Source organism: Pseudomonas sp. 2835 (assembly GCF_050435905.1).
GTDB lineage: Bacteria > Pseudomonadota > Gammaproteobacteria > Pseudomonadales > Pseudomonadaceae > Aquipseudomonas.
This window is the reverse complement of record NZ_JBNDLE010000012.1, coordinates 1-56,686: the sequence shown is the minus strand read 5'-3', so window position 1 is coordinate 56,686 and position 56,686 is coordinate 1. Positions and strand designations below refer to the sequence as shown.

Here is a 56,686-nt window from a genome sequence, read left to right as displayed (position 1 = left end):
GTTTCACTGGCGATGACTTTTACTACAATTCGGCCGGATTCTTCATCCGTGGAAAATTCAAGGTTACGTCGCGATGAGGCAAGGAACTTCTCGATGTCCTTGACCGCGCTCTTGACCTTCTCAGCTTCGGACAGCCCCTTGTCGGCGGCATCCTTGGCTGGCGTGATGGCTTCAACTGCCGCTACGGGCTTGGCCGCAGGGCGTTCGGTGGTCGGCTCGACCGGCTTCACCGTCGGGTAAGACAGGTTCAGCTTGACGCTCATATCCATGTCACCACCTCTCAATGCAAAAGGCGGAGGAGTGCCGTAGATGCACTCCCCCGCCGACAACTACCGAGTGATTAGCCCAGCAGCTTCAGTACAGCCGACGGCAGTTGGTTGGCCTGGGCCAGAACCGAAGTCGAAGCTTGTTGCAGAGTTTGCTGCTTGGTCATCTGAGCGGTTTCAGCGGCGAAGTCGGTATCTTGTACGCGACCACGAGCAGCTTCGGCGTTCTCGTTGATGTTTTGCAGGTTGTTGATGGTGCTGGTCATACGGTTCTGCACCGCACCCAGGTCAGCACGAGCGGTACCGATCTTCGCCAGAGCGGAGTCGATCGCGCCCATGGCAGCCGAGAAGTTGGTCTGGGCAGTGGTGCTGTCGCTACCGGCGATGGTAATGGCGCTGGTGATACCCAGGTCGCTGGCCAGGAACTTGGCGCTCAGGTCGATGCTGATCTGGTTTTCGCCGCCAGTGTTGGAACCAACCTGGAAGGTCATGGTGCTAGCCGAACCGTCCAGCAGGTTTTTGCCGTTCAGCTGGGTGGACTGGGCGATACGAGTCAGTTCCGCAGACATCTGCTTGAACTCGTTGTCCAGCGAGGTACGGTTAGTCGAATCGTTCGAGTCGTTTCGCGATTGCAGAGCCAGTTCACGCATACGCTGCAGGATGTTGACCTGCTCTTGCATCGCGCCTTCAGCGGTCTGGGCGATCGAGATACCGTCGTTGGCGTTTTTGATTGCCATGGTCTGACCGCGGATCTGCGAGGTCATACGGGTAGAGATCTGCAGGCCGGCGGCGTCGTCTTTGGCGCTGTTGATTTTCAGGCCGGAGGACAGACGGCTCATCGAGGTACTCAGAGCGTCGGAAGCGCGGTTCAGGTTCTTCTGAACGCCCAGGGAGGTAGTGTTGGTGTTAACGGTTAATGCCATGACGAATTCCTCGTGTTTGGGATACTGCGGCTTCCGGCCCTGGCATCCGCCGGGTGTGGCCTAGAGAACCTTCGTAATAGTTATCGTCGTCTGGCGCGGTTGCTTTAGGGGTTTTTGCAAATTTTTTAATGGCACCCTGCCACCCCAATGAAATCAAGGGTTTGACGCCAAAAAAACACTTACCGATAAATGCTGGAGATAAAAAAAGCGCCACCGGGCAACCGGCAGCGCTCTACTTTCAGGCTGGCGCAGAAATCAGTCGTTGCGCTCGATAATCGCCGAGCCCCACGAAAGACCTACACCGAAGCCGCTCAAGGCAACGCGCTGGTGGCGCGAACCGAGCACGTGCTTCTCAAGCAGCAACGGAATGCTCGACGACACAGTGTTACCCGTCTCGACCATGTCCTTGACGAATTTGTCCGGGTCATCCTCGAAGCGCCGGGCGACGGCGTCGACAATCGCCGCACTGCCCTGGTGGATGCAGAACAGGTCGATGTCAGCCGGTGCCAACTGGCTTTCGCCCAGCAGTTCATGCAAGTGCGCCGGTACCTTGAGCAAGGCAAAGTTGAAGACCTGGCGGCCGTTCATGAAGAACACCCCATCACTGACTTTCAGGTGCGCAGCGCCGCCACCGTCGGTTCCGAACTTGGCCTTGCCCAATTGCCATTGGGCGCCCTCGCCCATCCAGGTGACGGTCGCGGCATCACCGAACAGCATGGTGGTGTTGCGATCTTGCGGGTCGACGATTTTCGAGTACGGGTCAGCGGTGATCAGCAGGCCGTTTTTCAGCCCCGCCGCCTCCATGAAGCCTTTCATGGCATACAAGCCGTAGACATAGCCCGAGCAGCCCAGGGAAATATCGAAGGCCGCCACGTGGGTCGGCAGGCCCAGTTTGTCCTGGACGATGGCAGCAGTGTGCGGCAAACCTTCTTCGTCGCCGTTCTGGGTAACGACGATCAGGGCGTCGATGGACTCAGGCACCAGGCTCGGATTGGCAGCGAACAGGGCCTTTACCGCCTCCACACACAGATCGGAGGTTTCCTGGCCTGCGTCTTTGCGCGGCAGGAAGGTCGAACCGATCTTGCCGAGAATGAATTCCTGGTCCTTGGCGAATTTCGCACCCTGGGCGTAGTTGTCCACACCCTCGACAGGTACGTAACTCGCAATGCTTTTGATGCCAATCATTGTGGCTTCCCGATAGATATGCGGATTTTCACGGGCACTGGAACCTGGTAACCAAGGGCTTGCGAGCCTGCGCGCACCCCGCCCGCCAGTACCGCCCGACGACTCAATAGATTAAAGATGCCCGTTTCGACTGCCAAGTCACTGTTGCACAAAGATTACCCATCACAAATGTCAGACACTGGCACTTTATGACTATCAAAGATTGCTGGTTTGGCTGGCGTCGACGCTGAGAATGGCACCCCGGGAGGCTGGCGACACTGGACGAGCATGCCATCCATCGCGCTGCCGATCGACTCGGCCAACGCGGTGGACGCGGGGTCAGCTGGGGGTCAGGCGGGTAACCAGGCGCTGCGCCAACGCTGCAGATGATCCTCGTCGAGCATCCAGCACCGATGAACGGCATCCCTGAGCTCATCACCCCGGCGCTGGGCAGCATCAAGGTTGGCCAGGTGCAGGCCAATGGCCTCGATCCAGTGTTCGTAGCTGTTGTGCACACGGGAAACGGGCAAGTCGTCCTGCTCCTGGCCGATGTCGCTGCAGATCACCGGCACGGCGCATGCGCCGAACTCCAGTTGACGCAGGTTACCTCTGCAAACATTGAACAGGGTCTGCTGCAACGGCACCAGAGCGAGGTCCAGGTTCAAGCCTGCCAGCTTTTGTGGGTACTGCTGCACTTCGACGCCCTCGTGGTACTCGTGTACATAGGGCCGCAGGCTATTGGGGCAGAAGCCGAAGAAAACCCACTCGACATTCGCAGCCAAGGCCTTGATCACGGGCGCGATAACCTCCAGGTCACCTGCCTGCTCGCTGCTGCCGACCCACCCCAGCCGAGGCCGGCCAGCCGTTCGGCGTTGCCCCTTTACATGGCGCCAGGCGTCGATCGACAAGCGCGTCTCGACCACCCGGATATCGCCGTGCAGGCCGGCAAACGCCTGCGCCAGTGCCGCCGTCGGTACCACCAGGCGGTCGACGCACCCCAGGGCTTGCTGCAGGCTGTGGAACACATCCTCGCCCAGGCTCTCACGGCGGGCACTGCCCATCGGCAGATCCGGCAGGTAGTCGCTCAGTTCCAGAACCGTGAAGGCACGCGAGAACACCTGAATCCGCCGCATGATCTCAAGGCGCGGTGCATCCAGCCCACCCTGGTACACCACTACATCCGCTGCCAGGCGTTCCAGCTCGACCAGAGGCGTCAACCCCGGCGCCACCCGGCCATCGATGTAGCCGGCAGCCTTCAAGCCATTGAATGGACGCACTACCCGCGAATGGCCCAGTTCACCCTGATCAAGCGGATGGACCACTAGCACCGGCACCTCTCGCTGCCCCTGTGGCGGCTGCCAGGTCGACTGCAGGCTGGCGACCTTGAAGCCACCGGCATGGGCCAGCGACAGATGGCGGTTGTAGGCCGGATCATGGGCCAGCACCGGTAACCAGCGGGCGTACAAGGCGTCCTCTTCTTCCACGTTGGCATCGGCCATTGCCGGCCTGTCGATTAACAGTTGTGCATGAGGCGTCCAGACGTTGAGGTAACCGGCCTGGCGCAGGCGCAAGCACAGATCGACGTCCATCCAGCGCGCCAGCGCAGGCGACTCGTCAAACCCGCCGGCCTCGACAAACAGGTCGCGGCGCACCATCAGGCATTCACCGCTGAGCGCTGAGTAATTCTGATCGACCGTGAGCCGCTGCATGTAACCGGAGTCACTGTGGGCGTAGCCGGCAAAAACCCGACCCACCGGCCCGCGCAAGCCCAGAACCAGCCCAGCGTGGTGAATCCTGCCGTTCATCGACAGCAGCTTGGCGCCCACGGCTGCGACTTCCGGACGCTGGGCGTGATTGAGCAACTGCTGCAACCAGCCCTTGGCAATCGGTGCCGCTGTCGCATCCAGCCACAGCAGGTACTCGCCGCGCGCCAGTCGCCCTGCATCATTGCGCAACAGTGCTGGGCACTGGCCCTGGGCAAAAGACAGCACCCGCAACTGATCGCCACCAATTTGCTCGATCCCCTGCAACCATTGGCGCACTTGCGGTTCGTCACTTCCCGGATCGAGCAGCAGGACCTCGTAGCAGGGGTAGTCGGTGTGCTGCAACAGCGCCTCAATGCAGCGCTGGAACTGTTCGAGGGCGCCATCGAGCAAAATCACAATGCTCACCATGGGCTGATCGGCATGCCCATAGTCCAGTCGATAGTGGCCAGGCAGGTGCGAATCGACGTGCGCCTGAGCATAGCCCCGGGCCTTGAGATGACGCCCTACCACCTCCCGCTCGCTGGCACAGTCAGCGAAGCGCAACGCTTCGCTGACCAACAGCGGCTCACTGATATGCTCGATACCACTCAAGCCGCGCTGCTCGACCAGACGCAGCTGGTACTCCAGCTCGAACGCCTGGCCACAGCCGGTATCAAAGCCGCCTAGCGCCAGGAACGCGCTACTTCGCAACAGCCAATGCGGCGAGACACTGGCCGGCAGGCTCAATAGCAGATCAAGGTTCAGGTCTGGCCGAAGCGAAATACCCAACGAGCCGTTGCCCATGCGCATGGCTTCGTCAGCGTAGGCGGCAACACAGTCATCGGCTGCATTGGCAAGCTCCAGGGCCACCAGCAACAAACCGCCAGGGGTGAACTCGACCCCCGCTTCGACCACCATGAACCAGTCGCAGCCGCTGTCGGCCACGACCCGGTTGATGACCTCGCTACGCTGCGCTGCCTGGCACGGCCGGTGGTGCACCGATAACCCCGGCACGTCTGGCGCTGGCGACGCAGCCCCGAGGGTCACCACCTGCAGGTGGCGATAAAGGCACTGATCGGGAGCAAGGCTCTCGAGGGTACGCATCAACGCCTGATCAACGGCGTCATTCCCCAGCACCAGCACGCCCAGCATCGGCGCGTGGCCGCTGCCCAGGCGCTGCATCAATGCCGCGCGCTGCGGTTCTTGAGGGCAGCGCTGCTCGAGCCAGGCCAGCATGCCTTGCTTGTCCGCCAGTGCCTGCTGTTGCGCTGCCGCCTGGGTTTTTTCAATGAAGACATCCAGCTGCTGCCAGAACGGCTCGGTGACCGCGACGTAACGCTGCAAGGCCCCCTGCACCCCGGCACGGGCGACCTGCAGCGCATCGGCTTCATCCGACAAGGCAAAACCTTGCCTGCCGAAGAAGATACCGTCGAGAAACACCTGATCGACGCTGTGCCCGGCCATGAAGATCACCGGGCAACCGCACAGCACAGCAATGGCACAGGTCATCGACCATTCATAGCTGTAGAGCGCTTCGGCACTGCGCAGAACCTTGGCCAGTTCAACCAGCGACAGCGGGTTGGCAACACTGAGCAGGCGAATGTCTGCCGGCAACGAGGCGTAGTCCACCTGATCCAGAGGATGCCGGTTCTGATACAGGTAATGCCCCTGGCGCGGCACGCTCGGATCAGGTGCATTGAACAGCGAGATATCGATAATTGGGAAGCACAGCAGGTCGGCGACACTGACCCCCTTCTTGGCGGCGATCCGCGCATCGTAATAGAACAGCAGATCGTCCGGCTCTTCCTCCATCGCCCTGCCCGTCAGGAAGCCCTCGACGTTCAAAAGGTAGCGTGCGACTACTTTGCCGCTGAGCGGGTTGCCGCTGGTGACTTCCGGATAGACCGTAATGGGCACCTTGCCGCTGGCGATATGGCGATCGGCGGTCGCCTGGTCGAGCAGTGGCGTTTTCAGCTCGGGGTTGACCACCTTGCCGCCGCAGATATAGGCCTCGCGGCCGCTCAGGTTCAACGCGTGGCACAGGTAATGAAGCGTGCAGACTCCTGAAGACGTCTCCCGGTAATCCGGCGCCGCAATGTAGTAGGGATGCGCCGGCTTGGTATAGATCAGCTGCAAGCGAGCCATCGCCTGCTCAAGCCTATACCCATCAACGCCCAGGGTATTCGACATCTTCAAACTCCAGAATTGGTTGGAAACCCGACAGCCAAGGACAGGTTGCCCAGGCAACGGCGGTGGCCTGCGAGGCGAACTGTCAATAATCTGCCATCGCCCCCTGCCAGTGCAGGAGCACAAGGCTGTAGACACGGGGGCTTAGCGAATCGCAGGCATGAAAAAGCCGGGCATTGCGCCCGGCTCTGCATATTTCGCGCCAGAGGCCTGTTAAGGCAACCACTCGAGCACGCCGTTGCCACCGGCCACTACTACACGCGAAACGTCAACGCCATGCTCGACATCGACCACAACACGGGTGCTGAAGGCCGCCGGCCAGCGCTGAACCAGCGCCTGGCACTGTTCCCGCGCAGGCACTGGCACGGCGATGTTAAGCACTTGCGCCTGGGGTACGCAGATCGTCAGCAAACCGGCTTGTGCAGCCTTCAGGCACAGGTCGACATCGGTACCGCCCGCAAGCTGTTCATCCAGCCCGGCACTCTGCTCGAACAACGCCTTGCCCACCATCAGGCAGTCAGCCGACACCGCCTGGCAACCTCTTACCGCTTCCAGCCCGGGCAATGTCACTCGCACACGCGAAGCGCCCTGCCGGGCATTGCGTACCAGGCCACTGCCGAGCAGCTCGTAACCGGCATGGCTGATGACGCCATCGCGATCGAACATCTGGCAACCGACAACTCCCACTTCAGGACGCTGAGCCTGGTTGAGCAGAGACTCGATCCAGGCCGGTGACACTACCTCGCTGCGGCTCGACATCAGCACCAGGTACTGCCCCTGGGCCTGGGCCGCAGCCTGGTTGACCATCTGTGCCCGCACCGACGACTCACAGGCAAACAAGCGTACCCGCGACCCCAGCCCCTGCACCGTGGCAAGGCCTGCGGCTACCGCCTCGGCATTGGCCGCCTCGCAGGTGACGATCACCTCGTAGCGGGCATAGCGAGTACGCTGGACCACGCTTGCCAGGCTTGATTTGAGCTGCTCGAGATCGGAATCGGCAACCAGCACAATGCTCACTTGCGGGGTCTGCGGATGACGGAAGTCAACCTGGAAGGTACCGTCGGTACTTTCATTGACCTGACCACGATAACCCAGCACGTTCAAATGACGCTTGAGGGTGGTCAGGGCTTGCCCAGCCATCGACTCCGGCGCTTGCTGGCCGATCACCAGGTACTCGTCCAGGTGGGCCATGCCGCTGATACCGCTGGCTTCGACCAGACGCAGGAGCAGATCGAATTCCAGCGCTTGCGCACAGTCTTCGCTGTAACCGCCCAGGTCGACAATGACCTGGCGACGCACCAGCCAATGCCGGGCCATCAGGTCAGGACGGCTGCGCAGCAGGTCCAGGTCGCAACCAGGACGTACGACACTGAGCAGGCGCCCGTCGCTGTCGCGCTGAACTTCGTTGGCGCAGATCGCATGGCACGCCTGGGCGCCGGGCAGCTCGACCTGCAAACGCAGCAAGCCGCCGGTAGCCAGTACATCGCCCGCCTGCAACATCAACAGCCATTCGCTGGAAAGCTGGCGTACCACCTGGTTCAGGTGCGCAACCATGTTGGCCGGCGAAACCTTGATAAAGTGCAGGGCATCCCGGGCTGTAGTGATGGCCGGCAACTCGCCGGCCTTGAGCACGACAATCTTGAAGTTGCGCAATCCACTGGCGACCAGGCTGTCGAAGGTATCCTGCAAACCTGCGTTATCGTCCGCAAGATCGATCACCACAAAGGCTATCTGCGGCGCCGGGGTTTTCCCCAGGTGGGCAAAAATGCGCTCGCGGGCGGCGCTGTCCGGGTTGGCCGCAGCGATTGCCGCCAACACCTTGCCCGAAGGCGTGCTCGCCAGCTGCGCCTGCACAGCGGTAGCCGGCAGCAATTGGAGCTGTTCCAGCCAGGTGCCCAGGTCGCGGCGCAGCCCCTGGTCCTGCTCGCCCAGGCCTGCCAGCAGGCGCTGGCAAACCTGCGGGTTGAACACACCCAGTGCAAAGGCCTGCCAGTAGCGGGCCATGAGGCTCTCGGCGGTATCGTTGGGATGCTCGGCAAGCAATGCCTGCTGCCGTACCCAGGTACCTTCCAGCGCCCGACTGTGAAGCTGGCCGGCGGGCCAGGCATGGACCATGAACTCGCTCGAGCGCAACTGACCGAACACGCCGCCGTTGTAGTACGGCATATCGACAAACTGGGTTGGCTCGAACGTCACTTGCGGTTCGGACGACAGGCTGTCCCAGCGCGAAGTGAACAGCAATGGCGCCTCGCAGCGCGAGTGGGTATTGCGCACGAAGGCGTTGAGGACTTCGAACCCCTTGGCACTGGTAAATACCGCTGCCTGCTCGCCATCCCAGTGCTGGAGCTGGCGCACGGCCTGGCTCAGCAACTCTTCGCGAGCCTGCTCGGAAAGACTCCAGGGACGGTATTCGACCATCGCACTGGTGTGCGCCAGCAGCCGCGAAGCGCCCTGGGCCAGCAGCCCATAGGAAACTGCCACACACCAGCTTTCGAACGACAGGTTCGCCGGCACGCTGCGCACCGCAGTTTTCAACACCTCGGTCCTGACCACTGCCCGCCACGCCTGCAAACCGTACTCGGCATGCACGGCAATGCGCCCCAGGGCGTTGCTGGCATGCAACTGAGCCTTGGGCGCAGAGCCGATCTTGTAGTAGGCCACGTCGCCATTACCAGGCTGGTAACCCAGCGAGTAACCTTGAGCCATTACGTAATCGGCGTCGCCTTGCAAGGCTTGCACCGCCGCAGCGATGCCATCGGTCAGGAGGAAATCACACTCCAGCGTCAGCACCGCAAACGCGGTATCGACCTGCTCCAGGGTCTGCAGCACCTGCCCGGACCAGTCACCGACCGACGTTTGCGACGCCGGCGCTACGAGTGTCTGCAGGTGTGCAAAGCGCGCCTGGTAATAGTGAGCGGCGCGCCCTGAATAGCCAGGCTCGTCCTGACCCAGCAAGACGACGGTGACGTCATCCAGCAGCGCTGCACAACCGATTGCTTGTTCGCCCATAGTGCACCTAGTTCTCATGTTTTCTGTCATGGCCAGCATCAAGGCCGGCCACTGTCGTTAATCGGCCAACCAGGCGTTAGCCCAGTGCTGAAGCTTGTCGGGTGTCAGCATGAAGTCGCGCAGCACCACTTCGCGCAGTGCATCGCCCTGGCGATAACTGGCCTGGGGATCGTCCAGATGCATGCGGATCGCTTCCAGCCAGGCCTGCGTCGAGTTGCCAGCCACCCGCGTACAAGGCAGGTAGCCCTGATAGGCCTTGGTATCGGAACACACCACGGGGAAGCCGCAGGCGCCATACTCGAGCAAGCGCAAGTTGCTCTTGCAGTCGTTGAACAGGTTGGTTTCCAGCGGTGCCAGCGCCAGGTCCAGGTTCAGGCTCGCCAGCTTCTGCGGATAGAGCGACATGGCAATGCCGGTGTGGTACTCCTTGACGTAGGGCCTGAGCACCTCCGGGCACATGCCAAAGAATACCCAGTCGACCTCGTCGGCAAGCTCGCGGACCACCTCGGCCAGCAGCTCCAGGTCACCTTGATGGCTGGTGCCCCCAGCCCAGCCGACACGCGGCTTGAGGGTGGTTTGTCGATGACTCTTGAGGTCGCTCCACATGTGCATCGCCAGCATGTTCGGCACCACCCGGATATCATGGTGCATGCTCGACAGCGCATCAGCCAGCGGCTGGGTCGACACCACCACGCGGTCGCACAGGGAAATGCCGCGGCTCACCAGCTCGCGCATGTTCTGCGGCATGTTGCGGCTGTGCGCATTCTTCTTCGGCACGTCGATGATGTAGTCGTCGATCTCGTAGATTCGCCGCGCACTGGAAAAGGTTTTGACCCGCTCGATATCCCGAATGGTACTGGCCATGTAACGGCACTGCAGGATGATCGAGTCCGGCTTGCAACGCTCCATTTCGATAGTGTTGGGCGTGGCGTAATCCAGCTGGCCCTGGATCCAGCCGGCCCGCTCCAGCTCGGTAAATGGCTGCACCACCCGGTAATGCCCAACCGCCGTGGTGTTGACCGGCAACGCCAGCACATAGGGCAATGGCCGGCTGATGAACGGGTCCCAACCACTACGCAAACCCGGTTCCAGGTTGTAGCTGGACAGCTTCAGGCTAAGGTTGCGGTTGTAGGCCGGATCGTTGGCCACCAGGGGCAGCCAGCGCTGGTAGAAGGCGCGCTGGTCCCGTTCTATCGCCTTAGTGTCGACAACCTGCTCGACTGACAGGCGCGCCACCATCGAAAACGGTGTCCAGACCACCAGGTAACCCTGCTCACGCGCACGCAGGCAGAAATCGGCGTCGAGCAACTCAACGCTGAATGCCTGGACATCCAGGCCACCCAGCGCATCGAACAGGTCGCGCCGCACCAGCAGGCAATGGGCGCTGACAGCGCTGAGGTTCTGCACCGCGAGCAAGCGGTTCATGTAACCACCGGCGTCGATCGGCTGACCGTAGAACGGGCTTCCCGCCAGGCCATGCACACCCAGTAGCAGCCCGGCATTGACCACCATGCCGGCGCTGCTGCACATCTTCGGACCGACAATGCCGACTTCCGGACGCTGGCCCTGGCGCATCAATTCGCTCAGCCACTGGGCATCGAACATCAGGCAGCCAGGGTCGACCAGCAACAGATAGCTGCCTCGCGCCTGCTCGGCGGCCTGGTTGATCAGTTGCTGCCCGGCACTGTCCGCGGCCTGGACAATGCGCAACTGATCGCTGCCCAGTTGCCGCATCGCAGCAAGCCAGGACCGCAGGTCCTGAGGCTCGTCACCCTTGGTGGCGATCAGTACTTCATAGTTGCGGTAGGCGGTGTGCTCGAAAATCGATTCGACACAGCGCCGAAGCGCCTGCAGGTCTTGCCCGGCCACGATGATGATCGATACCGCGGGCGTATCAGCGTGCTGGTACAGCACTCGGGTCAACATGCTGTTGTGCGCCGATACCAGCTCGGCCTCGATACCCAGGCGCTGCAGGTGCGCCTGCAATACGCGTGGTGCCTGGGCCAGGCAGGCCGGCTCGGACTGCCAGCTGGAATAGCTGTACTGACATTGCACCAGCAGTTCGGCGACGTGCTCGACCACCTGCAAGCCATGGCTTTCAACCAACCGCCAGAGCAGGTCTTGCGGCGCCAGGACGTCATAATCAGCCGTGAAGCCGCCCAGTTCCAACAGCCGGGTCCGCTCGAAGGCCAGCATTCGTCCGACATAGGGGAAGCTGCGCATCAGATCGAGGTTGAAGTCGGGTTTGAAGATCGGCTGGCCAACCTGCAGGTTATCGTCACTGCCCTCATCGGTGTACAGGCACAATCGGTCAGCGTGCAAGGCCAGGCGCTCGGCCATGATCACCAGGGCATGAGGATGCAGGCGATCACCGGCGCGTAGCAGCAACACCCAGTCTGCCGATTCGGCCCTGGCGATCCGCGCATTGAGCTGTTCAAAACCATTGCCACGCAAAGCGCTGTACTCGACACCCGCATCACTCGCAGACAGCTCTTGAGTGCCAAGCACCCAGACCTGATGCGCCGCATAAGACTGGGCGGCCAGGCTGTCGAGTGTCGACTTCAGCGGCATCGCCTCGCCCTGCGGATCGAACACCACAGCAACGATGCGCGGTTGTCGTGGCCATTGCTCAATCCGCTTGGGCAGCAGGCTGATCTGCGCGGGCGACAAGGTGCGGCACTCAAGCCACTCGGCGTAGAGCTCGGCAAAGCTCAGGCTGTGGGTACCGACTTGCTGCTGATAGTGGCCCATCTGCCCGGCGTACAAGCGGGTCAGTTCATATTCGTCCCACTCCAGCGCCTCGCCCGGGCGAAAGTCCTCAAGCGCCACATAGCGAATCCAGCCTGTAGCCGGCGGCGCTTCGCCGGTATTGGCGGCGAGCATCTGTTGCAACCATTCGCTCTCGGTCTTGTGTGCCAAGGTGATGCCGGCCTGATGGCTCAGACGACCGGCATGGACCCGCTCGATACTGAGCATGTTGGACAGGTAGGCCAGGTGCCCACGGCGCAACAGGCACATGTACAGCGCCATGTCCAGGCGCGCAACGAACCCTGCGCCCTGCTGCACCAACTGCGGCAGGTACTGCTCTACCGCAGCCCGGCGCATGAGCATGTGACTGATGCCGCCAAACAGGTTGGGAACCTTGCTGGTGACCGCATCGAGCATGTCACCGCCGTTGAGGATCGCGCTGCAAGGGGCAATCACGCAGTTGGCCGGCCGCGGCGGCAACAGCGTCTCGTCCGCCGCGCAGATCAGCCGGTGGTTGACCACCATGTTGACCTCGGGGCAATCGGCCATGATCCGCGCCTGCTGCTCGATGCAGTTTTCGATCAACCAGTCGTCGTCACAGAGAAACTTGATGAACTCGCCCTGGGAGTGCTCCAGGCATTGCAGCAGGTTACCGGCAAAGCCCAGGGTCGTCGGGTTGCGCGAATAGCGTAGCTCGCAGCTTGCCTGCGCAACCCTCTCATCGAAAATAGCCTTGATATCGTCACCCTGGCTGTCGTCGCAAACGATGACCTCAAGGTTGGTGTAGCTCTGGGAGATGGCACTGAGCAGCGCGCGACTGAAGAACTCGGGGTTGAAGGCAGGAATGGCGATGCTGACGAGGGGTTGTTCGATCATAGTGGTAGGCCTGGAGAGGGATCCGGGTGATGCCGACAGGGGGGCATCACCCGGTGATGTTGCGCAAAGATGTATCAGAGCCGGTTGAACAGGCTCAGCGAGGAGATCTTGGTGAACGCCAATTGCGACGCCTGCAGCATTGTCTGCTGCAGGTTCAGGCGGATCAGCACATCGGCCGGATCGGCGTCACGGATCGAACTCTGAGTCTTGGTATTGGCCATCTTCAGGCTTTCGTTGGTATCGGCCTGGACGTCCAGAGCGGCACCCCGGGCACCGATCGAGCTGATCGCCTCGGCAACCTTGTTGGCGCCGCTTTCCAGGTTACCGATGGCCGACTGCAAAGCCCCCTGGTATTTCTGCCGCGCCGCCAGGTTGTTGTCGACCGGCAATTCAAGCGCCTTGCGAAACTCCGAGATGGTGTCGAGGATATTCTGGGTCTGATGGGTATCGACCTTGACCGAGAACTGGTCGCCGCTAGCCGGCACTGCCGAGAAGTCGAAGTCGACACCGGCAATATTGGCCTTGGTCGCCGGGGTACCGGTCAGGTTGCCAGTGGCCACCGGGCGCGCATCCGGCCCCATTGGCTGGGCATACACTTCATAGGCCGAGGCACTGGTGAACTTGATGATCGCGCCACCGCCAGGAAAGGCATTGTGGTACGCCGTCTGGTCGGTAATCTTGGCTCCGGTGATCTGCGATGACGAGGTATTGCCGGCGCTGCGCGAGCCACTGACTTCGTCGGGTTTGGAGCTTAGCGAGAAGCTGTGACCGGCGATGACCGCGTCCGGGTTGGCCTTGTCGGCATCCGTCAGGTTGATGTCCAGGCGCATCTCGACACCACGGAAGGTGATGTTGGCCGGCTTTTTCGGGTCGAAGGCGCCTTCACCGGTGGCTTCCAGGGTCACGTCGTTGTTGGCTGCGTCAGTAATCTTGAACTGCGTGCTGCTGGTGAAGGTGATGGTGTACGGCTCGCCACCACGGAAACGATCGTTGTACTGGGTGCTGCCCGAGACCTGGCCATTGGACAGACTGACACGGCCGTCATCCACGGCCGGCGAGGTCAGCTTGGTCTGGCTGCGGCTGGTGTTCAGCGCCTGTTCGAACACACTGTAGCCACTCTCGTTGGTCGCCATGGTGAGCATGTCACCGACCTGCAGGCTCAGGGTGCTCTGGTCGCCCTGGTAGGTGTAGGTACCGTCGGCGTTACGCACGTAGGGCGGGGTGTCGCCACGGGAGCCGGAGAACAGGTATTTGCCGTTCTCGTCACGGCTGTTCATCAGGCTGTAGAGCTGCTCTTCGAGCTGGGTCAGTTCCTGGGCATCGGCCTTGCGGTCGGCGTCGGTGTAGCCACCGCTGCCGGCGCTGATGGCCAGTTCCTTGACCCGCGCCAGGATGTTGGTAATGCCGTTTAGGGTCGACTCGGAGGTGCCCAGGCTGTTGCGCACGTTGGTGATGTTGCCATCGTACTGGTCGATCAGGTTGCTCTGCTGTTGCAGTTGCAGCAGGCGCGCTGCCCCTACCGGATCATCGGCAGCGGTACGCACGCGAATGTTGTCGCTGGCCTGCTGGCCGGTCTTGACCACGTTGGAAAAGTTGCGCTGATAGTTCGCGGAGCTGGTTTCGTAAAACTGGGAAGTAGAAATACGCACGGTCTACCACTCCTTAAAGGGCGTTGATCAGCGTGGAGAAAATTTCCTGCGCCGCTTTGATGATTTGCGACGAGGCCGTGTAGTACTGCTGGTACTTGATCAGGTTGCCGGCTTCTTCGTCGAGCTGTACGCCCGACAGCGAATCGCGTGCGCCCCGGGCCGACTCATGCAGGGCGCCGGTCGAGTCGACGTCCATCTGCGCCTGGGCAGTCTTGCCGCCGACGTTTTCCACCAGCTTGCCATAGGCGTCGGTGAGGCTGATGCCCTTGCCGTTGGCGCCGACTTCAACCGTACCTTTGGTCTGCAGGTCAATCAGCGCCTGACCGTTGCGGTTGTTGTCCGAACCCGAGCCGGTCATGCCGATGGTGTAGTTGTCACCCTGCTTGGGTGCACCAGAGACGCTCATCTCGAAGGTGAAGGACTTCTGGTTGCCGCTGGCATCCTTGATCGGCGCGCCGGTGGAATCGACCATCGGCACCGAGAACTGCAGTTTGTTTTCCTGACCGGGAATAATGGTGCCGCTACCCAGGGTACCGCCCTTGGCATCGAGCAGCTTGTAGGTCTGCGGGTTGGCCTTTTCGTCACCGAACACCAGCTTGACCGGCGTCGAGTACTTCAGGCCATTCTGCAGATCCAGGCGCTGGGCCGGGTCGTAGATGTCCAGGGTCGAGGTCAGGTTGGGCTGGCCGATGATCCCGGTGCCCTGGTTGCCGGCACCGCTGGTAGAAGTCAGCGGCGATGCCAGCGCCAGGCGCTTGGGATCGGTAAGGACGGTGTCCAGGTTGGTCGCGGCATTGCGTGTCGGGGTGATCTTGAAAGTGTCACCCGCCGTCACCGCACCGCCATTGAGGTTGAGGCTGAAGCCGTCGATGACCGGTGCCGGATCGTCATTGAGATCATAGGAACCGACCACGCTGCCCTCCGGCAGCTTCTTGACGCTGTAGCCGGTAGCGCTGGTGAAGGTCACCTGGTAGTCGCTGGTGCTCAGCTTGCCGGTGTCCTTGATGGTCACATCGAGGTTGCCGGAGCCGGCGCTGTTGCCCGCCTGGGCAATGCTGCGCTGGCTGATCAGTTCGGGGCTGTTGATGTTGTTGAACAGGGCCGCTCCAAACTCGCCGTTCTTGTCGATGCCTTGTGCCAGCTGGCTGTTGATCCGGTCGGCCATGACCAGGGCCACGCGCCCCAGCTCGTTCAGCGACGGGTCGAGCACTTCGCTGCGATAGCGCAGCAGGCCGCCGATCTCGCCACCGCGAAGGCTGGAGGTAACGTCCATGGTGGTGCTGCCACGGTTGAGCTGCACGACAAATCGGGTCGGGTCGGTCTTGCTCGGCGCGGTCTCGAGGTTGTTGGTGGTTTTACCCAACACCAGCGGCTGGCCGTTTTCCAGGTAGATATCGAGGTTGCCTTCGCGCTCGACCACCTGGGTACCGACCAGCTCGGAGAGCTGACGCACCGCTTCGTTGCGTTGATCCAGCAGGTCGTTGGGGGTGCCCTGCACCACCGCCACCTTGGAGATCTGATCGTTGTACTGGGCAATGGTTGCCGTCAGCTTGTTGACCTGGTCGGCCATCGAAGCGAGGTTGCCATTGATGTTGCTGTTCTGCTCGTTGAGCTGGCTGGCGATGGTGTTGAAGCGCTTGCTCAGCGATTGCGCGCTGGTCAGCAGCAACTGGCGCGAGGCATCTTCATTGGGCTTGGCAGCAGCGCTCTGCAAGGCACTGAAGAAGCTCTTCAAGGCGCCGGTGATACCAGTGTCGGCGCCCGACAGCATCTGGTCGATCGGCCCGACCTGCTTCAGGTACGAGGCGGCATCGCTGCTCAGCGAGGTGGTGGTACGCAGCTGGTTTTCAAGGTAGGCGTTGTACACCCGGCGCACATCGGAGAGGGTCGTGCCGGTGCCGATGAACACACCGCCAACCTGCTGCGCGCCGTTGGACCGCTGCACATTCTGCTGGCGCGAATAACCGGCAACATCGGCATTGGCAATGTTGTTACCCGTGGTGTGCAGGCCCGCCTGGTTGGCGTTGAGCCCCGACATCCCGATGTTGATCAAACTCGCCATGGTTCAAACCTTATAGTTTCGTTGTAGTGCCAATCGCTGCGTAGCTTTCGTACGATTTCATCTGTTTGGCGATCTGCGAAATCTTGCTCGCGTAATCCGGGTCGGTTGCGTATCCGGCTTTCTGCAGCTCGCGTACAAACTGTTCCGGTTTATCGGCAGCCTTGACCGCTTCTTTATAGCGAGCATTGTTCTGCAACAGGCTGACCAGATCATGGAAGCTGTCCTGGTAGGAATCGTAGGAACGGAACGCCGCCGTCTCCTTGACGAACTGGCCGTCACGGAACTCGCTGGTGATCGCCCGCGCCTGGCCGCCCTGCCAGTTGCCGGTAGCCTTGATACCGAACAGGTTGTGACTGCTGCTGCCATCGGCCTGACGCATCACCGACTTGCCCCAACCGGTTTCCAGCGCCGCCTGGGCCACCAGGTAGCGTGGGTCGATACCGATGCGCTTGGCGGCCTGCTCGGCCATTGGCAGCATGGTGGCGACGAATTCATCGGAAGAACCGAACGCACGCTTGGCCGGCGCCAGCGGCGGCTGGGCCACGGCGCGGCCATAGATGCGCATCGAGCCCGGCGCGGCAAAGCTCTGTGCCGACTGCCAGTCGCCCTTGACCACGGCATCGGTCATGGCCGTAGTGCGTTGCGGCAAGGCTGCGGTATTGGTGGTGGCGGCAACGGCACCGGCCGACGGCACAATGCCGGCCAGCAGGCGATCGGTGAGCTTGCCCGGCAGCGCCAGTCGACGGGAGTTGAGCGCCGCCATGTCGTTGCGGGTGACGGCGGTTTCTTCGTTGCGCGCAGGCTCGGCAACCTTGCTTGCCCACAACGGCCGCTGCTGGATGTCTACCCGCGGGAACGGGCTGTTGTTGCTCGCAGCGCTGGCCTTCTGCTTGGACAGCTGGCGCATCAGTACTTCCTGCAGGCCGATACCACCGCCCTCGCGGGACATGCTCACCGCCAGCTGCTGGTCGTACATCTGCTGGTACTGCTTGGTGGTCTCGGTGTTGAGCGGGTTGTCCTTGGCCAGCACGTCGCTGGCCGAGCGCATCGACTTGAGCATCTCGTTGAGAAACAGCGACTCGAATTCCTGGGCCACCTTGCGCAAGTTGGCGTCGCTGTCGCGATCACCAACCTTCAGCGAGTTCAGGCGATTGAGGTCGGTGTAGGCACCACTGTCGGCGGCATTGAAGGCGCTTTTGGGCATATCCATGGCCTGCCCCCTCAGATCACGATCAGGTCGGCTTGCAAGGCGCCGGCCTGTTTCAGGGCTTCGAGGATCGCCATCAGGTCACCGGGCGCAGCACCCACCTGGTTCACCGCACGGACGATTTCATCCAGGGTGGTACCGGGGCCGAACTTGAACATCGGCTTGGCTTCCTGCTCGGCATTGACCCGCGAACGCGGCACCACGGCGGTCTCGCCATTGGAGAACGGCCCCGGCTGGCTGACAATCGGGTCTTCGGTGATGGTCACGGTCAGGCTGCCGTGGGTGACCGCCGCCGGCGACACCTTGACGTTCTGACCGATGACGATCGTGCCGGTACGCGAGTTGATGATGACCTTGGCCACGGCCTGGCCCGGATCGATCTCGAGGTTCTCGAGAATCGACAGGTAGTCGACCCGCTGGCTCGGATCGAGCGGCGCGGTAACCCGTACCGAACCACCGTCCAGGGCCTGGGCCACACCCGGGCCGAGCAGCTCGTTGACCTTGTCGACGATGCGCTTGGCGGTGGTGAAGTCGGGGCGATTGAGGTTCAGGGTCAGGCTGTTGCCCTGGTTGAAACCACTGGGCACGGCGCGCTCGACCGAAGCACCACCGGGGATGCGACCGGCCGACGGCACGTTGACGGTAATCTTCGAGCCGTCGCGGCCTTCAGCATCGAAACCGCCCACTACCAGGTTGCCCTGAGCGATGGCGTAGACGTTGCCGTCGATACCCTTGAGCGGGGTCATCAGCAGGCTGCCGCCGCGCAGGCTCTTGGAGTTGCCGATCGAGGAAACGGTGATGTCCACCACCTGGCCCGGCTTGGCGAACGCCGGCAGGTCGGCATGCACCGAAACTGCGGCAACGTTTTTCAGCTGCACGTTGCCCGAGCCTGGCGGCACCTTGATGCCGAATTGCGAGAGCATGTTGTTGAAGGTCTGCAGGGTGAACGGCGTCTGGGTAGTCTGGTCACCCGTGCCATTGAGCCCCACCACCAGGCCGTAGCCGATCAACTGGTTGGTGCGCACGCCGGAAATACTGGCGATGTCCTTCAGACGCTCGGCCTGCACGGCGAACGCAGTGGACAGCAGAATCGTAGCGGCAATCAGCTGCTTGAAGTTGAACATGGTCATCCGAACCTAGAAAGGCCAAAGCGGGCTGATGAAGAACCGGTCGAGCCAACCCGGCTGACTGGCATCGGCGAACGAGCCGGTACCCGAATAGGTAATGCGCGCATCGGCAACACGGGTCGAAGGCACAGTGTTGTCGGTGGCAATGTCATCAGCACGGATCATCCCGGCGATACGCACCAGCTCATCGCCGGTGTTGAGCGTCAGCCACTTCTCGCCGCGCACGGCAATGATGCCGTTGGGCAACACGTCGGCGACGGTGACGGTGATCGAGCCGGTCAGGGTGTTGCCCTGCGCCGCCTTGCTGTCGCCCTTGGTTGCACGGTCGCCGTTGTAGCCAGCGCTAAGGCTCAGGTCGCCGTCACCGAACGGGTTGTTGGTGGTCATGCTGCCACCGAACAGCGAAGTCAGGCCGATATCGGCCTTGCTGTTCTTGGCGATCTGCGAGTTGGCGTTCTTGCTTGCCTGGGTGCGCTCGTTGAGGGTGATGGTGATGATGTCACCGACCCTGAAGGCCTTGCGGTCGCTGTACAGGTTCTGGTCGAAGCCGGCCTGGTAGATCGAGCCGTTGTTGGCCGCCGCCGGCAATGGCGTACGCGGCAATACCGGCGCGTAGTAGGGATCGTTGGGCTTGGGCGTCGGCGCGACGCAGCCGGCCAGCAAGGCGATCCCACTCAGGGCAAGTACAGATAACAAACGACTCATGACTCTGACCTCACGGTGTAACAGGCGCCGTTCAAGCGACCTCGAAGACTTCACTTACAGGTTCTGGGTAACGAACGAGAGCATCTGGTCGGCGGTGGAAATGACCTTGGAGTTCATCTCGTAGGCACGCTGGGTGGTGATCATGTTGACCAGTTCCTCCACGGTGCTGACGTTGGAGTTTTCCAGGGTCTGCTGCTGCACCACGCCAAAACCGTTGAGGCCCGGGGTGCCGATTTGCGGCGCGCCGCTGGCGGCGGTTTCCAGGAACAGGTTGCTGCCCATGGCCTGCAGGCCGGCCGGGTTGATGAAGTCGGCGGTCTGGATGTTGCCAATGATCTGCGCCGCCGGGTTGCCGGCAGTGGTGATCGACACGGTGCCGTCCTGGCCGACGGTGAAGGTCTGCGCCTCTGGCGGCACGACGATCGCAGGTTCCAGGGCGAAGCCATTGGCGGTGACGATCTGGCCGTCGGAGTTCAGGTGGAAGGTACCGTCGCGGGTGTACGAAACCGTGCCGTCCGGCTGCAGGATCTGGAAGAAGCCACGGCCGTTGACCGCCATGTCCAGCGGGTTCTCGGTGGTCTGCAGGCTGCCGGTGCTGAAGTTTTTCTGGGTGCCGACAATGCGCACACCGGTACCTACTTGCAGGCCCGACGGCAGCTCGCTGTCCTGGGTCGACTGGGCGCCAGGCTGACGCTTGATCTGGTAGAGCAGGTCCTGGAACTCGGCGCGATCACGCTTGAAGCCGGTGGTCGAGACGTTGGCCAGGTTGTTGGAAATGGTCGTCAGGTTGGTGTCCTGGGCGGACAAACCGGTTTTACTGACCCAAAGAGCCGGAAGCATGCTGTTCTCCTCGCGCGCCTGTTTTACGGCGCTACGTCTGTGTAATTAGCCGATCTGCAAAACCCGAGCCATGGCTTCGTCGCCTTCTTTGGCCGTGGTCATCATCTTGATGTGCAGTTCGAATTGACGGGACAGCGCCAGCACCGAGGTCATTTCCTCGACCGCATTGACGTTGCTCGACTCCAGGAAACCGGAAACCACCTGGACGTTGGCGTCGGCAGGCGCGGGTTGGCCGCTCTTGGTGTGGATCATGCCGTCCAGGCCCTTGGTCATGGTCTTCAGGTCCGGGTTGACCAGCTTGATGCGGTCGACCTCGGCCATGACCCGTGGGCCCTCGCCCATGGCGCGAATGCTGATGGTGCCGTCCTGGCCGATCTCGACCTTTTGCTCTGGCGGCACGGCAATCGGCCCGCCATTGCCCATCACCGGCATGCCGTTGCCGGCGCGCAGCACACCCAGGCCGTCAATGTTCAGGCTGGCGGTACGCACATAGGCTTCGCTGCCATCCGGGGCCTGCACGGCAATGAAGCCGTCGCCGCCGATGGCGATGTCCAGGTCACGGCCGGTCTCTTGCATCGAGCCCGGGCTGAAATCGGTGGCCGGGCGTTCGGTCATGGCGTAGGCCCGCGCCGGAAAGCTGTCACCAAACACCGGCATCGAACGCGCCTGCTCCAGGTCGCGCTGAAAACCGCTGGTGGAAATGTTCGCCAGGTTGTTGGCATGGGCCTTCTGCGCCAGCGCGTTCTGGCTGGCGCCGGTCATGGCCACGTATAGCATCTTGTCCACAGTCATCCTCCGCTGCGCTGGCGAACACTTGCCGTCCGCCGCTGCTCTGCAGTGCCTGTAGCAAGTTTCAAACCAACTTTTGCAAAAGACCTGAAAGCCCAATAGAACAAGGGTTTTAGCGCTGCGCGAAGACTCGCACGGAGACAGCGCCGTCGAAATTACGGCGCCGGTTTGCCGCTAGCGGCAAGCTCAGTAGTCGCGGCAAGCCGCGTTATTGAAAGGACCGGCAAAACGCTTCCAGCCCTCGCCCGGGGAAAACTGCGCGCATACCAGGCGCCCGGTGACCTGGCTTTCCCAGCGATACCAGGGCGCAGCATCAGCCCAGGCCTGGCTCATCAACAGCACGGCAAACACTGCCATCAGCCATCGTTGCAACATGATCGACACCCCTGAAATACAAGACCCCTTCCGAGAAAGGGGTCTGCTCATACCAACTGCCTCAAACCCGCATCAGGTCATCTGGATGATGGTCTGCATGATGGTGCTCTGGGTCGAGATGGTCTTGGCGTTGGCCTGGTAGTTGCTCTGCGCCTTGATCAGCTCGACCAGCTCATTGGTCAGGTTGACGTTGGACGCCTCCAGCGAGTTGGAAGCGATGGCGCCCAGGGTACCGGTCTTCGGTGCATCGATACCCGGGATACCCGAGGAGTAGGTTTCGGTCCAGCGAGTACCACCCATAGGCTGCAGGCCTTGCTCGTTGGCGAAGCTGGCAATGGCGACCTGGCCGATGGCACGCGACTGCTGGTTGCTGAAGCTTGCGAACATCACGCCGCTGGAGTCGATGCTCAGGCTCGACAGGATACCGGTAGCGTAACCATCCTGGCTTTGCGACAGGCGCGTGGTCGGGGTGTTGTACGAGGTAGTATCGGTCATGTCGATGGCGATGCCACCCGCATTGGCAGCCGAACCGTTGGAACCCCAGACCGGCGGCTTGGCACTGGCATTGGTCACCTCGGCAGGGATCCAGCCGGTCAACTTGAAGACCTTGTTCACCACCTCGTAACCCGAGCCCGCGGCACCGGCAGTCATGCTCTTGACGCTACCGTCGGAGTTGAACTCAATGGTGCCTTCCAGCGCCTTTGGCGGCTCTTGGGCCGGGTTCAGCGGGTTGCGGCCATCGATCAGGGTATACGACTTCCAGGTGTTGGTCCCGGTCTTGACGTAGTACTGATCCATGACGTGCTCATTACCCTGGCTGTCGTAGATCTTGGTGGCGAAGGTCTTGTTCCAGCTGTTTTCGTCGGTCGGGCTGAAGGTGGTGGTCGCCGGAATGACCTTGTCCGACGAGTTCAGGTTCAGGCCCTGATCGATCGCGGTGGTGCTCTTTGGCGCCAACGCCGAAGTGTCGATCTTGAGGTCAGTCAGCACGCCATTGATGATCTTGCCGTTTTCATCGACGCCGTAGCCGCGCAGGCGCAGGCCGTCAGCAGTGACAACATAGTTGTCCTTGTTGGTCTGGAAGGCACCGGCACGGGTGTAGCTGAGCGCGCCGTTATCGCTGAGAACGAAGAAGCCCTGACCCTGGATACCCATGTCCAGCACGTTGCCGGTGTTGGTGATATCGCCATTGGTGAATTGCTGCGATACCGCTGCCAGGCGCACACCGTTACCGATGTTGTTGGTACCGACGCCGAGCTTGTTGGCCGAGTAGACGTCGGCGAATTCTGCGCGCGACGATTTGAAACCGGTGGTGGCGACGTTGGCGATGTTGTTGCCGGTCACGTCCAGTTGCTTGTTGGCTGCATAGAGACCGCTAAGGCCGATATTGAATGACATCTTTCACTCCTTGTGCCGCGTTAGCCGGCTCTATATACCGATGGTTTGGACTTTGGACAGGGCGATGCTGCCCAGGCCAGCAAGATTGAGCATCATCTCGCCGCCAGTCTGACTGATGGTGACGCTGCTGACGGTGGCCGGCAGCATGGTGTACATGTCCAGCTGCTTGCCATCGACAGTGGTCTTGGCGGCAAAGGTGTAGGTACCCGGATCGACCTTCTCGCCCTTGTCGTTGGTGCCATCCCAGACGAAAGAGGCATTACCGGCCTTCTGCGCCCCCATGTCGATGGTCTTGACCACCTTGCCATCCTTGTCGGTAATGGTGACGGTGGCATTGCTGAGCGCCTGCGGGACCACCACCGAACCGTTGAAGCTCTTGGTGGTGTCGACCACGGCCTTGTCGGTCTGGGCGATCACCGAGCGACCGACCAGCGACGAGGCCTGCAGCGCCTGCGAGGACTTGTAGTTGCCGGAAATCGCGGTCACCGACTCGTTCAGCGAGGTGATGCCTTCCAGGCTGCTGAACTGCGCCAGCTGGGCCACGAACTCGCTGTTGTCCTGCGGATCGAGCGGGTTCTGGTGCTGCATCTGGGTCACCAGCAACTGCAGGAACGCGTCCTTGCCCAGGGCCTGCTTGTTGGCGCCGGTCTTGCTGTTGGTGGCCGAGGCGATACCGGCGGCGCTGTTGGCGCTGGTTTCACTGTTCTTCTTGCCCGACGCCTTGATGACGTCGTTCAGGCTTACGCCGGCTGTTGGGTCATTAACACTTGCCATTGGCTTAGTCCTTTATCACTGACCCAGGGTCAGGACCTTCTGCATCATGGTTTTGGCCGTGTTCATCAGCTCGGCGTTGGTCTGGAACGAGCGGCTGGCGGAGATCATGTCGGCCATCTCTTCCACCACATTGACGTTCGGGTAGTAGACGTAGCCGTCCTTGTTCGCCGCCGGATGGTTCGGCTCGTAGCGCGCCTCGAGGTTGCTCTGGTCCTCGACCACGCCGAGCACCTGCACGCCCTGGCCGGCGGCGTCCTGATCCTGGAACAGCGACTGGCTGACCCCGGCCTGGGCCTGCTGGAAGGTAGTGGCGAACACCGGGTGACGGGCACGGTAGGTCTGGTCGATGCTCGACGAGACGGTCTCGGCGTTGGCGATGTTCGAAGCGACGGTATTCAGACGCGTGGTCTGGGCACTCATGCCGCTACCGGCAATGTTGAAGACACTGGCGAGGGACATGACTTACTCTCCGCGCAGGGCCGATACCAGCCCTTTGAATTTACTGTTGAGCAGCGTGAAGCTGGCCTGGAAACCCACGGCGTTTTCCGCGTAGCTCGATTGCTCGAGCTGGGCATCGACGGTGTTCTGGTCGATCGACGGCTGCATCGGCGTACGGTACTGCAAGGTCTCGTCGCCCATGCTCAAGCCTTCGGCTTCGATGTGCCGGGCGTTGGTACGGTCGAGGGCGAAGTGGCCCTTGCTGGTCTGCTCGGCCTGCGCCGCCAGCACCGAAGCGAAGTCCATGTCGCGCGCCTTGTAGTTGGGAGTGTCGGCGTTGGCGATGTTGTTGGCCAGCACCTCGGCACGCTGGGCGCGAAAGCCCAATGCCTTTTCGTGGATGCCGAGCGCTTTGTCGAAGCTGATGCTCATGTCGTGGAAACCTTCAAAGGTTTTTCGTTGACTGAGTCAGAGCAAGAGCCATGCCAAAAAACAAAACCCCGTAAATACGGGGCTTTGAGGAGTTTGCCGCCGGCGGCAATGCCAGAAAAGTGGCAAAAGAGCGGCAAGCGGCAAGCTTCAAGCGGCAAGAAAAAGCCAGGCGGCGCGCGATCTGCTCTCTTTCTTGCCGCTTGAAGCTTGTAGCTTGCCGCTAAAGCCTACTTGGCCTGGTAAATGATCCCTGGGCTGCACTGGACCATCTGGTAGTGATCCGGCAAACCGTTGAGAGCTTCAGAGGCCCCCAGGAACAGGTAGCCACCCGGCTTGAGGGTGCCGTGGATGCGCAGCAGGATGTCTTTCTTGACCTGTGCCGAGAAGTAGATCAGCACGTTGCGGCAGAACACGATGTCGAACTTGCCCAGGCTCGCATAACTGTCGAGCAGGTTGAACGAGCGGAATTCGACACGGCTGCGGATCGGCGCCTTGACCGCCCAGCGCCCCGGACCCTTGACGTCGAAGTAGCGCTGCAAACGCTCCTGGGACAGGCCGCGGGCAATCGCCAGGCTGTCGTACTCGCCGGTCTTGCAGTTGGTCAGCATCGAGCCGGAAAGGTCGGTGGCGACGATCTGCGCGCCCATCTTCAACTGGCCGATGTTGCTGCGCTCGAACTCGTCGATGGCCATGGAAATCGAGTACGGCTCCTGACCCGACGAACAGGCGGCCGACCAGATGCGCAGGCGCTGGCCAGGGTTGGCCTTGATCTGCTCGGGCAGAACCTTGTTCTTCAGCACCTCGAACGGATAGGTGTCGCGAAACCAGAGGGTTTCGTTGGTGGTCATGGCATCGACCACCTGCTCGCGCAAACCGCTGCGCGGCTGGCTCTGGATACGCTGCACCAGTTCGCCCAGGGACTTGATGCCCTGCTGTTCCATCAGCTTGTTGAGACGGCTGGAGACCAGGTATTGCTTATTTTCGCCCAGCAGGATGCCACAGGCTTTTTCCAGGAAGACCCGGAACTGTTCGAAATCCAAATTACCCGTAGACAATGATGCCGCCTCTTAAATCGTATGTACCGCCAGGGGCAAAGGCCCCCGGCCGTTAGTGCGTGGCCTTGATCCGATCAACAACGCGCTGGGCGAGGTCGTCCGGGCGGAATTTGGCCAGGAAGTCATCAGCACCGACCTTCTTGACCATCGCCTGGTTGAACACCCCGGAAAGCGAAGTATGCAGGATGATGTGCAACTTTTGCATGCGCGGGTCGCTGCGAATCTCGGCGGTCAGGGTGTAGCCGTCCATCTCCGGCATCTCGATGTCGGAGATCATCATCAGAAATTCTTCCTCCGGACGCTTGCCCTCGTCGACCAGCTTGCGCAGGTAGTCGAGCGCCTGACGGCCGTCGTTGAGCGCCACCACTTCGACGCCGACGGTCTGCAGGCACCGGCTGACCTGCTTGCGTGCTACCGACGAATCATCGACCGTCAGCACCCGCAGCATCACCGCCTTGTCCTGCACCTCGGCATCGACCACGCCGGCGGAAATCGCCTCGGAGGTCGGCGCTACTTCGGCGAGGATTTTCTCCACGTCGATGATCTCGACCATCTTGTTGTCAACCCGGGTCACCGCCGTCAGGTAGTGATCGCGCCCGGTACCCTTGGGCGGCGGATGGATCTCCTCCCAGTTCATGTTGACGATGCGCTCCACCGAATGCACCAGAAACCCCTGGGTCTTGGTGTTGTACTCGGTGATGATGACGAAACTCTTGCTGGTTTCTTCACTCAGACCGGGCATCCCGGTCGCCATCGCCAGATCGAGGATCGGGATGGTTGCCCCACGAATATTCGCGACACCGCGCACGACAGGGCTGGACTTGGGCATTACGGTCAGGTTCGGGCACTGCAGCACTTCCCTTACCTTGAACACGTTGATGCCGTAGAGCTGCTCGCCATTGAGACGGAACAACAGCAGCTCCAGGCGGTTCTGCCCTACCAGTTGCGTGCGCTGGTTCACCGAATCCATTACACCAGCCATGCCAGACTCCTTCACCAAACGCTTCGAGCTTCGTACCCAGTCGGCACGCGCTTTGCTTTTTTTAATCGTATGAACATGAAAACGACATTTTTCCGACGCCTGACCCGCCACCTGCCCGGCTTCCTTGCTGCGCTGTGCCTGGCGGCCCCTGGCGTTCGAACTCTGGCTGACGCTTTCACCTTGCCTGAACAGCTTATCGGTGTCACCCAGGGGTTTCTTGAATTCACCGTAGAAGACTACCTGGCCACCAGCCAGACCGAAGGCCGCTACGAGATCCAGGTCAACAACCTCGATCCACGCCTGCGCATGCCGTTGTGCGACCAGCAACTGGGCGCTTCGCTGGAGAGCCCGGCACAGCCGCTGGGCCGCGTGACCGTGCGGGTGCGTTGCGACGGCAGCTCACCGTGGACGGTGTTTGTGCCCGCCCAGGTACGTCTTTTTCGCAATGTGGTGACCGTGGTCCGTCCGCTCAAGCGCGACAGCGTCGTCGGCGAGGAGGACGTAGCCCTGCGCGAACGTGACGTGGGCATGCTCAACCAGGGTTTTCTCGCCAGCCTCGACCAGGCGGTGGGGCTCAAGGTTATCCGACCAACGGTCATGGATCAGGTCCTCACGCCCCAGCATCTGGAGCAGGCCGAGGTGGTGCGCAAAGGTGACCAGGTAGTGATCACCGCACGCAGCGGCAGCCTGGCCGTGCGCATGCCGGGCGAAGCGCTGAGCAAGGGTGGCTTGAGCGAACAGATCCGGGTGCGCAACCTCAACTCCAAGCGGGTGGTCAAAGCCAGGGTTACCGGGCCGGGCCAGGTGGAAGTGGCCATGTAGAGCACTGAATCAACATCAATGCTGGCGATCAGGAACTGCTTTTCCTAAACTGTGTCCCATTGGATGCCCCGAAGCGGCTGCGCACGCCATTGAGCATTTGCGCCTAAAGTTTCTTTCGGGTTGGCCGAAAACAAGGCAAGCGTCCAAACACCCAGAGGTTTTCTGATCATGGTCATCGACTTCAGTCGTTTGAATAACTCCCCGTCGGTTGCCGGCGGCGTGCGCACTGGCAGCAGCCAGGAAAGCACCGCCTCGGCTTCGGCCAAGGCCGGCAGCGTCGCTGAAAGCAGCGCCAGCGGGGAAACCGTACACCTGAGCCACGAGGCCCAGCAGTTGCAAAAGGTCAGCGACAAGCTGCGCGACCAGCCGATTGTCAACAGCGCCCGGGTGGCCGAGTTGAAACAGGCGATCGCCGACGGCAGCTACCAGGTCGACAGCAACCGCGTCGCCAGCAAACTGCTTAATTTCGAAGCCCAGCGCTAGCCCCTGGCGCGCTGACTTCAGGACGCTTGAACCAAAGAGCCAGCCATGCACGACACTACTCTGCTGCAACTGATCGAAAACGATATTGCTCCAGCGCAAGAACTGCTCGAATTACTGCAGACCGAGAACGTTGCCCTGCACGGCCGTGACATGCCGCTGCTGGAAAACATCCTGGCGCGCAAGCAGTCGCTGGTGATCCTGCTCGATCAGCATGGCCGCCAGCGCAGTGAACTGCTTGCCGGCCTGGGCCTGTCCCTGGACCGCGAAGGCGTTGCCCAACTGGCCAGCAACTCCTCTTTCGGCGACCTGCTGCTGCAGCAACTGGATGTGCTTGGCCAACTGCTGGCTGACTGCCAGGCGGTCAACGAGCGTAATGGCCGCTCGATCCAGATCCAGCAGAGCACCACCGCCAACCAGATCAGAATCCTCATGGGTGGCGAAGCGCCGTCGCTCTATGACAGCCGCGGGGCCACCTCCCCCCTCGCCAAGCCTCGGGCGTTGAGCCAGGCTTGATTCCCTGTATCAAGGCACGGAACATACTGGCAAAATGCCGTAACTTGCGTGTGACGTTTTTGCCTGGAGAATGATTAACCGTGTTCAATGAAGCAGAAGCTCCGCAGCCTCCGAAGGTGCTCACTACCCCTTTGGAAATTGCCGCCAACTTGCGGTCGCTGCAAGAGAGCCATGACCCGCTGATCATCACTTTCCACGAACGCAGCCAGCGTTTTCAAAGCTATGTGGTCGAGGTCGACCGCGAAGGCAATCGCCTGGCCCTTGATGAAATGATCCCCCGTGACGGCGAACGCTTCCTGCAAAATGGCGAACCGTTTCGCGTCGAAGGCTTTCATGATGGCGTGCGTATCGCCTGGGAATGCAACACACCGCTGAGCATTGTCGAAGAAGATGGCCATCGCAGCTACCACGGCACCCTGCCCACCGAAGTGGCCTACCATCAGCGCCGCAATGCCTTTCGCGCAGCCCTGAAGCTTACGCAACTGGTGGACGTCGTGCTCGACGGCGAAAAGCTCAAGGGTAACGGCGCCCTGCGCGGCAAGCTGCTGGATATTTCCGCAACCGGCTGCAAGCTGCGCTTTGAAGGCAATGTCGAAGAACGCCTGCAACTGGGCCAGGTCTACGAAAAGTTCGCCACCGGTGCGCCGCTGGGCTTGTCCCAGGTCGAGGTCGAGCTGCGTCATCTGCATTTCGAAGAGCGCATCAACGCCACCTTCGCCGGCGTACGCTTTCACAACCTCAACGGACAGATGCAGCGCAAGGTGGAAACCTTCGTTTACCAGCTGCAGCGTGAAGCGCGACGGTTCGATAAAGACGACTACTGAGTCGCAACCAATCGCTGGCAACGCCAGCTCCCACAGGTGCACTGCATACGTGGGAGCCTTGCCGGCGATGGCCGCAACGCGGCCCCGACCACGCCATCACACTTGCGTCGGCTTGACCTCTTCAGCGACAACCTCAGCGTCAGCCCCCTCCTCAGCCTCGGTGTCTTCAGCCGCCACCGGCGTCTGCATCTGATCCTGCACCACCTGCTCGTCAACCCGCGGGTCCAGCGCCGCCGACAACGGTGAACCGGCCGCCGGCATGGCCACGTGATGCAGCGGCGCATCGTCGACCTGGTGCAAACCGGTCACCGCTTTCGGCCTGATCCGCCAGACCAGCACCAGGGCAAAGAAGACAAAGAAGGCATAGAGCATCTGGTTGCCCAGCACCTTCATCAACACCCCGGCCACCAGCGGCCCGATACTCGCGCCCACGCCATAAGTGACCAGCAGCATGGCCGTCAGTGACACCCGCCGCTCGCTCTCGACGTGGTCGTTGGAAAACGCCACCGCCAGCGGGTACAGGCAGAACTGCAGCAGCGACACGGCAAAGCCTGCGACAAACAGTACCTCCAGCGGCACTGATGGCATGATCGCCAGCGGCAAGGCAACAATTGCCAGGCCCACGGCAACGCTACGAATCAGCAAGGCCCGGTCGTAGCGATCAGACAACCAGCCCAGCGGCCACTGCACCAGCAGCCCGGCGAAAATGCAGCAGCCCATGAACAGACCGACCTGCTCGGTGCTCAGCCCCTGCTTGGACGCATACAGCGGCGCCAGGCCGTAGAAGGAACCGACGATCAAGCCGGCACCCAGTACGGTACTCAGCGACTGCGGCACCCGCTTGATAAAGAAGCGCGGCTCCATCGGTGCCGGCCGCAATGGCGCCGGGTGAATCCGTCGGGTGAGCGCCACTGGCACCAGGCACAGGGCAAAGCACATGGCGACCAGCATCAGCAGTTCAAGCCCCAACTGTGGATGCACCACCAGGATCAGTTGACCGAGCACCAACCCCAGGTACGAGGCAATCATGTAGCCACTGAACACCGCGCCACGCTGCTTGGCATCGGCCTGCTCGTTGAGCCAGCTTTCGATGACCATGTACTGGCACATCATCCCCAGGCCGACGATGACCCGCAGCACCACCCAGGCCGGCAACCAGCTGACCAGGCCATGGCCAAGCACCGCCGCGCCGACGATCCCGGCGCAGGTGGCATAGGCACGGATATGCCCGACCCGGGCAATCAGCCGGTGGCCGATCTTGCCGCCCAGGGCCAGGCCGAAATAGTTGGCGGCCATCAGAGCACCGACCCAGAGGCTGTCGACATGATCGGCAGCCAGGCGCAAGGCCAGGTAGGTACTCAACAGGCCGGAGCCGATCAACATCATCAGCGCAGCGAAATACAGCGCGCGAAAAGACTTCCAGATCTGTCGCATCAGCGTCCCGAACGGCTCCTTGAGCTGGTGGAAAAACTGCTTGAAAGCATAAGTGAAAATAACCGCCTTGCAGTTGATGCAGATAAAAAAACAGGTGCCAGGGTGTTTACCAACACCGCTGCCACCTGCCTTGAAACTGAGCGTTTGCTCCGGCAAAAACGCCTCGGCGGTTATGCCTGCGCGGCCAGCACGCGGCGCTCCCACGGGGTGATCTCATCGAAGAAGCTGGTCAACTCCAGGGTCTTGGTGGCGATGTAGCCTTCGATGAACTCCTTGCCGAACAGTTCCCGCGCAAGCTCGCTACGCTTCAGACGCTCCAGGGCCGCATGCAAGGTACATGGCAGGCTCAAATGATCCGGCACCTCGAATTCGCCCTGGATCGCCGGCGTCGGTTCGAGCTGCTGCTCGATGCCATACAGCCCCGCGGCGAGGCTGGCGGCAATTGCCAGGTAAGGGTTGGTGTCGGCGCCGGGCAAGCGGTTTTCGACCCGCCGCGCCACTGGCGAGCTGGCCGGGATGCGCAGGCCGGCGGCGCGGTTGTCTTCGGACCAGCAGGCATTGTTCGGCGAAGCGTAAGGGTGGCAAAGGCGCTGGTAGGAGTTCACGTTCGGCGCGAACAAGGCGGTGAAGTCGGCCATGCACGCCTGCTGGCCGCCGATGAAGTGGTAGAACGCCGGGGTCGGATTGCCCTCGGCATCACTGAACACATTACGCCCGCTGTCCACCTCTACCACGCTCTGGTGAATGTGCATGGAACTGCCCGGCGTGTGCGCCAGCGGCTTGGCCATGCACACCACGGTCAGGCCATGCTTGAGTGCGACTTCCTTGAGCAGGTGCTTGAACAGCAGGGTCTGGTCGGCCAGCAGCAGCGGGTCGCCGTGCAGCAGGTTGATCTCGAACTGGCTGACGCCCATCTCGTGCATGAAGGTATCGCGCGGCAGGCCCAGGGCAGCCATGCAGCGATAGACCTCGCTGAAGAACGGGCGCAGGCCGTTGTTGGAACTGACGCTGAACGCCGAATGGCCTTCTTCGCGACGTCCATCCTTGCCCAGCGGCGGGAAAAACGGCTGGTTGGGATCGCTGTTGGGGGCAAAGACAAAGAACTCGAGTTCGGTCGCAACCACCGGCGCCAGGCCGCGGGCGGCGTAACGGGCAATCACCGCCTTGAGCAGGCCGCGACTGGACAACCCGGAGCTTTCGCCGCTGAGCTCGACCGCATCGCAAATCGCCAGGGCCCGTGGCTCGTCGCTCCAGGGCAGGCGATAGATATGCTGCGGGTCGGCAACCAGCGCCAGGTCACCGTCGTCGCTGCCGTAAAAGCGCGCCGCAGGGTACCCGCCCATGATGCATTGCAGCAGCACGCCGCGAGCCATCTGCAGGCGCCGGCCTTCAACAAAGCCTTCAGCGGTCATTACTTTGCCGCGCGGTACGCCATTGAGGTCCGGGGTAATGCACTCGATCTCATCAATGCCCGTCAATCGCTCGGCGAGAGGGTTTTGGCCATTGGTCGTCATGACTCTATCCTTGTTGTTTTCGCATGCCGGGAACGGCGACGGTTACAACATAGGCGCTGGGCGTTCGAAATTTCAAGCGCCAAACGGACGATGTGATCGTAATTTTCTACACGGCTTAACCTGGCAGGGTCAGGCCATTGGCTGGCAGCGGCAGCGCGGTTTTGTAGCGCACCTGCTTCAAGGCAAAGCTCGAACGGATATTAGCGACCCCCGGCAAGCGGGTCAGGTAGTCGAGAAAGCGCTCCAGGGCCTGGATGCTCGGCAGCAGCACGCGCAAGAGGTAATCCGGGTCACCGGTCATCAGGTAGCACTCCATGACCTCCGGGCGCTCGGCGATTTCTTCTTCAAAGCGATGCAGCGATTGCTCGACCTGCTTCTCCAGGCTGACATGAATAAACACATTCACATCCAGGCCCAGCACCTCCGGCGCCAGCAAGGTCACCTGCTGGCGAATCACCCCGAGTTCTTCCATGGCCTTGACCCGGTTGAAGCAGGGAGTCGGCGAGAGGTTCACCGAGCGCGCCAGTTCGGCGTTGGTGATGCGGGCATTTTCCTGGAGGCTGTTGAGAATGCCGATATCCGTACGATCCAGTTTGCGCATGAGAGAAAATCACCTGTTTTTTGTCTTTATAAGGAATGTTTATCCGCAAGCCGAAGCAAAGGCAACGAACTTGAGAAAAATATTCTTCAGGCGCCGGAATATCATGTAGGACAAGACTGACTCCCTGGTCACAAGCCGGGTGTCAGCAGCGACCGCTTCAAAGCTCAACAAAAACACAAGACAGAGCGAGCGTAAAAAAGCATGAACGAGTACGCCCCCCTGCGTTTGCATGTGCCCGAGCCTACAGGCCGGCCAGGCTGCCAGACTGATTTCTCCTACCTGCGTCTGACCGATGCCGGTCAGGTTCGTAAACCTCCCGTCGATGTAGAAGCCGCCGATACCGCGGACATCTCCTCTAGCCTGATCCGGGTGCTGGATGACAAGGGCAATGCCCTGGGCCCCTGGGCCGAGGACGTAAGCCCCGAGGTCCTGCGCCAGGGCATGCGCACCATGCTCAAGACCCGGCTGTTCGACAGCCGCATGGTGGTTGCCCAGCGGCAGAAGAAGATGTCGTTCTACATGCAGAGCCTGGGTGAAGAAGCCATCGGCAGCGGCCAGGCCATGGCCTTGAACCGCAGCGACATGTGCTTTCCCACCTACCGCCAGCAAAGCATCCTCATGGCCCGCGACGTGTCGCTGGTAGAGATGATCTGCCAACTGCTGTCCAACGAGCGCGACCCGCTCAAGGGCCGCCAGTTGCCGATCATGTACTCGGTGCGCGAAGCCGGCTTCTTCACCATCAGCGGCAACCTGGCGACCCAGTTCGTCCAGGCCGTCGGCTGGGCCATGGCCTCGGCCATCAAGGGCGATACCAAGATCGCCTCAGCCTGGATCGGTGACGGTGCTACCGCCGAATCGGACTTCCACACCGCCCTGACCTTCGCCCACGTCTACCGCGCGCCGGTGATCCTCAACGTGGTCAACAACCAGTGGGCGATCTCGACCTTCCAGGCCATCGCCGGCGGTGAATCGACCACCTTCGCCGGGCGTGGCGTGGGTTGCGGCATTGCCTCCTTGCGTGTCGACGGCAACGACTTCATCGCCGTCTACGCCGCCTCGCGCTGGGCCGCCGAACGCGCCCGCCGCGGCCTGGGCCCGACGCTGATCGAATGGGTCACCTACCGCGCCGGCCCGCACTCGACCTCGGACGATCCGTCCAAGTACCGTCCGGCCGACGACTGGAGTCACTTCCCCCTGGGCGACCCGATCGCCCGCCTCAAACAGCACCTGATCGCCATCGGCCACTGGTCCGAGGAAGAGCACCAGGCGGTCAGCGCCGAGCTCGAAGCCGAGATCATCAAGGCGCAGAAAGAAGCCGAGCAGTACGGCACCCTGGCCGGTGGCCAGATGCCGAGCCCGGCCTCGATGTTCGAGGATGTCTACAAGGAGATGCCGGAGCACCTGCGCCGGCAGCGCCAGGAACTGGGGATCTGACATGAACGATCACAACACTTCAATCCAGTTGGAAACCGCCATGGCGACTACCACCATGACCATGATCCAGGCCCTGCGCTCGGCCATGGACATCATGCTAGAGCGCGATGAAGACGTAGTCGTCTATGGCCAGGACGTCGGCTACTTCGGTGGCGTGTTCCGTTGCACCGAAGGCCTGCAGACCAAGTACGGCAAGTCGCGGGTGTTCGATGCGCCGATCTCCGAAAGCGGCATCGTCGGCACCGCCGTGGGCATGGGTGCCTACGGCCTGCGCCCGGTGGTGGAAATCCAGTTCGCCGACTACTTCTACCCGGCCTCCGACCAGATCGTTTCGGAAATGGCCCGCCTGCGCTATCGCTCGGCCGGCGAGTTCGTCGCCCCGCTGACCCTGCGCATGCCTTGCGGTGGTGGTATCTACGGTGGCCAGACGCACAGCCAGAGCCCCGAGGCGATGTTCACCCAGGTCTGCGGCCTGCGTACCGTGATGCCGTCCAACCCCTATGACGCCAAGGGCCTGCTGATTGCCTCGATCGAAAACGACGACCCGGTGATCTTCCTCGAGCCCAAGCGCCTGTACAACGGCCCGTTCGACGGCCACCACGACCGCCCGGTAACGCCGTGGTCGAAACACCCGGCCAGCGCCGTGCCGGATGGCTACTACACCGTACCGCTGGACAAGGCGGCGATCACCCGCCCGGGCAAGGACGTCACCGTGCTGACCTACGGCACCACCGTCTATGTCTCGCAAGTGGCCGCCGAAGAAACCGGCGTCGACGCCGAAGTCATCGACCTGCGCAGCCTGTGGCCGCTGGACCTGGAAACCATCGTCGCCTCGGTGAAAAAGACCGGCCGCTGCGTGGTGGTGCATGAAGCTACGCGCACCTGCGGTTTTGGCGCCGAGTTGATCGCGCTGGTCCAGGAACATTGCTTCCATCACCTCGAAGCCCCGATCGAACGCGTCACCGGCTGGGACACCCCCTACCCGCACGCGCAGGAGTGGGCGTATTTCCCCGGCCCTTCGCGAGTGGGCGCGGCATTGAAACGGGTCATGGAGGTCTGAATGGGCACGCACGTCATCAAGATGCCGGATATCGGTGAAGGCATCGCACAAGTTGAACTGGTGGAATGGTTCGTCAAAGTTGGCGACACCGTCACAGAAGACCAGGTCGTGGCCGATGTCATGACCGACAAGGCCACCGTCGAAATCCCTTCGCCGGTCAGCGGCAAGGTCCTGGCCCTGGGCGGCCAGCCCGGTGAAGTCATGGCAGTGGGCAGCGAACTTATCCGCATCGAAGTCGAAGGCGCCGGCAACCACCAGGAAGGCACCAGCCAACCTGCTGCAGTTGCAGCAGCACCTGTGGGAGCGGGCTTGCCCCGCGAAGAAGCTCCAGCGGTTCCTGCCAAGGCCGCGGAACCTGCCCCCAAACCGGCCGCCCCCGCAGCCACGGCCCACCAACCCGCCGCCATCGTCCCGCGCGAAGCCCACGAGCGCCCTCTGGCCTCGCCTGCCGTGCGCAAGCGCGCCCTGGATGCCGGCATCGAGCTGCGCTACGTACACGGCAGCGGCCCGGCCGGTCGCATCCTGCACGACGACCTCGACGCCTTCCTGGCCCAGCCCACCACCAGCACCCAGAGTGCCCCGGGCGGCTACGCCAAACGCAGCGACAGCGAGCAGATCCCGGTGATCGGCCTGCGCCGCAAGATTGCCCAGCGCATGCAGGATGCCAAGCGCCGCGTCGCCCACTTCAGCTACGTCGAGGAAATCGACGTCACCGCCCTTGAAGAGCTGCGCCTGCACCTGAACAAGAAGTGGGGCGACAGCCGCGGCAAGCTGACCCTGCTGCCGTTCCTGGTGCGCGCCATGGTCGTTGCCCTGCGCGAATTCCCGCAGATCAACGCCACCTACGACGATGAAGCCCAGGTCATCACCCGCCACGGCGCGGTGCATGTCGGCATCGCCACCCAGGGTGACAACGGCCTGATGGTGCCGGTGCTGCGTCACGCCGAGGCCGGTAGCCTGTGGAGCAACGCCGGCGAAATCGTGCGCCTGGCCAACGCCGCCCGCGGCAACAAGGCCAGCCGTGAAGAACTGTCGGGCTCGACCATCACCCTGACCAGCCTGGGCGCCCTTGGCGGCATCGTATCCACACCCGTGGTCAACACCCCGGAAGTGGCGATCGTCGGGGTCAACCGCATGGTCGAACGACCGATGGTCATCAACGGCCAGATCGTCATTCGCAAGATGATGAACCTCTCCAGCTCGTTCGATCACCGGGTGGTCGATGGCATGGACGCGGCACTCTTCATCCAGGCCATCCGCGGCCTGCTCGAACAACCTGCCAGCCTGTTTGTGGAGTGACCATGCAACAGACGCTCAACACTACCCTGCTGATCATCGGCGGCGGCCCCGGCGGCTACGTCGCTGCCATTCGCGCCGGCCAGCTGGGCATTCCCACGGTGCTGGTCGAAGGCCAGGCCCTGGGAGGCACCTGCCTGAACATCGGCTGCATTCCGTCCAAGGCGCTGATTCACGTCGCCGAGCAGTTCCACCAGACCCAGCAGCACAGCCAACAGTCCAACCTGGGCATCAAGGTCTCGCCACCGAGCCTGGACATCACCCAGAGCGTGGCCTGGAAAGACGGCATCGTCGATCGCCTGACCAGCGGCGTTGCCGCCCTGCTGAAAAAGCACGGGGTCAAGGTGATCCATGGCTGGGCGAAGATTCTCGATGGCAAGCACGTCGAAGTCGACGGCCAGCGCATCCAGTGCGAACACCTGCTGCTGGCCACCGGCTCCAGCAGCGTCGAACTGCCGATGCTGCCGCTGGGCGGCGCGGTCATCTCCTCCACCGAAGCCCTGGCGCCGAAAACCCTGCCCAAGCACCTGACCGTGGTCGGTGGCGGCTACATCGGCCTGGAGCTGGGCATTGCCTATCGCAAGCTCGGCGTCGAGGTCAGCGTGGTCGAAGCCCGCGAGCGCATCCTGCCGACCTACGACAGTGAACTGACCGCGCCGGTGGCCGAGTCGATCAAGAAGCTGGGGATCAAGCTCTACCTCAAGCACAGCGTCGAAGGCTTCGATGCCGGCCACCAGGCCTTGCAGGTGCGCACGCCCGAGGGCGAGCTGCTGCAACTGAGCACCGACCAGGTGCTGGTTGCGGTCGGGCGCAAGCCACGTACCCAGGGCTTCAACCTCGAGAGCCTGGCGCTGAAGATGAACGGTTCGGCAGTAGCCATCGACGAGCAATGCCAGACCAGCATGCGCAACGTCTGGGCCATCGGCGATATCAGCGGTGAGCCGATGCTCGCCCACCGGGCCATGGCCCAGGGTGAGATGGTTGCCGAAATCATTGCCGGCAAGTCGCGGCGCTTCGAGCCGGCGGCCATTGCCGCGGTGTGCTTCACCGACCCGGAACTGGTGGTCGTCGGCAAGACCCCGGAACAGGTCGAGCAGGAGGGCCTGGACTGCATCGTCACGCAGTTCCCGTTCGCCGCCAACGGCCGCGCCATGACCCTGGAATCAAAAAACGGTTTCGTGCGCGTGGTCGCCCGTCGTGACAATCACCTGATCCTCGGTTGGCAGGCGGTCGGCGTGGGCGTCTCGGAGCTGTCCACCGCCTTTGCCCAATCACTGGAGATGGGCGCCTGCCTGGAAGATGTGGCCGGCACCATCCACGCTCACCCGACCCTGGGTGAGGCGGTACAGGAAGCGGCGCTACGCGCCCTGGGCCATGCCCTGCATCTGTAGACACTGAAGCGGCTGAGGCCGATTTGACCCGCTGCCCCGTGCAGCGGGTCCTTTTTCATTCACCGATCTCATCCTTGCCGGCCGCCTTGGCCCGGTACAGCGCCTGGTCCGCCCGGCACAGCAGTTGTGCCTGTCCTTCACCCTCCAGCCATTCGACCACGCCATAACTCATGGTCAGCAGTCGCTCGCCCACCGGCGGCGCCAGCTCCAGCGCCTGGCGAATCTGCCGCGCCAGTTGCAGCGCCTCTTCGCGTTGCGTGCCTGGCAGTACCGCAACGAACTCATCACCGCCCCAGCGCGCCAGCAGGTCACCGGCGCGCAAGCAGACCTTGATCCGCTCGACCGAAGCGATCAGCGCCTGATCGCCCTGGGCATGGCCGTACTGATCGTTGATCGGTTTGAAGTCGTCGATATCCATGATGATCAGCGCCAGCGGCTGGCGGAAGCGCCGTGCCCGCTCGCATTCTTGCTGCAGGACCTTTTCCAGGCGGTAACGATTGGCCACCAGGGTCAGCGCATCACGTTCGGCCAGGTCGCGATTCTCATCGAGCTGGCGCTGCAATTGCTGATTGACCCACGACAGCTCGCGGGTGCGCTCGGCGATCTGCGCCTCCAGCGACAGGTTTTCCAGCTGTAGTTTCTCGACCAGGCGCTTGCCATCGTCGATGTTGCGATGGGCACCGAGCATCCGCGCCACCGAACCATCCTGATTGCGCTCAATAATGTGACCGCTGTCCTCGACCCACAGGAAGCTGCCGTCCTGGCAACGGCAGCGGTACTCGATACGGTACTGCCCGGAGCGGTCGCTGATGTAGTCCTCGAAATGGCTCATCACCCGCGGGTAGTCCTCGGGGTGGATCACGCTTTCCCAGGTCAGCACGGTGTTGTCCAGCGAGTGGCTGGGGTAGCCGAGCATCCGGTACCAGCCGGGGTTGCGGTAGACGTAGCCGGTATTGGCGTTCCAGTCCCAGATACCGTCGCTGATCAGGTCCAGCAACGTTTGCAACTGTTCATCCCTGAAGTCGCCCAGCGGGGCCTTCAATGGTGGTGTATCTGACGTTTGAGTCATGGACGATCTCCCTTGTCCAGGCAACTACGCCCCAGCCGGATGTTGGTGCTGCCGGTTTGAATTGACTTGCCGCTGACGGCAAGGGTTTTCCTCTTCGGGGCAAAGCATGCGCCGTTTCACCACCTGCCGTACAGGGCACACCCCTGAATATATTGGCGTGCGAGCCTGCCAGCAGAGCTGGCACAAGACTTGCCCTTGATCGAGGGTCAACTTGCATCCATCAAGGAGAGTGATCAGGTGAGTAGCATCAATGCCCTGGGCGCCCAGACGCCGGCTATCAACCCGACCCGTGGCGTGGCCGAAGTGGCCGCAGCCGAGCAGGCCCAGTTCCGCCCGCCGGTGCCGATCAGCAGCGCCAACCGCCAGCAGCAAAGCCAGGCCAACACCTCGCAGCAAAGTGCCGAAGACGCCCGCGAGGAAGCCTTCGCCAAGCTCAAGGTGCAACTGCAAAATCCCGATATCGACATGCGCGAGCAAGCCACTGTGAGCGCCAGCGAAACCGGCAAGAGCGCCGCCCAGGAGTTTCGCGAGTACATGGCCCTGAGCCCGGCGGAGAAGATCAAGCTCAAGCTGCTCAATGAACTGGGCATCAGCCAGGAAGAGTTCGAAGCCTTGCCGCCAGCGGAAAAGGACAAGATCGAACGCAAGATCGCCGAGCAGATGAAAAAGCAGACTGAGCTTGAGTCGCTGGCCAGCCTGAACGCCGAGCTGCAAGGCCCGGCGATGTCAGCCAGGCTGGTGGCCAACCTGACCGCAACCCAGGGTGGCAGCGATGACGGCAAGGATCAGGACCTGGCATCTGCCTCGGCCCTGACCCAATCGGCGAAGGCCTGAACCTCGGGGCGCTGCAAGGCGTCCTGACGGCACACCAGGTAGTAGGCAAAACGCGCTGGCCAGGGCTTGTCGAGGGCCAGCTGCAGCTTGCCGCTGGCCAGGTCTTCTGCCGCGTGGGTGTCCTGCACCAGGGCGATGCCCTGGCCTGCGGCCGCCGCGCGCAGTAGCAGCAGATCATCCTCGAAACTCGCACCACGTGCCGCCCGCGGATCATCGGCGACGCCATGGGCCTGCAGCCAGAGCATCCAGTCGGCGCGATCGGCATCGTGCAACAACGGGTACTTCAAGCAATCGGCGGGCCGCTTCACGGCCGGCCCTTGGGCCAGCAACTGCGGGCTGGCCACCGGCAGCAACACCGGCGCCATCAGGCGCACCGACTCAAGCCCCGGATACTGCCCGAGCCCATGGCGTAGGGCGACGTCGATGCGCTCACGGTGAAAATCCACCAGCTTGGCCGAGGCCTCTACGCGCACTTCGATCTGCGGGTGCAAGGTATTGAAGCGGCCCAGGCGCGGCACCAGCCACGACGCCGCAAACGACGGCTCGGTACTGATGGTCAGGGTCTGGCCCGGCGCCAGTTGCTCCAGCAACGCCAGCGACGCCTCGATCTGATCGAAGCCCCTGAGCAGCCCCGGGTACACACGCGCGCCGGCTTCGCTCAAGTGCACGCCATGGCGACCGCGCACGAACAGCACCACGCCCATGCGCTCCTCAAGCAGGCGCACCTGCTGGCTGACCGCCCCCGGCGTAACCCCCATGTGCGCAGCGGCCGCCTTGAGGCTGCCGAGCCTGGCCGCTTCAGTGAAGGCCCGCAATGCCAACAACGGTAGAACTGCGCCCATTTTCACCCTCTCCATGGTTTAGAAAAACTATCGCCAAAGCGCAGGATTGATCGTTTTTCAAGCAGCCCAGGCTCCGCCTAGCATAGCCCGTCTCTGATCACTCCTGAAGAGAAAGCCCATGCCGCTGATTCTGTATAGCGATAGCTCACCTAATGGCTTCAAGATCACCATCGCCCTCGAGGAGCTGGGGCTGCCCTACACCCTCAAGCATGTACAGATCGACCATGGCGAGCATCGCCTGCCTGAGTTTCTCGCACTCAACCCTCATGGCCGCATTCCGGTGCTGGTTGATCCCGAGCGCGATATCACCCTGTTCGAGTCAGCGTCGATCCTTTTATACCTGGCCGACAAGAGCGCACGCCTGCTGCCGGATTCCCCCCGTGAACGCTGGGCGGCCATCACCTGGTTGCAGTTTCACGCGGCGAGCATGGGGCCGATTTTGGGTCAGCGCGTGCACTTCGAACGGTTCGCCGAACAGCCCTGCCCCGAAGCCATCGCCCGCTACCGGCGCCTGAGCGAAGAGGTGTTCAGCACCCTCGACCAGCGCCTGACCGACCGGCCCTGGCTGGCGGGCAGCAGTTACTCGATCGCCGACATTGCCACCTTCGGCTGGACCCATATCGCCCGGATCATCGGCTTTGACTTCGGCCAGTACCGGCATCTGAGCGCCTGGCATGAACGCGTCAGTCAACGCCCTGCCGTGCAGCGCGGCATCCGCTTGCCCGCCCCCGCTACCGGCCCCTGAAGGACTAAAAGGAATTAACCGATGAACCCAACCCTGAAGGGCGCCAGCGCCCACGCCTTCGCCCACCACCCCGGCTATCGACGCATGTTCGCCGCCGATCGCCTGACCCTGGGCATCTTCCTGCCACTGCGTTTCTACCGTGGTGACATGGCGGTGCTCAATGGCCAGGCGGCACTGGTCAGCGAAATCGACCGCCTGGGCTTTGCCGGCGTCTGGGTGCGCGATGTGCCGCTGTACGATCCGCACTTTGGCGATGCCGGCCAGTTGTTCGACCCCTTTGCCTACTTGAGCTACCTGGCCGCACACACCCGGCGCATCGCCCTGGCCACGGGCAGCGCGATCTTCGCCTTGCGCCACCCGATCGACCTGGCCAAGGCCGCCGCCAGCATCGACCAGCTTTCAGGCGGGCGCCTGGTGATGGGCATCGCCTCTGGCGACCGGCCGGTGGAGTTTCCTGCCTATGGCCTGGAACACAGTCAACGCGGTGAACGCTTTGCCGAGGCCGTGGGCTACTTTCGCCAACTGTTGCAGGCTGGCGAGCAACCGATCGAATCAGTAATGGGGCAACTGAGCGGCGCGCAACTGCTGCCCAAGCCCGTCGGCGGCGCCATCCCGCTGCTGGTCACCGGCAGCTCGCGCCAGTCCATGCAGTGGCTGGGCGAACAGGCCGATGGCTGGCTGACCTTCCCGGATGCGACCGAGAACATCCTCGGCCCCCGGCGCCTGGCCGAGAAAATCCGCGCCTGGCGCGACTGCATTCCCGGCGGTGGCTTTCGCCCGCACGTGACCAACGAGTGGATCGATCTGGACGCCAACCCCGATTTTCCGCGCACGGCGATGCAGGGCGGCTACGTGCTGAGGACCGGGCGCAAGGGGCTGATTGATCTGCTCGGGGAATGGCAGGATGCGGGGGTCAATCATGCGGCACTGGGCATTCAGTTTTGCCAGCGCCCGGCGGCGGAGGTGATTCAGGAGCTGGCAGAAGAAGTGCTGCCGTCATTTGCATCCCATGAAGGACCGTTGCCGTTGCGCCAGGATTGGTAGATCCCAGGCCGCAGCTGTTGCTGCGGCCTGACACCAGGCATCATCGAGTGTTGCCAATCACCGCACTCATGTATTGATTCAAATCGCGAAAATCCTGAACTCGCCAAGCGTACGGCGCCACCTTCACACCATTCTCGCGCAGCGTTCTGGGGATCAAGTCGCCGTTGGGGCGAAGTATTACCGATGAGACGATAACGCCCGGGTAGTCTTTCAAGCGTTTCTTGAAGGCCGAGGTGGTCAGATCAGGGGTGGGCGGGTTGCTTTTATTCGCCAAGGGCCCGGTCCCCTTGATGTCTGCCCCATGGCACATGGCGCATCGTTGCAAAAAGAGCTGTTTGCCATTGGCATTATCCGCCAAGGACGCGGATGCCTGAATCAACGATAGAATCCCGAGCGCAGCGATGATTAGTCTTTTCATTTTCAGGGGCTTTCATCCGCACTTGGGAGCCAGTGAGCCGGGAGTGGGCCGATATCGAGAGCATCAGCGGCAGCGAGTTCATGGCCACTCAGGCGCCCCAGTCACAGACCGTCTTCCGCATTCGCATCCGGTACCGAGACGACCTGGTGTCGAGCTGGCGCATATGGGAAGGGGCGAAAGTGTACGAGATCACCGCCGTGCTGCCGGATGCTCGCCGCCGGCGGATCGAGCTGATGTGCAAGACCGGGAAGGCGTGAGACAGACCAAATCGCCCGACTCGGACTTGATGACCCGTTTGGAGTGTCCTCAGATTTGAGGACACCCTCTCCACTCCAAACTAATGATTGTTAGCAGGTCAATGCTCATCTTGACTGGCTGTAGTGCTATGCACATCGATTTGGAGATGACGCCGCCCTTCAGCAAGCAGAGCAAGATCTTTTTCCAGCTTTTCTAGATGGCGCGACATTTTTACGACAGGGTCTTCGCCTATACGGACAATGCCTTCAAAATCCGCAAAATTCAGCGTATAGCTATTAGTTTGGCGCTCTGGCGCAGCAGAGTTTTTCAGCCAAGAGATCTCAACAAAGAAGGACTTGTTCTCCAATGATTTGTAGTCAGCGACATAGCTGCTTAAGCCTTGCCCTGGCTTCAACACGCTCACATTTTGGAACGGGATCGTTCTGTCGGCATCTCTCGCCTCTCCATTTGGCAAGGGAGGCGAAAAGGATACCTTTATATCGTATGCAGGGGCGTTACCAGTGTTATCCACACTGAGGTCAAAATGACGTGTCGACCACCGGTTCGAGTTAAGCGTTGCGACAACATGAGGCTGATTAGACGACTCTGCCATCCTGGTAGTTTCACGCGCAAGCGTTCGCGTAACTCGCCACAAGAAAAAGGTTGCAACCGCAGTTACCAAAGTGCCCAGAAGCCCCCCAAACCCTACGATCTGAGGCTGCCAAAACGCCCAATCCATTTGAAGCTCCTTGAGAAAAAGCCTATTACTCCCGCCGCAGTTAACAGAAATTCGGCGTTTCAGGTGCTGGTACTTTGCTGGTACTGCTAGGGGCGTCAACCCAGGCGAAGAAGGATATGCCCAGTAAAATATGGTGTCCCAGGGCAGGTTCGAACTGCCAACCTTCCCCTTAGGAGGGGGATGCTCTATCCAATTGAGCTACTGAGACACAGAACCGGCAACGGGCGTCGCGCGGCAAGGACGGCGTGCATGTTAACCAGCAGGCCGGCATTTGTCATGTCATCCGTGGGGCTTTTTGCCTGTGGGTTTTTCAACGGATCGTGCAATCTGCAATGAGGCAGTCAGCCATCATTGCAGATTGCACGCAAAAGCGCACAAAAAACCAGCCTAAGCCTATGATTTTAAAGGGTAAATCACGATAAAGAGGCTGGCATGCAGTGTGCATTATCTAGTTCATGACACGTGGCTCGGGGCCCCGCCCCGCCTTTGCGGAGTATGTCCATGAACAGCACCCTGCTTCTGCTCAATGCCCTGGCCCTGGCCGCCCTGGTTGGCCTGGTCGTGCAACCCGACAGCATCGCCACTGCGGCACAAGCCCATGCGGCACCGGCGATGAAAGCGCAACTGGCCGTGTTCGGCGCACAGGCTGCGCAAGTGCAAAGCGCACCGCTTGCAAGCAGCGAACGGCTGGCGTTCTAGGCTTCAACCCAGGCCAGGCACACCCTGTTCGCGCAACAGCCCAAGCAAGCGCTGCACCGCCTCGTCCAGCGAGCTGGAGTTGTCCAGCACTTGCACCTCGCCTTCTTCTACCCTCACCTGCTGCGCCCGCGCCAGGCGCTGTTCGATGTCTTGCGCAGTTTCCCGGCCGCGATCCAGCAGGCGCTGGCGCAGTACGTGATGGTCGACCCGCAGCAGCACCGGCAACAGGTCGGGATAGCGTTCACGCGCCTGCTGCAGATGCGCGCGCGAGCCGTTGACCAGGACCCCGTGCCCTTCAGCCAGCCAGGTATCGATCTGCACAGGAATGCCATAAGCCAGGCCATTGGCCTGCCACTGCAGGGCAAAGGCGCCCTCTGCGCTCAGGCGCTGGAACTCAACGAGGGAAACACCGACGGCATCCTCCCCTTTGGCCTCGGCCGAACGGGTGATCACGCGCCTGGCGATAAGCACGTTCAGCCGCTGCAGTTCAGCGCGCGCCGCATCGATCAGGGAATCTTTTCCGGCACCCGAGGGTCCCATCAGGTAGACCAGACGACCCGGGTTCGCTGTACGCCGCGTCGCGCTTGCGTCATGCTGCATAGCCACTATGCTCAATGGTAGGAAAGCCCGCGCATTCTAGACGCTTTCCATGGCCTTTTCTGCCTGTTGCATGCCGTTGCCGACGAAGGTCTGCAGGACCGGAAAAAGAGAAAATGAAAACTTTTCAAACCAGTACTCATTTCTGATAATTGGTACTGGCAAAACGCCTTTATCCGGTTCAATATTTGTCACAGAATTGACGCCAAGGAACCGGCGATAATGAGGCATGATTCACGCCTCATTCACAATTCAGGTTGAACATTTTGACGCCGGGATGGTCGTAGTGACATCGTGCGGCCAATTTCGAGAACCGCTTCCCCCTGAACTAAAACCGGTCAATTATATGCGCCCAATGAAACAGGCTATTTACTCAAGCCGCACCGCTGACAAGTTCGTCGTCCGCCTCCCCGACGGAATGCGTGAGCGCATTGCCGAGGTAGCGCGCAACCACCACCGCAGCATGAACTCGGAAATCATCGCTCGCCTGGAGCAGAGCCTTATTCAGGAAGGTGCGCTGGGTGAAGAACTGAGCATGCGTCTGGACAGCCCGGAACTGTCCCTGCACGAACGCGAACTGTTGCAACGCTTCCGCCAGCTTTCCCATCGCCAGCAGAACGCGCTGGTGTCGTTGATTGCCCATGACGCCGAGATGGCAGCTGACGCTTCCTGATTCCGTGGCTCAATCACTCAAGGCCAATGCCCGTGCATTGGCCTTTTTTATTGCCTGGATCAAACCCGTTTGCTGCGCGACAGCAACCAGAGCAAGTAGAAGCCACCGAGCAGCCCCGTGGTCAGGCCGATGGGCAAGTTGAGGTTGAAGGCCAGGCGCTGACTGATCAGGTCGGCCACCAGCAACAACACCGCGCCCATCAACGCGCCAGACAACAGCGGCACTTCTGGTGCAGCGGTCAAACGCCTGGCCAGTTGCGGGGCAGCCAGGGCGACAAAGGCGATGGGCCCGGCGGCTGCGGTGGCAATTGCGGTCAAGCCCACAGCCGCCAAGACCATGATCAGCCGCGTACGTTCCGGGGCAATACCGAGCTGACTGGCACTGTCATCACCCATTTCAAGCAGGTCGATGTGCCGCGCATGGCCAATCACCACAGGCACGATGGCGAGCAAGCCCAGCGCCGCCGGCAACACGTGGGACCAGGTCCGTGTATTGAGCGAACCGGCCAGCCAGATTTGCGCCGACATCGCCCGGTCGAGGTCGCCCATCACCAGCAGTACAGTGTTCAGCCCTGAGAGCATCGCACCGACGCCAATCCCCACCAGCACCAGGCGATAGCCGCCGGTGCTGCGCCCGCGCATCGACAGCACGAACACCAGCAAGGCGGTGCCCACTCCCGCCAGCACGGCGGCCAGCGAGGTGCCCAGGGGGCCGGCATCGAACAGGATGATCTGCACGATGGCGCCGCTGGCAGCACCGGTGGTAAAGCCGATGACATCCGGTGAGCCGAGGGCGTTGCGCGAGATCGACTGGAAGATCGAGCCGGCCATGCCCAGCGCACCGCCCACCAGCAGCGCCGTCAGTACCCGCGGCAAGCGAACCCGCTGGATCACCCGGTCGGCGGTCGGGTTGCCACCACTGGCGAACAGGCTGTCGAACACCTGGCCGGGTGTCAGCGACAACGATCCTACTCCCAGCAACATGATCGCCAGCCCTGCGGCCAACAGCGCCAGCACCGTACACACCACGGCAACCCGCGGTCGCCAGCGCAACGAGTAGCTGCCCAGGCGCAGCACCACGCCGGTCATGACCGGCTCATCCGAAACCTGCGCACGATGACGATGAAGAACGGCCCGCCGATCAGCAGGGCAATGATTCCGGCGCCAACTTCCGCCGGCGCCGCGACCATGCGGCCGATCACATCAGCGCCCAGCAGCAGGATCGCCGCCAGCAGCCCGGCATAGGGCACGATCCAGCGGTAGTCCGGCCCCACCAGCCGACGCGCCAGGTGCGGCGCGACCAGGCCGACGAAGCCGATCGGCCCGGCAGCCGCCGTTGCCGCCCCGGCCAGCAGCATCACCGCCAGGCAGGCGAGCAGCCAGGTTGCACGCAGATTGACGCCCAGGGCCTGACCAAGGTCAGTGCCCAGGGCCATGGCGTTGAGGTTGCCGACAATCGCGATGGCCAGCGCCAGCCCACCGGCAACGACCACCGTCAGCACGCCAAGGGTCTGAAAGCCGCTGCCCTCGACCGAGCCAGCCGACCACTTGCGAAAGGCGTCGAATACTTCAAGCGGGGCATTGAGCAGGATGATGCCGGTAATCGACGCCAGCATTACCGACATCCCCGCCCCGGCCAGCACCAGGCGCACCGGATTGGTCCCGGTCTCGTGGGCCTGGCCCAGGACGCACACGGCAACCCCGGCCAGCCCGGCGCCGACGAATGCAAAGCCGACATACTCGACAATGCTTACCAGCTTGAACAGGGTCACGCCGATGATCACTGCCAGCGCCGCGCCAGCATTGATGCCCAGCAGCCCGGGTTCGGCCAGCGGGTTACGCGTCAGCGCCTGCATCAGGGCCCCGGCCACGCCCAGGGCCAGGCCTGCCAGAATCGCCACCAGCGTGCGCGGAATCCGCAGCTCACGGATTACCAGGTGCTGATTGTTCTGTGGGTCATAAGCCAGGAAGGCATCGGCAATTTCGCCCAGCGCGATGGCGCGCGAGCCGATCAGCAAGCTACAGGCGGCGACCAGCGCAAGCACGCCCAGGCCAAGCAGCAGCCCCGATGCGCGCATGTGCCGGCGCCGGTTGAAAGCCATGGCGGGCAACGCTGCAATCGCCATCACTCAGCGCAGGTGCCGGACGACGGTATCGATCATCTGCCGGCCAGAGTAGTAATCGATACGGAATGAGGTCGGCCCCAGGGCGTAGACCTTTTTCTGCACCACCGCAGGCAGGTTGGCCAGCAGCGGGTCGGCAACAAACGCCTGCACATCGTCATCGGTGCCCCCCAGCAGGAACACGCTTTCACCGGTGATGGCCGCCGAAAGGTTTTCGCGGGAGATAAACTCGAAGTCGACGGCGCGGGTGACCTCACCACTAAGGGCCAGCGGCAGGCTCGCAACCTTGACCCCGAGCGCCGAGAACAGCCTGGCTTGCGGGCTGGAAGCACGGCCGACGGAATAGCTGCCGCCAATGTTGTAGCCAACGATACTCACCCCGCCCGCAGGCGCTTTGATCGTGGCAGCGGCGCGGGCGGTGTAGTCGTCAAAATCCTTGATCGCCGCTGCCGCCTGCGCCTGCAGCCCGGCTGCCTGGCCAAGGCGGGTGGCGATCTGTTGCCAGCTCTGGTTCGAGTAATTGACCACCACGGTAGCGATGCCCTGGGCCTCTAGCTCGGCCTGGTGCTGAACGACGCTATCGGCGCCGGTGGCGGCCAGTACCAGCAGGTCAGGGTTGACGCCGATCACCGACTCGATATCGAACACCAGGTTGGGGTACAGCACCTCGACCTTGCGCTGGTCCGCAACGGCCGCCCACTGGCTGAAAAAGCCCTTGCTGTCGGTCATCCGGCTCGGCGTGGTGGCGGCGGTGGCAACCAGTGGCGCATCCATGGCCAGCAGGATGCCGGTGACACTCGGCGAAGTCGAAGCAATGCGCAGCGGTTTACCGGGCTCGCCGGCGGCGCTGGCCGGGCTCGGCCCTACAGCGCTGCAGGCAAGCAGGATCAGTGCCGCAACGGCAAGCATTGGCGCGAAGGTGGGCTTTTTCATCGGCAATCTGTCTTTTGCTACAAGGGCGGCAGGAAGGGTTCGAGAACGGGCACAGGCTCGTCTAAACGTGGATGCGATGCAATCGCATTCCATATTGCAGAATTAATTCTGCACATGCAATACTCGCCACCGAGCTGCCAGCAAGGAAAGGCCAAACATGACGCATCGCCTGCATGCTGACGCCGTGACGCTGCGTTACGACCAGCGCACCATCTCCAGCGACCTCTCCATCGCCATTCCCGACGGCTCTTTTACGGTCATCGTCGGGCCCAATGCCTGCGGTAAATCGACCCTGCTTCGCGCCTTGTCGCGGCTGTTGGCCCCTGCCCATGGGCGCGTGGTGCTCGACGGCAAGAGCATCACCGCGCTTGCTGCCAAAGAGGTCGCCCGGCGCCTTGGCCTGCTGCCGCAAAGCGCCACGGCCCCGGAAGGGATTACGGTTGCCGACCTGGTGGCACGCGGGCGCTTTCCTCATCAGTCATTCTTGCGCCAATGGTCGGCAGCCGATGAACAGGCGGTCAACGCCGCTATGGCCGCCACCCAGGTCAGCGCGCTGGCCAATCGAGTGCTTGATGAACTTTCTGGCGGCCAGCGCCAGCGAGTCTGGATTGCCATGGTGCTGGCGCAGGAAACACCGATCCTGCTGCTCGATGAACCCACCACCTTTCTCGACATCGCCCACCAGATCGAATTGCTCGAGCTGCTCAGCGACCTCAATCGCCAGGGCCGGACCATCGTGGCGGTGCTGCACGACCTCAACCAGGCCTGCCGCTACGCCACGCACCTGATCGCCATGCGCGACGGCGCGGTGCTGGCCCAGGGGGCGCCCGGGGAGATTTTCACCGAGGCGCTGGTGCAAGAGGTATTCGGCCTGCCGGCAGTGATCATTGCCGACCCGGTCAGCGGCACGCCGCTGGTGGTGCCCAAGGGGCGCCAGGCTCAGCCACGCTGAGCGAAAATCCGCCCGCCGGTGGCCTGGTTGACCAGGCCCGCCTCGCGGTGCAAGACGTCGCGATCCTCTGCTGTCTTTAGCTGGCCAAGGTCAGTGACCGTGGTCATAACGCAGACGATTTCCTGTTGGGCATCGAACACCGGCGCCGCCTGGCCGGTGACATTGGAGAGCAGATGGCTGGTCAGCTCGGCCCAGCGGCAATTGCGCACTTCATCGAGCAACGCCTTGTTCGGCGGCGTACCACGAAAATGCGCGGGCTGCTGCTTGCGCGCGGCATCGATCACAGCTTTCGGCAGGAACGCCTGGAACACCAGACCGCACGCGGTGTTGTCGATCGGCAGGATGTCGCCCAGGGCCAGCGGGTTGATCGAGAAGTACGCGCTACGGTACCAGCGCACCAGGGTCGGGCCGCGATCGGTCCAGATCGCCACCCCGCCGCTGGCGGCATGCTGCTGGGCCAGGGACTTCATATGCTGGGCGGCAATATCCACCGCATCGACGCGCTTCAAGGCGCTGATGCCGATGTTCAGCGCTGCCGGCCCCAGGTCATAAAGGCCACTGGCCGGGTCCTGCTTGGCCAGACCTTCCTTGACCAGGCTCTGCAGGTATCGATGCGCGGTCGAACCCCCGGTGGCGGTGCGCCGAGCGACCTCCCCCAGCGCCAGCTCACTCTCGGCATTGGCCAGCACCTGAAGAAAACGCACCGCAATCGACACCGACTGAATGGTGCCGGAGCGCTTATGCGGGGCTGCTTGCGCCTCTTCATCCAGGGCGCTCATCTCGTTGTTCAATTCTTCGCTCTCCTCGCCGGCGCGCACGGTCGCGCTTGTTGGCGGCCATGATACCGATTCCCTGAAGCCGCACCTATTGCCATTTTGTGGAATGAATTCTTTATTGAGGAACGCAATAGCACCGTGCTACCCTCGAACGGGAAAGAGGATCATTCTCATTTGGGGGCATCTTGAAGTCACATTCACATCGCACACTGCGCCAAGGCTTTAGTGTGTTCACTCTCTCGACATTGCTGGCATCGCCCTACGCCTTCGGGCAACCCGAGGTTAATGGCGACAAGCCAGGCATTGTTTTCGAGCCGATCATCGTCACCGGTGAAAAGCTCGAACGCGAACTCAAAGACACGGCCTCGTCGGTATCGATCAAGACCGCCAAGGAGATCGACAAGGAAAAGACCGGCAGCGCCTCGGTGGCCGAAGTACTCAATGATGTGCCCAACGTGATCTACACCGACTCGATCGGCGCGCCGATCATCCGCGGCCAGGACACCCAGGGCCCGAACAACGGCCAGAACGTGTTCTGGGGCGGCACCGTGCCACGGGCGACGATCAACCTCGACGGCCATTACCTGAATTACAACGAGATGTTCTTTGGCGCCACCTCGGTCTGGGATATCGACAGCATCGAAGTGTTCCGTGGCCCGCAGACCACCTCGCAAGGGGCCAACGCCATTGCCGGCGCAATCATTGTCAACACCAAGGATCCGACCTTCACGCCCGAAGCCGCCTACCAGACCGAGGTCGGTAGTTATGACGCCAAGCGCAGCTCGGTGGCTGTTTCCGGCCCGTTGACGGGCAACGAACTGGCCGGCCGCCTGGCGGTGGACTACTCGGCGCGCGACACCTTCATCGATTACGACAACCCCAGGTTCCAGCGCGGCAAGGCCGACCAGAACTTCCGTGCCGTCACCGCCCGGGCCAAGCTGCTGTGGGTGCCCGAGTCGCTGCCGGGCCTTGAGGCCAAGTACACCTTCGCGCACAACGACAGCAACCGTCCGAGCCAGGAGGCCGCCTCGGCGCCCTTCCACAAGCTCGACCACGACACCACCACCATGCCCAGCTGGGAGCAGGACACCAACACCAGCGTGCTGGATGTCAGCTATGACTTCGACAACGGCATCAAGCTGTTCAACCAGGCGCAATACTCGCTGTCCAACGTGCAGCGGTTCACCGGCATTGCCGGCGAAGGCGACGCCGATATCAAGCAGAAAAACGCCTCCAACGAATCGCGCATCGTTTTCGGCGATGCCCTGGATACCGTCAGCGGTATGGGCGGCATCTACTACGCCCACACCAAGACCGACGAAACCCTGAACCTGCGCGGGCTCTCGGCCTTCGATGACACCAAGGAGAACCTCGGCATCTTCGGCGAACTGAACTACCGCCTGAGTGAACGCTGGACCCTGAGCACCGGCCTGCGCTTTCAGCAGGATCACATCGAGCGCCAGGGCAACTCGGTGCTGGCACCGACAGCACTGGACTACGAGAAAACCTTCTCCGCCCTGCTGCCCAAGGTCTCACTGGCTTACGCCGCGACGCCGGACTGGACCATCGGCGCCCTGGTCAGCCGGGGTTACAACCCCGGTGGCGTGTCGCTCAACCTGACCACCCGGCAATGGGCGTACTTCAAGGAAGAGTCGATCTGGAACTATGAGCTGTTCAGCCGCGCCAACCTGCTCGACGACCGCCTCATCCTCAGCAGCAACCTGTTCTACATGGACTTCAAGGACGCCCAGTACAACATTCCGGTGGTGATTTCCCCGGGTGTCGCCCAGTCCTACACCATCAACGCCGAAAAAGCCCACGCTTATGGTCTGGAACTGGGTGCCGACTACCGCGTGCTCGACAACCTGACCCTCAAGGCCAGTGCCGGCGCCTTGCGTACACGCATCGACAAGATCTCCAGCAACGCCGACTACCAGGCCAACGAGTTCGCCCGCTCGCCAGGCTACACCCTGAGCTTCGGCCCAAGCTGGGACATCACCGACAAGCTCAACCTCAACGTCCAGGTCCGTCACCTTGATGGCTATTACTCCGACACCGCCAACACTTCGTCCTACTCGGTGAAGCCCTACACCCTCACCGATGCACGGATGAGTTACCAGTTCAACAAACAGGTGCAGCTGTACGGCTACGTGAAGAACGTGTTCGACGACCGCTCCCCCACCTATATGCAGCAGAACCGTGGCATCGGCGGCACCGAGGCAAGCATGACCCTGCCGCGCATGGTTGGCGTCGGCGTCAAGGGCGCGTTCTGAGCCTACCCACTGATAACGAGGAGAACCCCAAGGATGACTACCCCCAAGCGCCTGCACATTGGCCTGTCACTGGCACCCACCTGGTTGAGTGGCGATGGCTGGCGGCGCGAGAACAGCAATATCGAAGGTATTTTCACCGCCGAGTTTGCGATCGACCTGGCCAAGCGCGCCGAAGCTGCGCACCTGGACTTCGTCTTTCGCCCCGATGTTCATGCCCTGGTGCCGGAAATGCTCGAAAACGGTTCGGGCTTCGCCAGCCTCGACCCGAGCATCCTGCTCGCCGCAGTCGCCCAGCACACCTCGAAGATCGGCCTGGTTTCGACCGTATCGATCACCTTCCTGCCGCCCTATGTGGTCGCCCGCCAGTTGCAGTCGTTGAACTGGATCAGCAAGGGCCGGGTCGGCTGGAACATCGTCACCGCGTTGCAAGGCCATGAGAACTTCGGCCTGACGGAGATGCCCAGCGCCGACGAGCGTTACCAGCGGGCTGCGGAGTTCACCCAGGTGGTTCATCAGCTGTGGGAAAGCTTCCCCAGCGACGCACTGAAACTGGATCGCAGTACTGGCCGCTATGCCGACGCCTCACAGGTTCGCCCGATCGATCACGACGGTAATCACCTGAAGGTCAAGGGTCCGCTCAACCTGCCGGTGTACGCCAATACACGAATCCCGTTGGTGCAGGCCGGCGCTTCGGACTCGGGGCGTGACTTTGCCGCGTCGGTGGCCGACCTGGTATTCGCCCCCACGCCGGATATCGAAGCCGCGCTCGAGCTGCGTCACGACCTGTCCCGCCGCGCTGAAAAACACGGCCGCGATCCGGCCGACATTCGCCTGCTGCCCGGCCTGAGCCTGTACCTGGCCGAGACCCGCGAACAGGCCCGCGAGTTGTTCATGTGCACCCACGCGCGCATCGACAAGCCACGCAAGTTTGCCTCGATCAAGGAGATGACCGGGCTCGACCTCAGCCAATGGCCAGAAGACCGCCCGATCACCGCCGCTGACCTGCCTGCGCCCGTGAGCAATCCTGGCAGCCGTACCCACACCAACCTGCTGCGACGCCTGATCGAACGTGAATCGCTACGGGTCAATGAGTTGTTGCTGCGCCCAGAGGTGATCTCGGCTGCACACTGGCAGGTGATCGGTACAGTGGACGATGCCGTCGAGAGCATTGTCGAATGGGCTACATCCGGTGCCATCGATGGCTTTATCTCGGCGCCCGGTGGCTCGCTGGAATCGGTGCACCTGTTCCTTGAACAGGTGATGCCACGCCTGGTGCAGGTCGGGTTGTTCCGCGAGTGCTACAGCGGCTCGACCTTTATCGAGCACCTCACCGAGCAATAAACGCCAGGCAAAAAAAAACACCCCTCGCGAGGGGTGTTTTTTTGTCGGATGCTCAATCAGAGCAGGAAGATGGTGGCCAGGCCCAGGAAGATGAAGAAGCCACCACTGTCGGTCACCGCCGTGATCATCACGCTGGAGCCCATTGCCGGATCGCGCCCCAGACGCACCAGGGTCATCGGGATCAACACCCCCATCAGCGCCGCCAGCAACAGGTTGAGGGTCATGGCGCCGGTCATTACCACGCCGAGCGACCAGCTGTCATACAGCAGGTAGGCAACCACACCAATCACCCCGCCCCAGATCAGGCCGTTGATCAACGACACCGCCAGCTCCTTGCGCATCAACCGCGAGGTGTTGCCGGGGCTGACCTGGTCCAGAGCCATGGCACGCACGATCATGGTGATGGTCTGGTTACCGGAGTTGCCGCCAATACCGGCAACGATCGGCATCAGTGCCGCCAGTGCCACCAGCTTTTCAATCGAACCTTCGAACAGGCCGATCACCCGCGAGGCGACGAAGGCGGTGATCAGGTTGATCGCCAGCCAAGCCCAGCGGTTGCGCAGCGAGCGCCAGACCGAAGCGAAGATGTCTTCTTCTTCGCGCAGACCGGCCATGCTCAGCACTTCGCTTTCGCTCTCTTCGCGAATCAGGTCGACCATTTCATCGATGGTCAGACGGCCGATCAGGCGATCGCTCTTGTCTACCACCGGAGCGGAAATCAGGTCGTAACGCTCGAACGCCTGGGCGGCATCGTAGGCGTCTTCATCCGGGTGGAAACTCACCGGATCGCTGGCCATGACCTCGGCAACTTTCTTCTCCGGGTCGTTGACCAGCAAGCGCTTAATCGGCAGCACGCCCTTGAGGATGCCGTCGTAGTCGACCACGAAGAGTTTGTCGGTGTGGCCTGGCAGTTCCTTGAGCCGGCGCAGGTAGCGCAATACCACTTCGAGGCTGACGTCTTCGCGAATGGTGACCATCTCGAAGTCCATCAGCGCACCGACTTGATCCTCATCGTAGCTCAGGGCCGAACGCACGCGTTCGCGCTGCTGGGCATCGAGGCTTTCCATCAGCTCGTGGACAACGTCACGGGGCAGCTCGGGCGCCAGGTCGGCCAGTTCGTCGGCGTCCATTTCCTTGGCGGCGGCGAGCAGCTCGTGATCGTCCATGTCGGCGATCAGGGTCTCACGGACCGAGTCGGACACTTCGAGGAGGATGTCACCATCGCGCTCGGCCTTGACCAGTTGCCAGACGGTCAGACGATCGTCCAGTGGCAGGGCTTCGAGGATATAGGCAACGTCGGCGGAGTGCAGGTCGTCGAGCTTGCGTTGCAGCTCGACCAGGTTCTGGCGGTGAACGAGGTTTTCTACCAGGTCATGGTGATGACCTTCCTGACGGTGGGTCAGGTCTTCGACCACGCGTTGACGCTGCAGCAGTTCGACCACCTGGGCCAGGCGATCCTGCAGGCTTTCTTGCGTCTTTTTTACTTCTACTTCAGTCATAGGCGAACTCCACTCCCAGCAGCGGAGCACGCCGGGAGATCAATCAGTCAATTCTTGATTGGCAAAACTTGCTATTGAGTAACTACTGGGTAAGTCCATGGTGGTATTCCACAAGCCCCGGCGGGGCTGACGGGCGCAATCATACACCGCTTGAGCTGTCAGGGTGCTGAAAAAATCGCGGCTAGAACAATCGTTTGCGAGACATACTTGTGACAACGTATGCAGGCAACAGTGCGACGGCATCTGCGCGAAATAAAACACATTGAGGTCGGCAAAAAATAATGCGGGGCTGGCACGGCAGCGATGGCAGTGTATTCATCACGCCTTACCGGGAGATGAATGCCGGAAAGCAAAAAGCCCGCCTTGATAGGCGGGCTTTCTGTTGTATGGTGCACTCAGGAGGATTCGAACCTCCGACCGCTCGGTTCGTAGCCGAGTACTCTATCCAGCTGAGCTATGAGTGCAGGTTGGCGCTTGATAAACCAGATCACCTCTGGTTACAGCTAAAGCAACTTTCAAACTGAAAACTGCTTCGTCGTATGGTGCACTCAGGAGGATTCGAACCTCCGACCGCTCGGTTCGTAGCCGAGTACTCTATCCAGCTGAGCTATGAGTGCAGGGTTGGCGCTTGATGGACCAGATCACCTCTGGTTGCAGCTGAAGCAGCATTCAAGTTGAAAACTGCTTCGTCGTATGGTGCACTCAGGAGGATTCGAACCTCCGACCGCTCGGTTCGTAGCCGAGTACTCTATCCAGCTGAGCTATGAGTG

The 56,686-nt window shown here is 61.8% G+C and carries 51 protein-coding genes and 3 tRNA genes (1 of these 54 cut by a window edge); 17 read left to right on the top strand and 37 right to left on the bottom strand.

The window, feature by feature from the left end:
- The 20 genes from ABIE20_RS17835 to ABIE20_RS17740 all read right to left on the bottom strand — a co-directional run.
- Nucleotides 1-269, bottom strand: the 5' portion of a protein-coding gene (locus ABIE20_RS17835) for a flagellar protein FlaG (protein WP_429506281.1). 97 nt of this gene lie to the left of the window's left edge; only the first 269 of its 366 coding nucleotides appear in the window; the start codon lies at nucleotides 267-269; the stop codon falls past the left edge of the window.
- Between the two features lie 71 nt (nucleotides 270-340).
- The gene (locus ABIE20_RS17830; RefSeq protein ID WP_045200267.1) at nucleotides 341-1,189 is read right to left on the bottom strand and encodes a flagellin domain-containing protein; all 849 of its coding nucleotides are present in this window, start codon (nucleotides 1,187-1,189) and stop codon (nucleotides 341-343) included.
- A gap of 255 nt (nucleotides 1,190-1,444) precedes the next feature.
- Nucleotides 1,445-2,374 (bottom strand): ketoacyl-ACP synthase III, encoded by a 930-nt coding sequence (locus ABIE20_RS17825; RefSeq protein ID WP_401288115.1) that lies wholly within the window; start codon nucleotides 2,372-2,374, stop codon nucleotides 1,445-1,447.
- A 329-nt stretch (nucleotides 2,375-2,703) separates the two neighbouring features.
- Entirely contained in the window at nucleotides 2,704-6,288 is a 3,585-nt protein-coding gene (locus ABIE20_RS17820; protein WP_429506280.1) for a glycosyltransferase family 2 protein, read from the bottom strand.
- A gap of 210 nt (nucleotides 6,289-6,498) precedes the next feature.
- Complete coding sequence (locus tag ABIE20_RS17815) at nucleotides 6,499-9,294, bottom strand: glycosyltransferase (protein WP_429506279.1); 2,796 nt, start codon at nucleotides 9,292-9,294, stop codon at nucleotides 6,499-6,501.
- 57 nt (nucleotides 9,295-9,351) lie between these two features.
- A complete protein-coding gene (locus ABIE20_RS17810) occupies nucleotides 9,352-12,918 on the bottom strand; it encodes a glycosyltransferase (RefSeq protein WP_429506277.1) in 3,567 nt (1,188 codons plus the stop codon).
- Nucleotides 12,919-12,992: 74 nt separating this feature from the next.
- Entirely contained in the window at nucleotides 12,993-14,567 is a 1,575-nt protein-coding gene (locus ABIE20_RS17805; protein ID WP_093385639.1) for a flagellar hook-associated protein 3, read from the bottom strand.
- 13 nt (nucleotides 14,568-14,580) lie between these two features.
- Complete coding sequence (flgK, locus tag ABIE20_RS17800; protein WP_429506275.1) at nucleotides 14,581-16,629, bottom strand: flagellar hook-associated protein FlgK; 2,049 nt, start codon at nucleotides 16,627-16,629, stop codon at nucleotides 14,581-14,583.
- Between the two features lie 10 nt (nucleotides 16,630-16,639).
- A complete protein-coding gene (gene flgJ / locus ABIE20_RS17795; RefSeq protein WP_429506273.1) occupies nucleotides 16,640-17,839 on the bottom strand; it encodes a flagellar assembly peptidoglycan hydrolase FlgJ in 1,200 nt (399 codons plus the stop codon).
- Nucleotides 17,840-17,850: 11 nt separating this feature from the next.
- Nucleotides 17,851-18,960, bottom strand: a complete 1,110-nt coding sequence (locus tag ABIE20_RS17790) for a flagellar basal body P-ring protein FlgI (protein WP_010224970.1) — start codon at nucleotides 18,958-18,960, stop codon at nucleotides 17,851-17,853.
- Between the two features lie 12 nt (nucleotides 18,961-18,972).
- Complete coding sequence (gene flgH, locus ABIE20_RS17785; RefSeq protein ID WP_429506271.1) at nucleotides 18,973-19,668, bottom strand: flagellar basal body L-ring protein FlgH; 696 nt, start codon at nucleotides 19,666-19,668, stop codon at nucleotides 18,973-18,975.
- A gap of 54 nt (nucleotides 19,669-19,722) precedes the next feature.
- The gene (gene flgG / locus ABIE20_RS17780; RefSeq protein WP_429506269.1) at nucleotides 19,723-20,508 is read right to left on the bottom strand and encodes a flagellar basal-body rod protein FlgG; all 786 of its coding nucleotides are present in this window, start codon (nucleotides 20,506-20,508) and stop codon (nucleotides 19,723-19,725) included.
- Nucleotides 20,509-20,553: 45 nt separating this feature from the next.
- Entirely contained in the window at nucleotides 20,554-21,294 is a 741-nt protein-coding gene (locus ABIE20_RS17775; protein ID WP_045200237.1) for a flagellar basal body rod protein FlgF, read from the bottom strand.
- Nucleotides 21,295-21,483: 189 nt separating this feature from the next.
- Nucleotides 21,484-21,672, bottom strand: a complete 189-nt coding sequence (locus ABIE20_RS17770; protein WP_429506268.1) for a hypothetical protein — start codon at nucleotides 21,670-21,672, stop codon at nucleotides 21,484-21,486.
- Between the two features lie 72 nt (nucleotides 21,673-21,744).
- On the bottom strand, nucleotides 21,745-23,070 hold the full coding sequence (flgE, locus tag ABIE20_RS17765) for a flagellar hook protein FlgE (protein WP_429506267.1): 1,326 nt from the start codon (nucleotides 23,068-23,070) through the stop codon (nucleotides 21,745-21,747).
- 30 nt (nucleotides 23,071-23,100) lie between these two features.
- Nucleotides 23,101-23,844: a flagellar hook assembly protein FlgD gene (gene flgD, locus ABIE20_RS17760; RefSeq protein WP_429506265.1), complete on the bottom strand. Its 744-nt coding sequence runs from the start codon at nucleotides 23,842-23,844 to the stop codon at nucleotides 23,101-23,103.
- A gap of 15 nt (nucleotides 23,845-23,859) precedes the next feature.
- A complete protein-coding gene (flgC, locus tag ABIE20_RS17755; protein WP_010224960.1) occupies nucleotides 23,860-24,303 on the bottom strand; it encodes a flagellar basal body rod protein FlgC in 444 nt (147 codons plus the stop codon).
- A gap of 3 nt (nucleotides 24,304-24,306) precedes the next feature.
- Nucleotides 24,307-24,714 (bottom strand): flagellar basal body rod protein FlgB, encoded by a 408-nt coding sequence (flgB, locus tag ABIE20_RS17750; protein ID WP_038996408.1) that lies wholly within the window; start codon nucleotides 24,712-24,714, stop codon nucleotides 24,307-24,309.
- A 227-nt stretch (nucleotides 24,715-24,941) separates the two neighbouring features.
- Nucleotides 24,942-25,769: a protein-glutamate O-methyltransferase CheR gene (gene cheR / locus ABIE20_RS17745; RefSeq protein ID WP_038996410.1), complete on the bottom strand. Its 828-nt coding sequence runs from the start codon at nucleotides 25,767-25,769 to the stop codon at nucleotides 24,942-24,944.
- A 52-nt stretch (nucleotides 25,770-25,821) separates the two neighbouring features.
- Nucleotides 25,822-26,751, bottom strand: coding sequence for a chemotaxis protein CheV (locus tag ABIE20_RS17740; RefSeq protein ID WP_010224956.1), 930 nt, complete (start codon nucleotides 26,749-26,751; stop codon nucleotides 25,822-25,824).
- Nucleotides 26,752-26,820: 69 nt separating this feature from the next.
- Here ABIE20_RS17740 and flgA point away from each other — a divergent pair, with 69 nt between their 5' ends.
- The 4 genes from flgA (at nucleotide 26,821) to ABIE20_RS17720 (ending at nucleotide 29,393) form a co-directional block, all read left to right on the top strand.
- Nucleotides 26,821-27,573, top strand: coding sequence for a flagellar basal body P-ring formation chaperone FlgA (flgA, locus tag ABIE20_RS17735; RefSeq protein ID WP_429506264.1), 753 nt, complete (start codon nucleotides 26,821-26,823; stop codon nucleotides 27,571-27,573).
- A 168-nt stretch (nucleotides 27,574-27,741) separates the two neighbouring features.
- Nucleotides 27,742-28,056 (top strand): flagellar biosynthesis anti-sigma factor FlgM, encoded by a 315-nt coding sequence (gene flgM, locus ABIE20_RS17730; protein WP_429506263.1) that lies wholly within the window; start codon nucleotides 27,742-27,744, stop codon nucleotides 28,054-28,056.
- Nucleotides 28,057-28,101: 45 nt separating this feature from the next.
- Nucleotides 28,102-28,569: a flagella synthesis protein FlgN gene (locus ABIE20_RS17725; RefSeq protein ID WP_429506261.1), complete on the top strand. Its 468-nt coding sequence runs from the start codon at nucleotides 28,102-28,104 to the stop codon at nucleotides 28,567-28,569.
- An 80-nt stretch (nucleotides 28,570-28,649) separates the two neighbouring features.
- Nucleotides 28,650-29,393, top strand: coding sequence for a flagellar brake protein (locus ABIE20_RS17720; protein WP_429506259.1), 744 nt, complete (start codon nucleotides 28,650-28,652; stop codon nucleotides 29,391-29,393).
- 96 nt (nucleotides 29,394-29,489) lie between these two features.
- On the opposite strand, the gene ABIE20_RS17715 is transcribed toward ABIE20_RS17720, so the two are convergent.
- The 3 genes from ABIE20_RS17715 to bkdR form a co-directional block, all read right to left on the bottom strand.
- The gene (locus ABIE20_RS17715) at nucleotides 29,490-30,827 is read right to left on the bottom strand and encodes an MFS transporter (protein ID WP_429506258.1); all 1,338 of its coding nucleotides are present in this window, start codon (nucleotides 30,825-30,827) and stop codon (nucleotides 29,490-29,492) included.
- Between the two features lie 170 nt (nucleotides 30,828-30,997).
- Nucleotides 30,998-32,239, bottom strand: coding sequence for a glutamine synthetase family protein (locus ABIE20_RS17710; RefSeq protein ID WP_429506393.1), 1,242 nt, complete (start codon nucleotides 32,237-32,239; stop codon nucleotides 30,998-31,000).
- A 217-nt stretch (nucleotides 32,240-32,456) separates the two neighbouring features.
- Nucleotides 32,457-32,942: a Bkd operon transcriptional regulator BkdR gene (gene bkdR, locus ABIE20_RS17705; protein WP_045189126.1), complete on the bottom strand. Its 486-nt coding sequence runs from the start codon at nucleotides 32,940-32,942 to the stop codon at nucleotides 32,457-32,459.
- A 201-nt stretch (nucleotides 32,943-33,143) separates the two neighbouring features.
- Between bkdR and ABIE20_RS17700 the strand changes: the two genes are divergently transcribed.
- From ABIE20_RS17700 to lpdA, 4 genes are read left to right on the top strand one after another with little or no spacing between them, the layout of a single operon-like run.
- A complete protein-coding gene (locus ABIE20_RS17700) occupies nucleotides 33,144-34,376 on the top strand; it encodes a 3-methyl-2-oxobutanoate dehydrogenase (2-methylpropanoyl-transferring) subunit alpha (RefSeq protein ID WP_045200210.1) in 1,233 nt (410 codons plus the stop codon).
- Between the two features lies 1 nt (nucleotide 34,377).
- Nucleotides 34,378-35,436 (top strand): alpha-ketoacid dehydrogenase subunit beta, encoded by a 1,059-nt coding sequence (locus ABIE20_RS17695; RefSeq protein ID WP_045200208.1) that lies wholly within the window; start codon nucleotides 34,378-34,380, stop codon nucleotides 35,434-35,436.
- Entirely contained in the window at nucleotides 35,437-36,735 is a 1,299-nt protein-coding gene (locus tag ABIE20_RS17690) for a dihydrolipoamide acetyltransferase family protein (RefSeq protein WP_429506256.1), read from the top strand.
- Between the two features lie 2 nt (nucleotides 36,736-36,737).
- Nucleotides 36,738-38,123, top strand: coding sequence for a dihydrolipoyl dehydrogenase (gene lpdA / locus ABIE20_RS17685; protein WP_429506254.1), 1,386 nt, complete (start codon nucleotides 36,738-36,740; stop codon nucleotides 38,121-38,123).
- A 55-nt stretch (nucleotides 38,124-38,178) separates the two neighbouring features.
- Here the strand turns inward: lpdA and ABIE20_RS17680 are convergent, their stop codons facing one another.
- Nucleotides 38,179-39,192, bottom strand: coding sequence for a sensor domain-containing diguanylate cyclase (locus tag ABIE20_RS17680; RefSeq protein ID WP_429506252.1), 1,014 nt, complete (start codon nucleotides 39,190-39,192; stop codon nucleotides 38,179-38,181).
- 237 nt (nucleotides 39,193-39,429) lie between these two features.
- Here ABIE20_RS17680 and ABIE20_RS17675 point away from each other — a divergent pair, with 237 nt between their 5' ends.
- On the top strand, nucleotides 39,430-40,026 hold the full coding sequence (locus ABIE20_RS17675) for a hypothetical protein (RefSeq protein ID WP_429506250.1): 597 nt from the start codon (nucleotides 39,430-39,432) through the stop codon (nucleotides 40,024-40,026).
- Here the strand turns inward: ABIE20_RS17675 and ABIE20_RS17670 are convergent.
- A complete protein-coding gene (locus tag ABIE20_RS17670; protein WP_429506249.1) occupies nucleotides 39,978-40,868 on the bottom strand; it encodes a LysR substrate-binding domain-containing protein in 891 nt (296 codons plus the stop codon). The genes ABIE20_RS17675 and ABIE20_RS17670 overlap by 49 nt on opposite strands.
- Before the next feature lie 118 nt (nucleotides 40,869-40,986).
- Here ABIE20_RS17670 and ABIE20_RS17665 point away from each other — a divergent pair, with 118 nt between their 5' ends.
- Both ABIE20_RS17665 and ABIE20_RS17660 read left to right on the top strand, forming a co-directional pair.
- On the top strand, nucleotides 40,987-41,613 hold the full coding sequence (locus ABIE20_RS17665; RefSeq protein ID WP_429506247.1) for a glutathione S-transferase family protein: 627 nt from the start codon (nucleotides 40,987-40,989) through the stop codon (nucleotides 41,611-41,613).
- A gap of 21 nt (nucleotides 41,614-41,634) precedes the next feature.
- Nucleotides 41,635-42,657: an LLM class oxidoreductase gene (locus ABIE20_RS17660; protein WP_429506246.1), complete on the top strand. Its 1,023-nt coding sequence runs from the start codon at nucleotides 41,635-41,637 to the stop codon at nucleotides 42,655-42,657.
- Nucleotides 42,658-42,697: 40 nt separating this feature from the next.
- Here the strand turns inward: ABIE20_RS17660 and ABIE20_RS17655 are convergent, their stop codons facing one another.
- Complete coding sequence (locus ABIE20_RS17655) at nucleotides 42,698-43,075, bottom strand: cytochrome c (protein WP_195883359.1); 378 nt, start codon at nucleotides 43,073-43,075, stop codon at nucleotides 42,698-42,700.
- A 32-nt stretch (nucleotides 43,076-43,107) separates the two neighbouring features.
- Here ABIE20_RS17655 and ABIE20_RS17650 point away from each other — a divergent pair, with 32 nt between their 5' ends.
- Entirely contained in the window at nucleotides 43,108-43,332 is a 225-nt protein-coding gene (locus ABIE20_RS17650) for a phage head closure protein (RefSeq protein ID WP_195883358.1), read from the top strand.
- A 98-nt stretch (nucleotides 43,333-43,430) separates the two neighbouring features.
- On the opposite strand, the gene ABIE20_RS17645 is transcribed toward ABIE20_RS17650, so the two are convergent.
- Both ABIE20_RS17645 and ABIE20_RS17640 read right to left on the bottom strand, forming a co-directional pair.
- A complete protein-coding gene (locus tag ABIE20_RS17645; RefSeq protein ID WP_429506245.1) occupies nucleotides 43,431-44,051 on the bottom strand; it encodes a hypothetical protein in 621 nt (206 codons plus the stop codon).
- A 131-nt stretch (nucleotides 44,052-44,182) separates the two neighbouring features.
- A tRNA-Arg gene (locus ABIE20_RS17640) sits at nucleotides 44,183-44,259 on the bottom strand.
- 293 nt (nucleotides 44,260-44,552) lie between these two features.
- Here ABIE20_RS17640 and ABIE20_RS17635 point away from each other — a divergent pair.
- Complete coding sequence (locus ABIE20_RS17635) at nucleotides 44,553-44,750, top strand: hypothetical protein (RefSeq protein WP_258610083.1); 198 nt, start codon at nucleotides 44,553-44,555, stop codon at nucleotides 44,748-44,750.
- 3 nt (nucleotides 44,751-44,753) lie between these two features.
- Here ABIE20_RS17635 and phnN read toward each other — a convergent pair whose 3' ends face one another.
- Nucleotides 44,754-45,350 (bottom strand): phosphonate metabolism protein/1,5-bisphosphokinase (PRPP-forming) PhnN, encoded by a 597-nt coding sequence (gene phnN, locus ABIE20_RS17630; protein WP_429506243.1) that lies wholly within the window; start codon nucleotides 45,348-45,350, stop codon nucleotides 44,754-44,756.
- A gap of 36 nt (nucleotides 45,351-45,386) precedes the next feature.
- Complete coding sequence (locus ABIE20_RS17625) at nucleotides 45,387-45,578, bottom strand: hypothetical protein (RefSeq protein ID WP_429506397.1); 192 nt, start codon at nucleotides 45,576-45,578, stop codon at nucleotides 45,387-45,389.
- A gap of 115 nt (nucleotides 45,579-45,693) precedes the next feature.
- On the opposite strand from ABIE20_RS17625, the gene ABIE20_RS17620 reads away from it, so the two are divergent.
- Complete coding sequence (locus ABIE20_RS17620; protein WP_010226671.1) at nucleotides 45,694-46,020, top strand: Arc family DNA-binding protein; 327 nt, start codon at nucleotides 45,694-45,696, stop codon at nucleotides 46,018-46,020.
- Nucleotides 46,021-46,079: 59 nt separating this feature from the next.
- Here the strand turns inward: ABIE20_RS17620 and ABIE20_RS17615 are convergent, their stop codons facing one another.
- The 3 genes from ABIE20_RS17615 to fepB are packed head-to-tail and all read right to left on the bottom strand — an operon-like array spanning nucleotide 46,080 to nucleotide 49,075.
- The gene (locus tag ABIE20_RS17615) at nucleotides 46,080-47,108 is read right to left on the bottom strand and encodes a FecCD family ABC transporter permease (RefSeq protein WP_429506241.1); all 1,029 of its coding nucleotides are present in this window, start codon (nucleotides 47,106-47,108) and stop codon (nucleotides 46,080-46,082) included.
- Entirely contained in the window at nucleotides 47,105-48,145 is a 1,041-nt protein-coding gene (locus tag ABIE20_RS17610; protein WP_429506239.1) for a FecCD family ABC transporter permease, read from the bottom strand. The genes ABIE20_RS17615 and ABIE20_RS17610 overlap by 4 nt, the downstream gene beginning before the upstream one ends.
- Nucleotides 48,146-48,148: 3 nt before the next feature.
- Nucleotides 48,149-49,075 (bottom strand): Fe2+-enterobactin ABC transporter substrate-binding protein, encoded by a 927-nt coding sequence (fepB, locus tag ABIE20_RS17605; RefSeq protein ID WP_429506237.1) that lies wholly within the window; start codon nucleotides 49,073-49,075, stop codon nucleotides 48,149-48,151.
- 157 nt (nucleotides 49,076-49,232) lie between these two features.
- Between fepB and ABIE20_RS17600 the strand changes: the two genes are divergently transcribed.
- The gene (locus tag ABIE20_RS17600) at nucleotides 49,233-50,027 is read left to right on the top strand and encodes an ABC transporter ATP-binding protein (protein WP_429506235.1); all 795 of its coding nucleotides are present in this window, start codon (nucleotides 49,233-49,235) and stop codon (nucleotides 50,025-50,027) included.
- Here ABIE20_RS17600 and ABIE20_RS17595 read toward each other — a convergent pair.
- Nucleotides 50,015-50,806, bottom strand: coding sequence for an IclR family transcriptional regulator (locus tag ABIE20_RS17595; RefSeq protein ID WP_429506391.1), 792 nt, complete (start codon nucleotides 50,804-50,806; stop codon nucleotides 50,015-50,017). The genes ABIE20_RS17600 and ABIE20_RS17595 overlap by 13 nt on opposite strands.
- Nucleotides 50,807-50,988: 182 nt before the next feature.
- Between ABIE20_RS17595 and ABIE20_RS17590 the strand changes: the two genes are divergently transcribed.
- Entirely contained in the window at nucleotides 50,989-53,076 is a 2,088-nt protein-coding gene (locus ABIE20_RS17590; RefSeq protein WP_429506233.1) for a TonB-dependent receptor, read from the top strand.
- A gap of 33 nt (nucleotides 53,077-53,109) precedes the next feature.
- On the top strand, nucleotides 53,110-54,417 hold the full coding sequence (locus ABIE20_RS17585) for an NtaA/DmoA family FMN-dependent monooxygenase (RefSeq protein ID WP_429506231.1): 1,308 nt from the start codon (nucleotides 53,110-53,112) through the stop codon (nucleotides 54,415-54,417).
- 56 nt (nucleotides 54,418-54,473) lie between these two features.
- Here the strand turns inward: ABIE20_RS17585 and mgtE are convergent, their stop codons facing one another.
- From mgtE to ABIE20_RS17570, 3 genes are all read right to left on the bottom strand, one after another.
- Nucleotides 54,474-55,916, bottom strand: coding sequence for a magnesium transporter (gene mgtE / locus ABIE20_RS17580; RefSeq protein WP_045200179.1), 1,443 nt, complete (start codon nucleotides 55,914-55,916; stop codon nucleotides 54,474-54,476).
- Nucleotides 55,917-56,303: 387 nt separating this feature from the next.
- Nucleotides 56,304-56,380: transfer RNA gene (locus ABIE20_RS17575), tRNA-Arg, on the bottom strand.
- 76 nt (nucleotides 56,381-56,456) lie between these two features.
- Nucleotides 56,457-56,533 (bottom strand) — tRNA-Arg (locus ABIE20_RS17570).
- Nucleotides 56,534-56,686 lie beyond the last annotated feature (153 nt).

What these genes read in the sequence shown, in the direction of transcription:
- ABIE20_RS17595 (WP_429506391.1), bottom strand. Translation starts at nt 50,806, where the DNA reads ATGAGCGCCCTGGATGAAGAGGCGCAAGCAGCCCCGCATAAGCGCTCC.
- flgB (WP_038996408.1), bottom strand. Translation starts at nt 24,714, where the DNA reads ATGAGCATCAGCTTCGACAAAGCGCTCGGCATCCACGAAAAGGCATTG.
- ABIE20_RS17610 (WP_429506239.1), bottom strand. Translation starts at nt 48,145, where the DNA reads ATGGCGATTGCAGCGTTGCCCGCCATGGCTTTCAACCGGCGCCGGCAC.
- bkdR (WP_045189126.1), bottom strand. Translation starts at nt 32,942, where the DNA reads ATGCGCAAACTGGATCGTACGGATATCGGCATTCTCAACAGCCTCCAG.
- ABIE20_RS17680 (WP_429506252.1), bottom strand. Translation starts at nt 39,192, where the DNA reads ATGACTCAAACGTCAGATACACCACCATTGAAGGCCCCGCTGGGCGAC.
- ABIE20_RS17670 (WP_429506249.1), bottom strand. Translation starts at nt 40,868, where the DNA reads ATGGGCGCAGTTCTACCGTTGTTGGCATTGCGGGCCTTCACTGAAGCG.
- ABIE20_RS17660 (WP_429506246.1), top strand. Translation starts at nt 41,635, where the DNA reads ATGAACCCAACCCTGAAGGGCGCCAGCGCCCACGCCTTCGCCCACCAC.
- ABIE20_RS17600 (WP_429506235.1), top strand. Translation starts at nt 49,233, where the DNA reads ATGACGCATCGCCTGCATGCTGACGCCGTGACGCTGCGTTACGACCAG.
- flgM (WP_429506263.1), top strand. Translation starts at nt 27,742, where the DNA reads ATGGTCATCGACTTCAGTCGTTTGAATAACTCCCCGTCGGTTGCCGGC.
- flgJ (WP_429506273.1), bottom strand. Translation starts at nt 17,839, where the DNA reads ATGGATATGCCCAAAAGCGCCTTCAATGCCGCCGACAGTGGTGCCTAC.
- ABIE20_RS17825 (WP_401288115.1), bottom strand. Translation starts at nt 2,374, where the DNA reads ATGATTGGCATCAAAAGCATTGCGAGTTACGTACCTGTCGAGGGTGTG.
- flgA (WP_429506264.1), top strand. Translation starts at nt 26,821, where the DNA reads ATGAACATGAAAACGACATTTTTCCGACGCCTGACCCGCCACCTGCCC.
- ABIE20_RS17690 (WP_429506256.1), top strand. Translation starts at nt 35,437, where the DNA reads ATGGGCACGCACGTCATCAAGATGCCGGATATCGGTGAAGGCATCGCA.
- flgC (WP_010224960.1), bottom strand. Translation starts at nt 24,303, where the DNA reads ATGTCCCTCGCCAGTGTCTTCAACATTGCCGGTAGCGGCATGAGTGCC.
- mgtE (WP_045200179.1), bottom strand. Translation starts at nt 55,916, where the DNA reads ATGACTGAAGTAGAAGTAAAAAAGACGCAAGAAAGCCTGCAGGATCGC.
- ABIE20_RS17710 (WP_429506393.1), bottom strand. Translation starts at nt 32,239, where the DNA reads ATGACCGCTGAAGGCTTTGTTGAAGGCCGGCGCCTGCAGATGGCTCGC.
- flgK (WP_429506275.1), bottom strand. Translation starts at nt 16,629, where the DNA reads ATGGCGAGTTTGATCAACATCGGGATGTCGGGGCTCAACGCCAACCAG.
- ABIE20_RS17700 (WP_045200210.1), top strand. Translation starts at nt 33,144, where the DNA reads ATGAACGAGTACGCCCCCCTGCGTTTGCATGTGCCCGAGCCTACAGGC.
- flgE (WP_429506267.1), bottom strand. Translation starts at nt 23,070, where the DNA reads ATGTCATTCAATATCGGCCTTAGCGGTCTCTATGCAGCCAACAAGCAA.
- flgD (WP_429506265.1), bottom strand. Translation starts at nt 23,844, where the DNA reads ATGGCAAGTGTTAATGACCCAACAGCCGGCGTAAGCCTGAACGACGTC.
- ABIE20_RS17645 (WP_429506245.1), bottom strand. Translation starts at nt 44,051, where the DNA reads ATGGATTGGGCGTTTTGGCAGCCTCAGATCGTAGGGTTTGGGGGGCTT.
- fepB (WP_429506237.1), bottom strand. Translation starts at nt 49,075, where the DNA reads ATGAAAAAGCCCACCTTCGCGCCAATGCTTGCCGTTGCGGCACTGATC.
- ABIE20_RS17830 (WP_045200267.1), bottom strand. Translation starts at nt 1,189, where the DNA reads ATGGCATTAACCGTTAACACCAACACTACCTCCCTGGGCGTTCAGAAG.
- ABIE20_RS17665 (WP_429506247.1), top strand. Translation starts at nt 40,987, where the DNA reads ATGCCGCTGATTCTGTATAGCGATAGCTCACCTAATGGCTTCAAGATC.
- flgG (WP_429506269.1), bottom strand. Translation starts at nt 20,508, where the DNA reads ATGCTTCCGGCTCTTTGGGTCAGTAAAACCGGTTTGTCCGCCCAGGAC.
- phnN (WP_429506243.1), bottom strand. Translation starts at nt 45,350, where the DNA reads ATGCAGCATGACGCAAGCGCGACGCGGCGTACAGCGAACCCGGGTCGT.
- ABIE20_RS17635 (WP_258610083.1), top strand. Translation starts at nt 44,553, where the DNA reads ATGAACAGCACCCTGCTTCTGCTCAATGCCCTGGCCCTGGCCGCCCTG.
- ABIE20_RS17820 (WP_429506280.1), bottom strand. Translation starts at nt 6,288, where the DNA reads ATGTCGAATACCCTGGGCGTTGATGGGTATAGGCTTGAGCAGGCGATG.
- ABIE20_RS17585 (WP_429506231.1), top strand. Translation starts at nt 53,110, where the DNA reads ATGACTACCCCCAAGCGCCTGCACATTGGCCTGTCACTGGCACCCACC.
- ABIE20_RS17790 (WP_010224970.1), bottom strand. Translation starts at nt 18,960, where the DNA reads ATGTTCAACTTCAAGCAGCTGATTGCCGCTACGATTCTGCTGTCCACT.
- ABIE20_RS17625 (WP_429506397.1), bottom strand. Translation starts at nt 45,578, where the DNA reads ATGCCTCATTATCGCCGGTTCCTTGGCGTCAATTCTGTGACAAATATT.
- ABIE20_RS17715 (WP_429506258.1), bottom strand. Translation starts at nt 30,827, where the DNA reads ATGCGACAGATCTGGAAGTCTTTTCGCGCGCTGTATTTCGCTGCGCTG.
- ABIE20_RS17655 (WP_195883359.1), bottom strand. Translation starts at nt 43,075, where the DNA reads ATGAAAAGACTAATCATCGCTGCGCTCGGGATTCTATCGTTGATTCAG.
- ABIE20_RS17725 (WP_429506261.1), top strand. Translation starts at nt 28,102, where the DNA reads ATGCACGACACTACTCTGCTGCAACTGATCGAAAACGATATTGCTCCA.
- ABIE20_RS17810 (WP_429506277.1), bottom strand. Translation starts at nt 12,918, where the DNA reads ATGATCGAACAACCCCTCGTCAGCATCGCCATTCCTGCCTTCAACCCC.
- ABIE20_RS17615 (WP_429506241.1), bottom strand. Translation starts at nt 47,108, where the DNA reads ATGACCGGCGTGGTGCTGCGCCTGGGCAGCTACTCGTTGCGCTGGCGA.
- lpdA (WP_429506254.1), top strand. Translation starts at nt 36,738, where the DNA reads ATGCAACAGACGCTCAACACTACCCTGCTGATCATCGGCGGCGGCCCC.
- ABIE20_RS17695 (WP_045200208.1), top strand. Translation starts at nt 34,378, where the DNA reads ATGAACGATCACAACACTTCAATCCAGTTGGAAACCGCCATGGCGACT.
- flgH (WP_429506271.1), bottom strand. Translation starts at nt 19,668, where the DNA reads ATGAGTCGTTTGTTATCTGTACTTGCCCTGAGTGGGATCGCCTTGCTG.
- ABIE20_RS17815 (WP_429506279.1), bottom strand. Translation starts at nt 9,294, where the DNA reads ATGGGCGAACAAGCAATCGGTTGTGCAGCGCTGCTGGATGACGTCACC.
- ABIE20_RS17770 (WP_429506268.1), bottom strand. Translation starts at nt 21,672, where the DNA reads ATGTTGCAACGATGGCTGATGGCAGTGTTTGCCGTGCTGTTGATGAGC.
- ABIE20_RS17740 (WP_010224956.1), bottom strand. Translation starts at nt 26,751, where the DNA reads ATGGCTGGTGTAATGGATTCGGTGAACCAGCGCACGCAACTGGTAGGG.
- ABIE20_RS17620 (WP_010226671.1), top strand. Translation starts at nt 45,694, where the DNA reads ATGCGCCCAATGAAACAGGCTATTTACTCAAGCCGCACCGCTGACAAG.